Source organism: Nocardiopsis moroccensis, assembly GCF_055763695.1.
The window spans coordinates 3,130,630-3,188,300 of record NZ_CP199747.1 but is presented as its reverse complement, the minus strand read 5'-3'; the positions used below and the strand labels follow the sequence as shown (position 1 = coordinate 3,188,300).

The window sequence follows — 57,671 nt, the reverse complement described above, 5'->3', positions numbered from 1 at the left end:
GTGTCCCTACGTGTTGTGGACGGCAGGGCGGGGAAGGATTGACCTTTGGCCACCTCTCTGGAGATGTCTCGTCTCACCGCCGTGGTGCCCGTTGGCCTACCCGGTTAATCTCGGGTGCCATGACCCGAATCCACGACCTTCCCGTGCACCGACTCGCGGCGTTGGTCCGCAGTCGTGAACTGTCGCCTGTTGAGATCGCTGAGCACTATCTGGAGCGAATTCGGCGGCTTGGCGAACGTTACGGTGCCTACGTTACGGTCACTGAGGAATTGGCCTTGGAACAGGCCCGAAATGCGGAAAAGCGGGTGTTGAGCGACACGCCGGACGCATTGCCGCCCCTTCTCGGCGTCCCCCTGCCCGTCAAGGACCTGGACACCCTCGCCGGTGTCCGCACCACCTTCGGCTCACGTGCCGTCCCCGGCCTCCCGGCCCCCGCGGACTCCGCCGTGGTCGCCCAACTGCGCGCCGCCGGCGTTGTCTTCCTCGGCAAGACCAACACCCCCGAGTTCGGTGCGACCTGCTACACCGAGAACGAGGTCGCGCCGCCCAGCCGCAACCCCTGGGACACCGACCTCTCCCCGGGCGGGTCCAGCGGTGGCGCCGCCGCGGCGGTGGCTGCCGGGCTCGCGCCCGCGGCCCAGGCCAGCGACGGCGGCGGATCCATCCGCATCCCCGCCAGCGCCTGTGGCCTGTTCGGACTCAAACCCACCCGGGGCCGCATCTCCGGCGGCCCCGCCCAGGTCGATCTGACGGGCCTGTCCACGGCGGGCCCCCTCACCCGGACGGTCCTGGACGCGGCCCTCCTCCTGGACGTCATGGCGGTCAACCTGCCCGGCGACCCCTACACCGCCCCGCCGCTGCCGCCCGGCCGGACCTTCGCCGACCACGCCCGCCGCGAACCGGGAAGACTGCGCATCGGACGCTACGCCGACACCGGCTCCGCCGGCGTTCCCGTACACCCCGACGTGCTCGCCGCCCACGAGGAGGCCACCCGAACGCTCCTGGACCTGGGCCACGAGGTCGAGGAGATGGAGAACCCCGCCGACACCGCCTTCGGGGGGACCTTCGCCGAGGACTTCCGGTACCTGTGGGCGGCCACCGCCTCGGTCACCCCCGTCGCCCCCGCGCGCGAGGGCGAACTGACCCCGATCTACCGGTGGCTGCGCGAAAGCGCCCGCGCCACCCCGCTCCCCGAGTACCTCGCGGCCTGCGCCCGGCTCCTGCGCGGCACACGCGCGATGCTGACGGCCACGGCGCGCTTCGACGCCGTGCTCACCCCCACCCTGGCCCGCCCCCCGGTGCCGGTCGGACACTTCACCTCGGGCGGCCCCGCGGACGAGTTCCGGCTCATGACCGAGTTCACCCCGTTCACCTCGCTCTACAACGTGTCCGGGCAGCCCTCGGTGAACGTCCCGCTGCACTGGTCGCGCAGTGGGCTGCCGATCGGTGTGATGCTCACTGGTCCGAGGGGTGGGGAGGGGACCCTGTTGTCCCTGTCGGCCCAGCTGGAGCGGGCCCGTCCATGGGCGCACCGGGTTCCCGAGGGGTGGCACTGACCGGAGCCGGAGCGGCCGGACGGGGCAGGAACAGGCTCAGTACGGCGGCCAGCAGGATCAGTCCGGTCGCGCCCAGTACCCCGCCCGCGATCCCGTGGGTGTCCACCAGGGCTCCTGCCACCGGACCGGCGAGCCCGCTTCCGGCCCCCATCGCCGTGGCCATCCACCCGAACGCCTCCGCGCGCCGGTGGGAGGGCGCGGTCTCGCCCAGCCGTCCCATCACGGCGGCCAGGGTGGGCGCTATCGCCAGCCCCGACACGAAGAGCAGCGGGGTGATCAGCAGGGGCGTGGACAGGTGGGTGACCGGTGGGACGAACGGAACCAGCACCGCGATCCCCAGCGCCGCCGCGAAGGCCCGCAGCCGGAGCCTGGGTGCGCCCTTCACCGTGCCGGCGACCGCACCCCCGACCAGGGAGCCCAGGGCCCACACCGAGGCCAGCGCCATCACGTACTGGGGCGCGTCCAGCTCGTTGGCCCAGGCGACGATCACCAGGTCCATGTTGACCACGCCGGAGACGATGAGCATGCACATCACGAACACCAGGCACAGCGCCGGGTGGAGCAGCAGGCTGCGGCCGGGACGGGCACCGGCGCCCCGGCCCCCGTCGGTGGAACCACCGTCCCCCTCGGCCTCCCGCGGGGCCGGGCCGGTCACCCCCGCCCGGCGCAGTGACAGCGCGAACCCCACCGCGCCCATCAGCCCCAGCACACCCAAGAGCAACAGGGCCCAGCGCGCTCCCGCCATCGCCACGACGCCGGCGGTCAGGATCGGGGAGAAGACGAACAGCAGTTCCTGGGTGGTGGCCTCGGCCGCGTAGACGGCCTGCCGCTCCGGGCCGCTGGTCAGTCGCGGCCACAGCGCGCGCACGATCTGGTTGGCCGGGGTGCCGAAGAGCCCGGTACCCAGGGCCAGGGGCACCGACAGCCACCACACGGACGCGGGCAGCAGCGCCAGGGTCGTCAGACCGACGGTGAACACCACCCCGCACACCAGCACCAGCCGGTCGCTGTTGCCGCGGTCCGCCATCCGCCCGCGCAGCGGCCCGACCAGGGCTATGCCCAGGGTGAAGGCACCGGCGACCAGACCGGCCAGCGTGTAGGAGCCCGTCCAGCCCTGCACCAGGAAGGTGACCGCGATCATCAGCCCCGGGGTGTAGAACCGGGCCGCCAGGGACCAGCTCAACAGGGACAGGACGTGGGGAACGGCGAAGAGCCGCCGGTAGTTCGCGAGCACGACACCGATTATGCAGTTCGTCCACGACATCCGCGACGGGATGAGCACCCCGTACTGCCCGAACCCGAGACGGTAACGAAAAGTCGTGGGAAAGGGGAGGTCCATGGGGAACACAGAAACAGGGACGACAGGATCTTCTGCCCCCACACCGGGCCGTCCTCCGGTGTACACGGGCCCCTGTGGGGCATGATCGGTTTCTGTGAGGGACGTTCAGCTGGCCCGGGTGGCCGAGCAGCACGGGGTCGCGACCACGTACGAGGACTGGCGGGGACGACAGGTGCCCGTCAGTCCGGACACGATTCGCCATGTCCTGTCCGCTCTGGGGGTGGATCCCCGGGACTCCGGCCAGGGGCCGGGGCGCGGCCCGCTGCCGCCCGCGGTGGTGGTTCGCGAGGGCAAGGCGCCCGACCTGGTGCTGCCGGAGGGGGCCCGCAGCACCGTGGAGACCGCCGACGGTTCCCTGCTGCCGTTCGACCCGGGGTTGCCGCTGGGGACGCACACCCTGCGGGTGACCGACAACGGGGCCGAACACGACGCCCCGCTCCTGGTGGTCCCCGACCGGATCGACCCCACCGCGCTGCGGGAGAACCCGCGCCTGTGGGGTCTGATGGCACAGGTCTACAGCGTGCGTTCCCGTGCCTCCTGGGGGACCGGGGACCTGCGCGACCTCTCCGAGCTCGCCGACTGGAGCGCCCGCGACCTCGGGGCGGACTTCACCCTCGTCAACCCGGTACACGCCACCGAACCGCTGGTGCCCGTCGAACCCTCCCCCTACCTGCCGGTCAGCCGCCGCTACGCGAGCCCGCTCTACATCCGGGTGGAGGACGTGCCCGAGTACGCACGCCTGGACCCCGCGCAGCGCGAGGGGGTGCAGCGCCTGGCACGGCCGCTGCGAGAACGCGGCCGCACCGCCGACCTGCTCGACCGGGACGCCGTCTGGGAGGCCAAGCGCACCGCACTGGAGATCCTCTTCCAGGTGCCCCGCGCCCCGGGCCGGGAGGAGGCGCTCCGTCGCTACCAGGAACACGAGGGCCAGCCCCTGGTCGAGTTCGCGACGTGGTCGGCGCTGGCGGAGGAGTACGGGTCCGACTTCCGTGCCTGGCCCGCGCACCTGCGCGACGTCGGTTCGCTCGCGGTGGGCCGGGAGGCCCTGAGGCTGTGGCCGCGGGTGGAGTTCCACCGCTGGCTCCAGTGGATCCTCGACGAACAGCTCGCCCAGGCACAGGGCAGCGCCCTCGACAGCGGGATGCGCCTCGGGATCGTGCACGACCTCGCGATCGGTGTGCAGGCGGGTGGCGCGGACGCGTGGATGTACGGCGACGCGCTCGTCCCCGGACTGCACGTGGGAGCCCCGCCGGACGAGTTCAACCAGCTCGGCCAGGACTGGGGGCAGCCGCCCTGGAACCCGACCCGTCTGGCCCAGCTCGGGTACGGGCCCTTCCACCAGATCCTCTCCCAGAGCCTGCGCCACGCGGGCGGCCTGCGGATGGACCACGTCATGGGCATGTTCCGGTTGTGGTGCGTACCCGAGGGCGCCTCCGCCGACCAGGGGACCTACCTGCGCTTCGACCACGAGGGCATGGTCGGCACCCTGGCGCTGGCGGCCCACCGGGCCGACGCGGTGGTCATCGGGGAGGACCTGGGGACCGTCGAGCCGTGGGTCCGCGACCACCTGGCGGACCGGGGCGTCCTCGGTACGTCCGTGCTGTGGTTCGAGAACGACGAGGAGGGGAGGCCGCGCCACCCCGACCGGTGGCGCCGGGACTGCCTGGCCACCGTGGCCACGCACGACCTCCCGCCGGTCGCCTCCTACCTGTCCGCCGAGCACGTCGAACTGCGTGACCGGCTGGGACTGCTCGACCGGCCCGCCGCGGAGGAACTGGCGGACTCCGAGGCCCGGGTGGACCAGTGGTGCGCGCTGCTGGTGTACCTGGGGTTCCTCGAGGAGGACGCCGACCCGGTCGGCGATCCGGCCGCCGTGGTCGCGGCGATGCACGCCTACCTCGCGGCGACACCGGCCCGGATGCTCGGGGTGGCGCTCACCGACGTGGTGGGGGAGCGGCGTATGCAGAACCAGCCGGGGACCAGCACCGAATACCCGAACTGGCGGATCCCGCTCACCAGCAGCGAGGGCGAGCCGGTCCTGGTCGACGAACTCCTGGCCGACCCGCGGATGGTCGCCCGGATCCGCCGCGCCCTGGGCCCGCTCGGCAACCACTACCGGGAACTCTAGGCCGGGCGCACGGCGGCCCCGGGGAGAGCACCCCGGGGCCGCGGCGGAGCAGTACCGTCAGTCGCTCGCGTCAGCCCTTCCGACCGGCGGCGATGTCGGTGGCGCGGGCGCGCAGGGCGCGCTCGACCCCGGCCCGGCCCTCGATCAGCAGGCGGTGCAGCGCCGGGGCGGGGGCGTTGTCGGCGATGTAGGAGTCGGTGCGCTCCAGTGTCGCCTCCTCGACCAGCTGGCTCGGGTAGACCACCTCGGCGAAGGTCTGCGCGAACTCACCGGTCCACTTCTCCCAGGCCGGGGCGAGCTGGTCGAAGTACCGCTCCACGTAGGGGCGGTACAGCTCGGCCTGGCGCGGCTCGGTGAAGCCCAGCAGGGTGGCGCGGAACTCGGCGTTGGCCAGGTCCCCGCCCACGATCCGCTCCCAGGCGGCCTCCTTGGCCTCGGCCGTGGGGATGGCGGCCCTGGCGCCCGCGGCGTTGCGCTGGCCGGTGGCGGTCGGGTCGGACTCCAGTTCGGCGGCGATCTCCGCCTCGCCCGCCTCACCCGCGGCCACCAGACGGCGCAGCAGGGTCCAGCGCAGGTCGGTGTCGACCGTCAGACCGTCCACGGTGATGGCGCCGTCCAGCAGCCCGCGCAGCAGCGACAGGTGCGCGTCGCTCACGGCGGCGTCCGCCAGCGCGTTGACGTAGGCCAGCTGGAGGTCGCTGCCGGGCTCGGCCGCGGAGAGCAGCTCGCGCAGGCGGTCGGCCAGCAGCTCGAACCCGAACGGGCGCCACGCCGGGTCGGCGTAGTTGTACAGCGCCCCCGAAGCCTGGCGGAGCAGGGTCTGGGCGACCGTGACGTCGTTCACCCCGCCGATCCCGGAGATCACCAGGGCGACGTAGTCACGGGCGGCCATCTCGCCGTCCCGGGTCATGTCCCAGGCGGCGCTGAAGGCCAGCGCGCGGGGCAGGGACTCGCGGATCTCACCGGCACCCTCCACCACGGTGCGCAGGGAGCGCTCGTCCAGGCGGATCTTGGTGAAGGTGAGGTCGTCGTCGTTGATGAGCACCAGGTCCGGCTGGGCCCTGCCGACCAGTTCGGGCACCTCGGTACGCTCACCGCTGACGTCCAGCTCCACGCGCTCGCGGCGCACGATGCCGTCCGCGGTGCGGTCGTACAGGCCCACGGCCAGACGGTGCGAGCGCAGCGTCGGGTGTTCCGGGGCGGCCTCCTGCAGGACCGCGAAGGACGTGAGGTTCCCGTCCGCGTCGACCTCGAAGTCCGGCCGCATGGTGTTGACGCCGGTGGTCTCCAGCCACTCGCGCGACCAGCCGGACAGGTCGCGCCCGGAGGCGGCCTCCAGGTGCTTGAGCAGGTCCTTCAGCTCGGTGTTGCCGAACGCGTTCTCCTTGAAGTAGGCGCGCACACCCGCGAAGAACGCGTCCACACCCACGTACGCGGCCAACTGCTTGAGCACCGAGGCGCCCTTGGCGTAGGTGATGCCGTCGAAGTTGACCTCGACCGCCTGGATGTCGACCATGTCGGCGGCGATCGGGTGCGTGGAGGGCAGCTGGTCCTGGCGCAGCGCCCAGGCCTTCTCCACGTTGGCGAACGTCGTCCAGGCGTCGGACCACTTGGTGGCGTTGACCTGGCAGTAGACGCTGGCGTAGGTCGCGAACGACTCGTTCAGCCACAGGTCGTCCCACCAGCGCATGGTGACCAGGTCGCCGAACCACATGTGCGCCATCTCGTGCAGGATGGTTTCGGCGCGGCGCTCGTAGCGGGCGTCGGTGACCCGGGACCGGAAGACGTAGTCCTCCAGGAACGTCACCGCGCCGGCGTTCTCCATCGCGCCCGCGTTGAACTCCGGCACGAAGAGCTGGTCGTACTTGCCGAACGGGTAGCGCAGGTCGAACAGGCCGTGGAAGAAGTCGAAGCCCTGCTTGGTGACCTCGAACAGGGCCTCGGAGTCCAGGTGCTCGGCGAGCGAGGCCCGGCAGTACAGGCCCAGCGGGATGCCGTCGTGCTCGTCGCGGACCACGTGGTACGGCCCGGCGATCAGCGCGGTGATGTAGGTCGACATCACCTGGGTGGCGGGGAAGTGCCAGCGGACCCGCTCCTCGCCCGCGGCCTCGCGCTCCACGTCGGGTGCGCTGTTGGAGACCACCTCCCACGACGGGGGCGCGTACACGGTCAGCTCGAAGACGGACTTCAGGTCGGGCTGGTCGAAGCACGTGAACATGCGGTGCGCGTCGGCCGTCTCGAACTGGCTGTACAGGTACACCGACCCGTCGACCGGGTCCACGAACCGGTGCAGGCCCTCGCCGGTGCGCATGTAGGCGGCGTCGGCGACCACCGTCAGCTCGTTCTCGGCCGCCAGGTCCGGCAGGGTGAGCCGCTCACCGTCGAACAGCTCCGCCGCGTCCAGCTCGCGCCCGTTCAGCACGGCGCTCCGGATCCTCGGCGCGGCCAGGTCGACGAAGGTCCGTGCGCCCGGCTCAGTGCTGGAGAAACGCACCACGGTGGTGGACCGGAAGGTCTCGTCCCCGGTGGTCAGGTCCAGCTCCACGGCGTAGGAGTCGACGCTGAGAATGCGCGCCCTCTCCCGAGCCTCGTCCCGTGTCAGGTTCCCTGCCACGCCACGCTCCCTCCACGGCCGCCGTCATCGCCGGCCGGAAATCGTTGCCGACCGCGGCGAGCCTGCCGCCTGGGGTGGGCGTCGTCGGGCCGGAGGTCGTTGTCATCCGGGATCGATCCTGCCACGCACACGAGCGGAATGTGCAACCGATGGGCGTGGTTGGTGACCTACGGCGAGAAGTTCTCGGCCGTCCCGGGTCCGGCCCCGGGGCTTCGACCGTCCCAGACGAGGAGCAGCGATGACCCAGTCCCCCGAACAGACGGGCGACCAGGAGACCATCCACGCGGACATGTGGTTCGACCCCGCCTGCCCGTGGGCGTGGATCACCTCCCGGTGGCTGCTGGAGGTGGAGCAGGTCCGGCCGGTGCGTGTGCGCTGGCGGGTGATGAGCCTCGGGGTGCTCAACGAGGGCCGCGACCTGCCCCAGGAGTACCGGGACTCGATCGACCGCTCCTGGGGCGCGGTGCGCGTGTGCGTCGCCGCCGAGCAGCGTTTCGGACCGGACGTTCTCGGCGACCTGTACACCGCCCTGGGCACCCGCTTCCACAACAACGGTGAACCGCGCACCGCGGAGACGGTCCACGCCGCGCTGGCCGACGCCGGCCTGCCCGCCGACCTGGCCGACGCCGCGGACTCCACCGAATACGATGAGGCCCTGCGCGCCTCGCACGGCGAGGCGATGAAGCTGGTCGGTGAGGACGTCGGCACACCGGTCGTCCAGGTCGAGGGCGTCTCGTTCTTCGGCCCGGTGCTCACCCCGATCCCGCGGGGCGAGGACGCCGGGAAGCTCTGGGACGGTGTGCGCCTGGTCGCCGGGACCGACGGGTTCTTCGAGCTCAAGCGCACCCGCACCCGCAACCCCGTCTTCGACTGATCCGCTCCGCGGGGCCCTGCCCCGCGGGACCCGTAACCCCGCAGCCCCTGCGGACACGTAGCTCCACGACCACGGAGGACCCATGCCCGGGCCTGACGGTGACCGCCGCCCCAACTTCCTCGACGACCTCGACCTGCTGCCCGACACCACGAGCGACGAACGCTCCGAGGGCTGGGGCGACGGCGACGAGGACTCCACCGCGCGGCTGATCGCCGACCGCCCCCCGCACTGGGACTGATCCGCACGGGGCGGCCGGACCGGACGCCGCAGGCGCTCCGGGGTGGGTATCCGTGGAACCACGGGTCCCCGTCCCGGCCGCGCCTTCGGGCCTCCCCGCCCTGGCCAACCAGAATCACGTTCTGCGAAAATGGGACCATGCGATCCCTCTACATCGACGGCGCCTGGCGCGACTCCGCCTCCGACGAGGCCCTTGACGTGGTCAACCCGGCTACCGAGCAGGTCATCGACACCGTTCCGGCGGGTGCCACCGCTGACGTCGACGCCGCGGTCGAGGCCGCGGCCGCCGCCCTCCCCGCCTGGTCGGCGCTCACCCCGGGCCAGCGCGTCACCCACCTGACCAAGGCCCTGGAACTGTTCAACGCCCGCATCGGTGACATCGCCGCCGAACTCACCCGGGACATGGGCGCTCCCGCCACCTTCGCCGCCAAGGTGCAGGCCGGGCTGCCCTCGCTCATGTTCCGGACCTACATCGACCTGGTCGAGGAGCACGGGGAGCGCTACTTCACCGGGGAGAAGGTCGGCAACTCCCTCGTGGTGCACGAGCCGATCGGAGTGGTCGGCGCGATCACCCCGTGGAACTACCCGCTGCACCAGATCGTCCTCAAGGTCGTCCCCGCGCTGCTCGCGGGCAACACCGTGGTCCTCAAGCCCAGCGAGGTCGCCCCGCTGAGCGCCTACGCGCTGGCGGAGGTCTTCGACGGGGCCGGCCTGCCCGCGGGCGTGTTCAACCTGGTCTCCGGCACCGGACCGGTGGTGGGCGAGGCGATCGCCGCCCACCCCGGGATCGACATGGTCTCCTTCACCGGTTCCACCCGCGCCGGCACCCGGGTGTCCCAGGTCGCGGCCGAAACGGTCAAGAAGGTCGCCCTGGAGCTGGGCGGCAAGTCGCCCAACCTCATCCTGCCGGGCGCCGACCTGACCAAGGCCGTCAAGCGCGGTGTCGCCGACGTCATGCGCAACACCGGCCAGAGCTGCAACGCGCTCACCCGGATGCTGGTGCACCGCGACTCCTACGCGGAGGCCGTGGAGCTGGCCGCGGCCTCCGCCGCCAAGTACGTCCCGGGCGACCCCGAGGACGAGGGCACCCGGATGGGCCCGCTGGTCTCCGCCGCCCAGTTCGACAAGGTCCGCTCCTACGTGGACCTCGGCGTCTCGGAGGGCGCCCGGCTGGTCACCGGTGGCTCCGAGCCCGTCGAGGGGCTGGAGAAGGGCTTCTACGTCCGTCCGACCGTCTTCGCCGACGTGCGCAACGACATGCGCATCGCCCAGGAGGAGATCTTCGGCCCGGTGCTCGTCCTCATCCCCTACGACACGGTGGAGGAGGCGGTCGAGATCGCCAACGACACCGTCTACGGCCTCAACGCCGCGGTGTGGTCGGGCGACCAGGAGGAGGGGCTGGCGGTCGCCCGCCGCCTGCGGGCCGGCCAGATCGAGCTCAACGGCGGGGCCATGAACCCGCGGGCGCCCTTCGGCGGTTACAAGCGCTCCGGCAACGGCCGTGAGTGGGGTCTGCCCGGCCTGGTCGAGTTCTGCGAGGTCAAGGCCGTGCAGACCTGACCACTGTGGCCGGACTCACGGCCCCCGCGCGCGTTCGGTCGGAATCGGCCCCGGTGACTCGCGCGTTGTGGGGTGTGGAAAAATTCCGACTGGTCATCCCCTGGTCGAACCCAAACGAGGTGTGAGTTGAGCAGCAAGCCCGCGGTCTCCAAGGCAGGTCCCCTCAGTAAGGACCTCAAGTCGATGTTCGTGTACAACCTGGTGGCGATCCTGTCGATGGTCGGCTTCGCCGCGCTCGGTCTGAGCGTCGCGGCCGCCGCGGCCGGTGCCTGACCCACACGGAGAACGCCGCGCCCCCGCCGGTCCACCGACCGGAGGGGGCGCGGCGTCGTCCGTACCCGGGAGCTGTCACACTGGTGACGTGCGTGTTTACCTTGGATCAGATCATGCGGGCTTCGAGCTCAAAGAACACCTCGTCTCCTGGCTGAAGGAGCACGGTCACGAGGTCGTCGACGCCGGCCCGGCCGTCTACGACGCGGTCGACGACTACCCGCCCTTCGTCCTGCGCGCCGCCGAGGGCGTCGCCGGGGACCCGGGTTCCCTGGGGGTGGTGATCGGCGGTTCCGGCAACGGCGAACAGATCGCCGCCAACAAGGTCCGGGGCGTCCGTGCCGCTCTGGCCTGGAGCGAGGACACCGCCAGGCTGGCGCGGGAACACAACGACGCCAACGTGCTCTCCGTCGGCGGTCGGATGCACTCCCTGGAGGAGTCCACCCGGTTCGTCGAACTCTTCCTCACCACCCCGTACAGCGACGAGGAGCGGCACACCCGCCGCATCGCCATGCTCGGCGACTACGAGCAGACCGGCGAGCTCCCCCCGCTTCCGTAACCCCGTCCGTGGTCCCGCACGGGCGCGGGGCCGATCGTCCGCCCCCGTGTGTTCGGCGCGCGGGGGCGCACCCGTACTCGGACCCCGCCCCGTACACCCGGGTTTAGGCGGAACCCAAAACCGGGGTTAAGGGGCGGAACACCGCTGGTTGCACGTGCCACAGCCGCATGCCAACCGCTACAGTTCGTGCACGGCGGCGGGCTGACGTCGTCCGCGACCCAACGGTTTCCGCCCCCCTGAACGGAACCAGCCACCACGATCGGGCGTGCCCCCACAGCGCCACGGCCCGCCGACACGAACCGGCCCCCGACGCGACCGCACCGGTGTGCCGTACGACGACCAGGAGTAACCCCCGCGGCCGAGCGGGCCGAGCGGGCCGAGAGGACCGATGAACTCCACACCGACCGCCAAGACCACCCGGCTGCTGCGCTCCACCGCGCAGCGGCTCATCGCGGTGCTCCGGCGCAAGGTGTTGTTCCGCTACCGGCTCGTCCTGATCACCCTCGTCGTCATCGCGGTGGGGATCGGTGTGGGCGCGGTCTGGGGACCTGCGGGCTGGTTCCCGCCCAGCTCCACCATCCTGACCGTCCTCGCCGGAGGCCTGCTGCTCAAGCGCAAGAGCCTCGCCTTCCTGCTCGGGGTGGTCGCGGCGGTCCTGCTGTTCGTGGCCTTCATGCTCGACTTCGGCCAGGTGGGCCCCGGCCTGCTCGTCACCATCGGTGTCACCGGGGTGCTGTCCTATCTGCTGTCCGGGGTGCGCGAACGCCTCGGCGTGCAGGGGCTGAGCGGCGAGATGATGCTGCTGGACCTGCGTGACCGCCTCCGCGACCAGGGAAACCTGCCCGAGCTCCCCGAGGGGTGGGGGCGTACCGCTGTCCTGCGCCAGGCGGGCGGCTCCTCCTTCGGCGGTGATTTCGTGGTCTCCATCCGCAGGGAGAACCGGCTCGACGTCGCCGTCGTCGACGTCTCCGGCAAGGGCGTGGACGCCGGGACCCGGGCCCTGATGCTCTCCGGTGCCTTCAGCGGGCTGATCGGGGCGGTGCCCGCCGGCGACTTCCTCGCCCACTGCAACGACTACCTGATGCGCAACAGCGGCGGTGAGGGCTTCGTGACCGCCGTGCACCTGAGCGTGGACACCGACACCGGCGCCTACCAGGTCACCTCCGCCGGACACCCGCCCGCGCTGCACTACGACAGCGGCGGCGGGATGTGGAGCACCACCGAGGCCAAGGGCGTGGTCCTGGGCGTCATCCCCGAGATGACCTACACCTCAGTCGAGGGCAAGCTCCGTCCCGGAGACGCGATCATGCTGTGCACCGACGGTCTCATCGAGACGCCGGGGGAGGACCTGGACGCGGGCATCGACCGTCTGCTCGGAACCGCCGACATCCTGGTCACCCAGGGTTTCGCCACCGGTGCGGACGAGGTCGTGGACACGCTCAGCAAGGACAAGAACGACGACTGCGCCCTCGTGGTCCTCTGGCGCACCTGACCCGAACCCGCTCCGCCCCCGCGGGGATGAGCCGCCCCCGCCGCTCCTGGCGGTAGGGTCGACATGTTCCCCGACCCCGGTACGAGGTCTTCGTACCCGTCCCCGGATCGCCGTGCCCGCCCCTCCACGCCCCCCGGGCGCCGGCGCCGCACGGCCCACCACACCAGTGACGAGGGGCCGGACCCGAGCCCCGGGACAGGACCCGGACTTCCCAGATTTCGCGGCCCCGCGGGCGTGCCCGCCGGGCGATGGAGACGCAAGGGGGTGCTTCGCATGGACGGCGAGCGCGCTGAAGAACTCACAGATCTGGTCGAGAACAACGACCTGACCGGGATCAGGCTCTGGTTGGCCGAACACAGGCCCCACGAGATAGCGGACGAACTCTCCCGCATGGTCGGCCGCGAGGCGATCATCCCGTTCCGGCTCCTGGACAAGGACCGCGAGCTGGAGGTCTTCGAGGAGCTCGACCCCGGTCAGCAGCAGGCCATCCTCCTCGGCCTGCGCGGCACCGACTTCCACGAGATCCTCGAGGAGATGGACCCGGACGACCGGGCCCGCCTCATCGGGGAGGCGCCGGCCAAGATCGCCACCCGGGCCCTGGCCGGGCTGAGCCCCGCCGAACGCAAGATGACCGCCGCGCTCCTGGGCTACCCGGAGGACTCGGTCGGCAGGTACATGACCCCCGAGACGGTCATCCTGCACCGGGACCTGACCGTCGGCCGCGCCCTGGAGGTGGTGCGCGCCAAAGGAGCCGACGCCGAGACGATCTACACCCTGCCGGTGGTCAGCGACGGCCGTCGCCTGGTCGGCACCATCACCCTGAGCGACCTCGTGGTCAGCGACGACGACCGCCTCCTCAAGGACCTGGTGGACGTGTTCGCGCCGCGGGTGGGTGCCAGCGAGCCGGTCGAGGACGCCGCCCGACTGATCCAGGAGGCCAACCTGGTCTCCCTCCCGGTGGTGGACTCCGAGGACCGGTTCGTCGGGCTGTTCACCTTCGACGACGCCCTGGAGGTCATCGAGGCGGCCGACTCCGAGGACATGGCCCGCCAGTCCGGTGCCAGCCCGGTCGGTGAGCACTACGTGTCCGTCGGTGTGCTGCGCCTGGTCGGTGCCCGCTCGGTGTGGCTCATGCTGCTCATCGTCGCGGCGACCCTCACCGTCAACGTCATGCAGGTCTACGAGGCCACGCTCGAGCAGGTCACGGCGTTGGCGATGTTCGTGCCGATGCTCATCGGCACCGGCGGGAACGTCGGCGCCCAGTCGGCCACGGCGATCGTGCGCGCCCTCGCGGTCGGCGAGGTCCGGGTGCGTGACCTGCCCTCGGTGATCTGGAAGGAGAGCCGGGTCGGTCTGCTCCTGGGTGTGATGCTCGCCGGGATCGCCCTGGCCATCGGTTCCCTTCTGGTCGGGTTCGACATCGCGATGGTGGTCGCCCTGTCGGTGATCGCGATCTGCACCTGGGCGGCCGTCATCGGCTCGTCGATGCCCCTGCTGGCCCGCAAGGCGGGGGTGGACCCGGCGGTGGTCTCCTCACCGATGGTCGCGACCCTCGTGGACGCCACCGGCCTGCTCATCTACTTCTCCGTGGCCCAGATGGTCCTCGGCCTCTGACCGGACCCGGGCGGCCGAACGGTTCCGCCGGTCCGTTCGGCCGAACGGACCGGCGGATACGGGGCCTCTGGCCGGGTCCGTGCCCGTACGCGAGGTTCCCGACCGGTGACACGCCGCATGGACCCCGGTTGGAGCGGGTATTACGTCAGGAAGCAGGACGGATCTACAGGGGGGATTCCATGTCCGCTAGCGGAGGTATGTTCGACCGGCTGAAGAAGGCCGTCACCGACAACGCCGACAAGGCCGAGGGTGTGGTCGGAAAGGCTGCCAGGGCCGCGAAGAAGGCCACCGGCGGCGCACACGACGACAAGATCGACAAGGGGGCCGGCGCGGCCACGGACTACCTGCGCAAACGCGCCCGGGAGAACGACCGGGACGACAAGGAGTCCTAGCCGGGACGGCAACCGGGGACGCGGGGTGGTCGGGCCGTGTCCACAATGGTGGATGCGCTCCTCCGCTCCGCGTCCCCTTCCCGTCCTTCTCGCCAGGCTCCGTATGCCCCTGATGTGGCTGGCGATGGCCGCTCTCCTGGCCGGGTACCTCGGCCTGTCCTGGTGGGTCGGCGGTGCGTTGTTGCTGGTGGCCCTGGCCGTGCACCTGCGTCTGGGCACTCCGCGCTGCGCCCCGCGAGTCCTGGCGCCGCCGGTGCGCGGCCGATGGATGGCGTTGACCAGCCCCGTGGACAGCGTTCCGAGCCAGGGCACCCACGCCTACGGGCAGACGTACGCGCTCGGACTGGTCGCCGAGGACGGCACCCGCCCCGACATCGCCTGGCGCCCGCTCAGCCGTCCCCCGGGGGACTTTCCGGCCTTCGGCGCCCCCGTGTACGCACCGGCGGACGGGACCGTGGTCCGGGTGCACGACCGCCAACGCGACCACCGCAGCCGCAACTCCTGGCTCTGGCTGTTCGGCACGGTCGTGGAGAACACCCTGCGCGAGTTCCGGGGCCCCTCGGGGCTGATGGGCAACCACGTGGTCATCGACATCGGCGGCGCCCACGTACTCCTGGGCCACCTGCGCCGGGGGTCGGCCGCGGTGGCCCCCGGAGACCGGGTGGTGGCGGGCCAGCCGATCGCCCGATGTGGAAGTTCGGGGGCCTGCACCGAACCGCAGGTCCGGATGCAGCTGATGGATCTGCCGCACCCGCTCTTCGCCGCCGGGTTGCCCGTGGTCTGGGGAAGCGGCTGGAAGGCGGGAACCCAGGACTCCGAAGGCTCCGAGGGCCTGCCGGAGACCTGGCGTCCGATGGAGGTCACCGGCCCCTACGCCGTCCCCGCTGATCAGAGCGGTTCAGCGGGAGACTAACCTGACAGTGAGGTAAGGCGAACCTAACGGGGGTGCGGAGTGGTGAACGCGATCGACGGTGCGCCCTGCAAACTCACGGTCTGCCGGGGCTGCTGCTGCGGGACGAAGAAGAAGGTGCCCGGGGTGGACCACAAGGCCCAGCTCGCCCGGCTCAGCGCGATCGAGGACCACTCCGCCCGCCGCGTCCCGGTCCGTACCAGCAAGTGCCTGGGTATCTGCTTCCAGGCCAACGTCGTCGTGGTCCAACCCTCCCAGGAGGGCCGGGCCGCGGGAGGGCGCCCCGTCTGGCTGGGCCGGATGAGCGAGGACGGGCTCTTGGACGCGGTGGACGACTGGATCTTCGAAGGAGGGCCCGGGATCGCTCCGCTTCCCGCCGTCCTGGAGGGCCACGTGACCTCCAAGGACGCCAAGAAGCCGAAGAAGCGCAAGAAGCCCAAGCACTCCAAGTCCGCGAAGAAGGAGCGCAGGAAGGCCGAGGAGAAGCTGGCCAAGAAGGCCAAGAAGGCCAAGAAGGCCGAGCGGGCTTCCGGGGCGGAGTCGGCCGGAGGCGGCGCCACGAAGGACGGTGGCGAGAAGGCCGAGAAGGACGGCGCCAAGAAGAAGACCAAGAAGGGCAAGAAGGCCAAGAAGGGCAAGGGCAAGGGCAAGAAGGACGGTTAGGGGCGTCAGGGGAGCCCGGGGCGGGACCCCGGGACCCGTTGGGCCCTGCCCGCCCCGCCGCGCGCTAGCGGGACTGTGGCGCGAACTGGGTGCGGTACAGCGCCGTGTACAGGCCCTCCGCGTCCAGCAGCTGCTCGTGCGTACCGCGCTCCAGGATCCGGCCGTCCTCCAGGACCAGGATCTGGTCGGCCTCGCGGACCGTGGCCAGCCGGTGCGCGATCACCAGTGAGGTCCGGCCCTGCAGGGCGACCGCCAGGGCCTCCTGCACCGCCGCCTCGGACCCGGAGTCCAGGTGGGCCGTGGCCTCGTCCAGAACCACGATCGACGGTGCCTTCAGCAGCAGCCGTGCGATCGCCAGACGCTGCTTCTCACCGCCGGAGAGGCGGTACCCGCGGTCACCGACCATCGTGTCGAGCCCGTTCGGGAGCTGCTCCAGGAGCGGCCCCAGGCGCGCCATCCGCAGCACTTGCGCCAACTCCTCGTCGGTCGCGCCCGGCTTGGCGTAGCGCAGGTTGGCGCCCACGGTGTCGTGGAAGAGCTGCGCGTCCTGGGTCACCACGCCCACGGCCTCGCGCAGCGAGTCGCCGGTGGCCCCGCGCAGGTCCAGCCCGCCGATCCGCACCGCCCCCTCGGTCGGGTCGTACAGCCGGGACACCAGATGTGTGAGGGTGGTCTTGCCCGCGCCCGACGGTCCCACCAGGGCCACCATCTGTCCGGGCTCGGCTCGGAAGGAGACCTCGCTCAGCACCTGGGTGTCCTCGGTGCCCTCGGCCTGGGGCGTCAGCTCCAGGGAGGCCACCGAGGTCTCCGCGGAGCCGGGGTAGCGGAAGGACACCCGGTCGAACTCCACGCTCAGCGGGCCCCTCGGCAGCGGCTTCGCGTCCGGGCTCTCCTTGATCTGCGGTTCCAGGTCCAGCACCTCGAAGACCCGGTCGAAGGAGACCAGCGCGGTCATGATCTCCACGTGTACGTTGGACAGGGTGGTCACCGGCCCGTAGAGCCGCGCCAGCAGGGTGGTCAGGGCGACCAGCGTGCCGACCTCGAAGGCGCCGCCGGCGGCCAGCACACCGCCCACGCCGTAGACCATCGCCATGGCCAGCGCCGTGATGGTGGCCAGCATCGTGAACAGCAGGCCACCGATCACGGACTGGCGGACCCCCAGGTCGCGCACGCGCGCCGCCCTGCCGGCGAACCCCCGCGACTCCTCGTCGGGGCGTCCGTACAGCTTGACCAGCATGGCCCCGCCGACATTGAACCGCTCGGTCATCAGTGAGCTCATCGCGGCGTTGTTGTCCATGGCGTCGCGGGAGATGTTGGCGAGCCTGCGGCCCAGCAGCTTCGCGGGGATGATGAACAGTGGCACCAGGGCCAGCGCCAGCAGGGTCACCTGCCAGGACAGCGCCAGCATCGTGATGACCACCGCTACCACACTGATCAGGTTGGACACCACGGACTGCAGCACCGAGGTGATGGCGCGCTGGGCGCCGACCACGTCCGTGTTCAGGCGGCTGATCAGCGAACCGGTCTGGGTGCGGGTGAAGAAGGAGATCGGCATCCGCTGCACGTGGGTGAACACCTGGGTGCGCAGCAGGTAGATGACGCCCTCACCGATCCGGGAGGACAGCCACCGGCCGGTCAGGGTGATGACGCCCTCCAGGAGCGCCAGCACCGCCGCGGCGACCGCCAGCCAGATGACCAGCGAGGTGTTCCCCGGAATGATGCCCCGGTCGATGATGGCCCGCAGCAGCAGCGGGTTGGCCACGACGATGGCCGCGCCCACCGCGGTCACCATCAGGAAGAGCACGATGGATCGCCAGTGCGGTGTCGCGTAGGACAGGACGCGCCCGGTGATCCCCGGGGGCAGTTCCTGCCCACGTGCGCTTCCGTCGTTGACCAGTGCCCTGTAGGAGGGCCTCCCTGACATCATCGGCAGCCTCGTTTCGTACCTCGGTTCGCCACGCATGCGTCAACGCCGGTGCGCGCGCACCGCTTCCCGCCCGAGGGCGGAGGCCGGACCGGGCGCGCCGGATGTGAGGCGCGGCACCCGGGGTCAGAGGGAGTGCGCGAGACGGCCGAGCGCAGCGGTCGTGGAGCGGCCGGGGGTGAAGGGGAGCTCCCAGGCCTGGGCGTCGAGGGCGTCGGCCCCGCGGATCTTGGCCTGGGTGTAGCGGTCACCGGCGGTGAAGGCCAGGGCGGCCGGTGCGAGGGGGCGGAGCAGGTCCGCGTAGGCCGCCCAGTCGGCGACCGAGGGCGGGCCCTCGATGATGAAGGAGCCGGTCACACAGGAGAGGGCGGCGATGGTCTCGGCCCGTTCCGCGTCGGGGTTGACCGGGCGTCCGGGGCCCTTCCAGGCCCGCACGCGTTCGTCGGACTCGATGCCCACGACCAGGGGGAGTCCGCGTTCGGCGATGGAGCGCAGGAAGCGCACGTGCCCGACGTGCAGGACGTCGAAGACACCGGTGACCACGGCTGGGCGCTCCAGTGGCTCCGGCCGCTGGAACCAGAGCGCGCTGAGCGGCTCCGCCATCTCGTGAGTCCCGTCCGTGTCCGTCATCTGGCCCCCGTTTCGCCGAACCCGAGGGGCGCCCGCACCTGATCGAGCCGACGGGGCCGCCCGAAAGGTCAACGTACCCGTTCGAGGCGGGTATTCCGCCTCCGGGGACGTCTGAACCGAACCGTGTTCGTCCGAATGTGTGAGTCCCCTCACCCGGAACCTTCCGGGTCGACGGTGAGTCCCATCACCGAAAGGTTCGCGGAGAAGGGTGGATTCAGCTGATGGCGTGGTCGGTACTGGTCGAGGAGAGCATCAGCTACGGGCAGAACGTGCGCTGGGGGATGGGGCTGATCAGGGGTGAGTACCCCGAACGGGAACAGGCCAGGGCGGCGGCACTGGAGCTGACCGGGAGTTTCACCCCGAAGCACCCCTGGTCCGAGCGTGAGCGCACGGTCTACCGGATCTGTGAGGACTCCTACCTCGTCAACCTGGTCGGCGCCACGACCGAGTTCCACTTCCGGGTGAACGTCGCCGAGCGGCTCTGATTCTTCGGGGTGCCGGGGTTGCCCGCGCCGTGTGGCGCGGGGAGCTCCGGGGGCGATCCCCGGGCAAAGAAACGGAGCGAGCCGCGTGTGCCGTGCACACCAGCTCGCTCCGGGTGGAGCGGGCGACGAGAATCGAACTCGCATGACCAGCTTGGAAGGCTGGGGTTCTACCATTGAACTACGCCCGCGTGGCATCGGAGCCCTTGAGTTTCCTCTAGACTCGTGGAGCCGACGGAGACAAGAGTACAGTCTCCGGGGCGGTGGTCGCACACCCGATTTCGGGAACGTGTGTCCGCGCCGGGCAACGGGGTGTAGCGCAGCTTGGTTAGCGCGCATGCTTTGGGAGCATGAGGCCGCGGGTTCGAATCCCGCCACCCCGACGAAACCACCCACTGGTTGCGCGGCCTTCGGGCCGTGCGCCGTGGCCCCCTGTGTATCTGCCCTAGACTTGGTGCGATCAGCAGGAAACTGTAAGTCCCAGCCCGTCGCAGGGCACCCCAGTAGAACGTGGTCATCACTGGCCCGGGGTGCGCGCGTGCATTCGCCGTTTGTGTGGTGCGCCTGCGGGCCGACGCGGACACCAGCCGGCAAACCTAGGAGTACCGCCCCGTGAAGACCGATGTCGAGGAGCTCAGCCCGACCCGGGTCAAGCTGACCATCGAGGTGCCCTTCGAGGAGCTCGAGCACGCTTTCGACGAGACCTACAAGTCGCTCGCGAAGCAGGTTCGGATCAAGGGCTTCCGCCCGGGCAAGGCGCCGGCGCGGCTGATCGACCGCTACGTCGGCCGTGGCGCGGTGATCAGCGAAGCTGTCAACCACGCCGTTCCGGAGCTCTACAACGAAGCCATCCAGAAGGAGGAGATCTTCGCGCTCGGCCAGCCCGACGTGGAGGTCACCAAGCTGGAGGACAACGACGAGCTCGCCTTCACCGCCGAGGTCGACATCCGACCCAAGTTCGAGGTGAAGGACTACAAGGGCATCGAGGTGACCGTCGACAACGCGACCGTCACCGACGAGCAGGTCGACGAGCAGATCGGCACCCTGCGCGAGCGCTTCTCCACCCTTGTCGGTGCCGACCGTCCCGTCGAGGACGGCGACCACCTCTCCATCGACCTGGCTGCCGCCATCGACGGTGAGAAGCTCGAGGACGTTGCCGTCAGCGGCTACTCCTACGAGGTCGGCACCAACACCATGCTGGAGGGCCTCGACGAGACCCTGCGCGGCATGGAGGCCGGTGGCGAGGCCACCTTCAAGACCACCCTCGTCGGTGGCGAGCACGAGGGCGAGGAGGCGGACGTCACCGTCACCGTGCACTCGGTGAAGGTGAAGGAGCTGCCCGAGCTGGACGACGAGTTCGCCCAGCTCGCCTCGGAGTTCGACACCATCGACGAGCTGCGTGAGGACGTGCGCAAGCGCATGGCCGACGTCCGTCGGATGCAGCAGCTCTCCGCCGCCCGTGACAAGGCGCTGGAGAAGCTGATCGACTCCGTCGAGATCCCGCTGCCCGACGCGGTCGTCGACGAGGAGATCACCCGTCGTCGGCAGAGCCTGGAGCAGCAGCTGGCGCAGAGCGGCCTGACCAAGGAGGCCTACCTCGAGTCGCAGGGCAAGACCGAGGAGGAGTTCGAGGAGGAGCTGAAGACCGGCGCCAACTCGGCGGTCAAGGCTGGTTTCATCCTCGACCAGCTGGCCCTCCAGGAGGACCTCAGCGCCGACCAGGGCGAGCTCAGCCAGTACGTGTTCGAGCAGGCCCAGCGCATGGGTGTGAGCCCGGACCAGCTGGCCCAGCACCTGGTCGAGTCGAATCAGATCCGCGTCGCCTTCACCGAGGTCGTCCGCGGCAAGGCCATGGACCTGGTCCTGGCCGCCGCCAAGGTGACCGACGAGGACGGCAACGTCGTCGAGCAGGAGATCGTCGAGGCCTCGGACGAGGACGCCGTGGAGGAGGCCGCCGAGGCCGCCGCCGCTGCGGTCGCCGAGGCTGACGAGGCCGTCGAGGAGACGAAGGACGACGAGGCGGCTGCCGAGGCCGACTCCAAGTAGTCCTTCGGCCGCACAGCCCTCGTACGGGCCCCGACCGACCCGCACCGGGTCGGTCGGGGCCCGTCGTGTTTGTTCGCCGCCAGGAGAAAAGGCGTGTTCGGGGCCCGCCGCACCCTGCGCTCAAAGCGAACAGGGACGGTATCCGGACGAGCCTGGCGTCTGTCGGCGTTAGTGTCGCTGTATCGCAACCGTTTCGATTCCGGAGCAGGTGACGAGAGTGCCGCCGACCTTTGATGAGTCCCCGCGATTCGACGCTCGTACGTCGGATCCGCAGCTTTCCCCTTTTATTGAGCAGACGCCTCAGCGCCTGTTGCGCCAGCGAATCGTATTCCTCGGCCAGCAGGTCGACGATGACATCGCCAACCGCCTGGTTGGTGAACTCCTGCTGCTGTCCGCAGAGGACCGCCAGCGGGACATCACCATGTACATCAACTCGCCGGGTGGTTCCGTAACGGCGGGCATGGCGATCTACGACGTCATGCAGTACATCCCCAACGACGTGCGCACCGTGGGTATCGGTATGGCCGCTTCCATGGGCCAGATGCTCCTGTGCGCCGGTGCTCCCGGCAAGCGTTACGCACTGCCGCACACCCGCGTCATGATGCACCAGCCCTCCGGTGGCATCGGGGGCACCGCCTCCGACATCCGGATCCTGGCTGACCAGCTGCTCTACGTGAAGAAGATGTTCATCGAGAAGATCTCCGAGCACACCGGGCAGACGGTCGAGCAGATCGAGAAGGACGCCGATCGTGACCGCTGGTTCACGGCCCGGGAGTCACTGGAGTACGGCTTCATCGACGAGGTGCTCGAGGGCACCCTCGACGTGACCAGCTGACCTGGCCCCAGCCCATGAATCGGCGCAGTGCGTGGAAGGCGTGAAATGACCGAGTTCAATCCCAGTCCCATCGGCGGCGCGGCCTCGATGGCTCCCCAGAGCCGCTACGTCCTGCCGTCCTACGTGGAGCGTACGTCGTACGGCGTCAAGGAGATGAATCCGTACAACAAGCTCTTCGAAGAGCGGATCATCTTCGTCGGCGTCCAGATCGACGACGTTTCGGCCAACGACCTGATGGCCCAGCTCATCACGCTTGAGCAGCTCGACTCCGAGCGGGACATCCAGATGTACATCAACTCGCCGGGCGGGTCCTTCACCTCGCTCATGGCGATCTACGACACCATGCAGTTCGTGCGCCCCGACATCCAGACGGTGTGCATCGGACAGGCCGCGTCGGCCGCCGCGATCCTGCTGGCGGGCGGCACCAAGGGCAAGCGCGGTGCGCTGCCCAACGCCCGGATGATGATCCACCAGCCCGCGACCGAGGGTATGCACGGTCAGGCCAGTGACATCGAGATCCAGGCCAACGAGATCACCCGGATCCGCCAGCAGCTGGAGAGCACTCTGGCCAAGCACACCGGGCGGACCGCGGAGCAGGTCTCGAAGGACATCGAGCGGGACAAGATCCTCACCTCGGAGGAGGCCGTCGAATACGGTCTCATCGACTTCGTGCTGCCCTACCGCAAGGCTTCCCTGAAGTAGGGCGACATCGGCCGTCGGCCTCTGGCCGGGACTTTCCGCGCACGCGGAGGCGTTCCCGGTCAGAGGAGTCCGGCCATCGGGAAGTACCTGCCGGACCGGTTTCTGACCCGCCTGGGACAGCCCGGTGGTGAAGCCGGTCCGGTTTTTCGCTTAGTCTGGCGGAGAGCGACACACAGATCGCCCCGTTCGTGGCTGGCCGGTCGTGAACGGATCACGGGAACTTGAGCTTTCCGTCCGTTCGGCGCCGGGTGCGCCGGGAACGGGGCGGCCTTAGTTTTGAGGAGTGGCTGGGTGGCACGCATCGGTGACGGCGGGGATCTGCTGAAGTGCTCATTCTGCGGCAAGAGCCAAAAGCAGGTGAAGAAGCTCATCGCCGGCCCCGGCGTGTACATCTGCGATGAGTGCATCGATCTGTGCAACGAGATCATCGAAGAGGAACTCGCCGACGCCACGGAGCTCACGTGGGATTCCCTCCCCAAGCCCCGCGAGATCTACGAGTTCCTCGACTCGTACGTGATCGGTCAGGAGCAGGCGAAGAAGTCCCTCTCGGTGGCGGTGTACAACCACTACAAGAGGGTCCGTTCGGAGACCGACCGTCCCGGTGACGAGGACGTCGAGATCGCCAAGTCGAACATTCTCCTGCTGGGGCCGACCGGGTCGGGCAAGACCCTGCTGGCCCAGACCCTCGCGAAGATCCTGAACGTCCCCTTCGCCATCGCGGACGCCACAGCGCTGACCGAGGCGGGCTACGTGGGCGAGGACGTCGAGAACATTCTCCTGAAGCTGATCCAGGCCGCTGACTACGACGTCAAGAAGGCCGAGACCGGCATCATCTACATCGACGAGGTCGACAAGGTCGCCCGCAAGAGCGAGAACCCCTCGATCACGCGCGACGTGTCCGGTGAGGGTGTCCAACAGGCGCTGCTGAAGATCCTGGAGGGCACCACGGCGAGCGTTCCCCCGCAGGGCGGACGCAAGCACCCGCACCAGGAGTTCATCCAGATCGACACCACCAACGTGCTGTTCATCTGCGGTGGGGCCTTCGCGGGGCTGGAGCAGCTCATCGAGTCCCGCACCGGCCAGCAGGGCATGGGCTTCAACGCCGTGCTGCGGCCCAAGAGCGAGAAGGGCGAGACCGCGCTGTTCGGCGAGGTCATGCCGGAGGACCTGCTCAAGTTCGGGATGATCCCGGAGTTCATCGGCCGTCTTCCGGTGATCACCAGCGTGCACAACCTGGACAAGGCCGCGCTGATCCAGATCCTCACCGAGCCGCGCAACGCCCTGGTCAAGCAGTACCAGCGGTTGTTCGACCTGGACAACGTGGAGCTGGAGTTCACCCAGGACGCCCTGGAGGCCATCGCGGAGCAGGGCATCATCCGGGGGACCGGGGCCCGTGGTCTGCGCGCCATCATCGAGGAGGTTCTGCTCTCGGTGATGTACGAGGTGCCCAGCCGTGAGGACGTCGCCCAGGTGATCATCACCCGCGAGTCCGTCGAGCAGCACGTGAACCCGACGATCGTGCCGCGGGACCAGCTGGACTCGGGCGACGGACGCCAGGAGAAGTCGGCCTGATCCCGCCTGCCCGCTGAGAACGCGCGGGAGGCGAACGCGAACCCTCGGGGCGCTCTTCTCTCAGGGAGGGCGCCCCGAGGCGCGTCCGGGCCCCTCACCGCGCCGCCGGGGCCGGCGTGCGGGTCCGGGACGGAGCCCTAGTCCTCGGACAGGACCTGCTCCATACGGGAGATCTCGGTGTTCTGTTCCGCGATGAGGTCGTTGGCCATCCGCAGGATCGCCTGGTCCTTGCCCTGCGCCATGACCTCCTCGGCCATGGTGACCGCGCCCTGGTGGTGGACGGTCATGAGTTCGACGAAGAGCCGGTCGAAGTCGTCGCCCTCGGCCTCGGCGAGGCGTTCCATGTCCTCGGGGGAGGCCATGCCCTCCATGTCCTCGTGGTCGACCTGGAGGTCGCACTCGACCACGTTCCCGTCCTCGGAGTGATGGCTGCCGTCGCCCTCCAGCCCGCAGAAGTTCTGGTGGGCCGAGTTCTCCCGGGCGGGGCCGAAGACGTTCTCCTCCAGCCAGCTCTCCATCGCGGTGATCTCGGGGCCCTGGGCCGCGGAGATCCGGTCGGCGATCCGCTCGATCCCGTCGCGTTCGTGGCGCTCCTCGACCAGGTCGGTCATCTCCAGGGCCTGGGCGTGGTGTTCGATCATCTTCACGAGGTAGGTGACGTCCGCCTCGTTGTGCCCCTGTTCCTCGGCGAGGGCGGCGATCTGGTCGGGGGTGGCGGGGGTGGAGGACTCTCCGGGGGCCCCGGGGGCGATGACGTTGGCGGAGTCCTGCCCGCCGTCCTCGCCGGTACAGGCCGAGGCTCCGAGCAGCACGAGGGCGGTTCCGGCTGCGAGTGCCAGGCGACGCACGAGGTCTCCTCCAGGGGTGGGGATTCGGCGGGCCGGGTGCCCGACGGTGTCGGAGAGCGCGCCAGGGTGAACGCGACATCCTGCGGGTTTTCTACTCACTCGGTGGGTGTTTTGTCCAGTGTCGGGCCCGTGTCGGTCGCGCTGCGTTGTGTTCTCGGGCGCGCTACGCCGTCCGCTGAAGGGTGTTTTCGGGGTGAGATGTCTGATCTCGGTGTTTCGTCTGTTCTGTGGAGAGTGATGCATGTATAACCCAAAGTAGTCAACTGACTTCTTCGAGTGGTTCTCGGGGGTGGGGCATGGCTTCGGGAACAGGACGAAGGTGTGGACGCCGTGGTGTCACGGCGGTCTCCGCGCTGCTCGCGGCGGTGGGGGCGGCGGTGCCGGGCGCCGTGGCCGACGACGGGGTGAGCACGGGCGGGGGAGTGGTGCACCTGGCCAACGTACCCAAACCCCAGGCTCTGACCTCGGCCTTCAACTCGGACCTGGCCTTCACGGGTGACTACGCGATCGGCGGTAACTACGACGGCTTCGTCGTCTACGACATCTCCGAACCAGCTTCTCCGGTCGTGGTGGCCACGGTGCTGTGTCCCGGCGGCCAGGGCGACGTCTCGGTCAGCGGGGACCTGCTCTACTTCTCCGTCGACTACCCCCGGGCGGGCGATGAGTGCGGGGCACCCGCCGTGCCCACCACCGATCCCGACGGGTTCGAGGGCATCCGGGTCTTCGACATCTCGGACAAGGCCGATCCGCGGTACGTGGCGGCGGTGGCCACCGACTGTGGTTCCCACACCAACACCCTGGTGCCCGGAGCGGACGGCAGCAGCGACGTGATCTACGTGTCCTCGTACTCGCCCTCGCCGGACTTCCCGAACTGCCGGCCGCCGCACGACAGGATCTCCGTCATCGAGGTGCCGCACGAGGACCCGGAGTCCGCCGCCGTGGTCAGCGAGCCGGTCCTGTTCCCGGACGGCGGTCACGCCACGACCACCGGATGCCATGACATCACCGCCTACCCGGAGCGGGGACTGGCCGCCGCGGCCTGTCTGGGTGACGGGGTGCTGCTCGACATCTCCGATCCGCTCGCCCCGGTGGTCGTCGAACGTGTCCGGGACGAGAACTTCGCCTTCTGGCACTCCGCCACGTTCACCAACGACGCTGCTCATGTGCTCTTCACCGACGAGCTCGGTGGTGGGAGTGCGGCCACCTGTAACGAGGAGATCGGTCCGGAGCGGGGCGCCGACGCGGTGTACTCGCTGGACCTTTCCGGGGACAGCCCCGAGCTGCAATTTCGGAGCTACTACAAATTGCCACGTCATCAGTCCGAAACAGAGAACTGTGTGGCGCACAACGGTTCGCTGATCCCCGTCCCCGGGGAGGACCTCTTCGTGCAGTCCTGGTACCAGGGCGGCATCTCGGTGATCGACCTCACCGACCCCGACCGACCCGCGGAGGTCGGCCACTTCGACCGGGGCCCGGTCGACCCGGACGGCCTGCGCACGGCCGGATCCTGGTCGGCCTACTACTACAACGGCCACGTCTACTCCTCCGACATCGAGCGGGGTTTGGACGTGCTCGAACTCACCGATCCCCGCTTCGAGGGGGCCGGGGAGCTGGTCCTGGAGGAGTTCAACCCGCAGTCACAGCCGGTGCTCCGAACGGATGACCAGTGACCGACGCCGCGGTCCGCGGCAGCCGAAGCGCCCGGAGCGCGATGCCGAACGAATCCTAGGCACTGTGCGTAGTCAGATCGGATCAGCTCTACATCGTGTTAACAACCATCTTTCTTTTGTTTCCCTCTATACATATTGATGTTGAACTGTGTACGTTCTTCCTGTTTCGCTCCATTCGGAATCAGGAGTACACATGGCGTCATCCCCCGTCCGTCCCGTCCCCAGACGCCCCTCGTACCGACGCGGTCCAGCCGGTCTCGCTCTCGCCTTCGCCACCGCCCTGACCATGGGAGTCCTCGGTCCGGCCACAGCCTCGGCGGACCGGGTCCCCTTCGAGAGCGACGCCGACACCAGCGACAACGTCACCCATGTGACCAACGTCCCGAAGTCCGAGTCCATGGACGCCTACAACTCGGACCTGGCCTTCACGGGTGACTACGCGATCGGCGGCAACTACAACGGCTTCGTCGTCTACGACATCTCCGAACCCGAAGCCCCCCAGGTCGTCTCCGAGGTGCTGTGCCCCGGCGGCCAGGGCGACGTCTCGGTCAGCGGGGACCTGCTCTACTTCTCCGTCGACTACCCCCGGGCCGGTGACGAGTGCGGCGCGCCCGCCACCTCCAGCACCGATCCCGACGGGTTCGAGGGCATCCGGGTCTTCGACATCTCGGACAAGGCCAACCCGCAGTACGTCGCCGCCGTGCGCACCGACTGCGGTTCCCACACCAACACCCTGGTGCCCGGCAAGGACGGCGAGTACGACTACGTGTACGTGTCCTCGTACTCGCCCTCGTCGCGGTTCCCGAACTGCCGGCCGCCGCACGACAAGATCTCCGTCATCGAGATCCCCGTCGACAACCCCGCCGAGGCGGCCCTGGTCAACGATCCGGTCCTGTTCCCCGAGGGTGGGAACCGGAGCACCAGCGGGTGCCACGACATCACCGCCTACCCGGAGAAGGACATCGCCGCGGGCGCCTGCATGGGCGACGGCATCATGATGGACATCTCCGACCCGGCGCACCCCGTCGTCACCGACGTGGTTCGGGACGAGAACTTCGCCTTCTGGCACTCCGCCACGTTCACCAACGACGCCGACACGGTCATCTTCACCGACGAGCTCGGCGGCGGTGGCGGCGCCATCTGCACCGAGGAGTACGGCGTCGAGCGCGGCGCCAACGCCCTCTACAGCGTCGACGGCTCCAAGGACGATCCCGGGCTCGCCTTCGAGAGCTACTACAAGATCCCGCGCCCGCAGAGCGAGACCGAGAACTGCGTGGCGCACAACGGTTCGCTGATCCCGGTCCCGGGCCGGAACTACTTCGTGCAGTCCTGGTACCAGGGCGGCGTCTCGGTGATCGACTTCAACGACCCGGAGAACCCCCGCGAGATCGGCTACTTCGATCGGGCCCCGATCAACGAGGACAGGCTGGTGCTCGGCGGATCCTGGTCGGCCTACTACTACAACGGCCACGTCTACTCCTCCGACATCAGCCGCGGCCTGGACGTGCTGAAGCTGACCGACCCGCGGATGCGCGTGGCGGAGCGCGTCACCTACGACGAGTTCAATCCGCAATCCCAGCCCAGCTACCGCCCCGGAAACGGGCACGGACGCTGACCACGAATCCCTCCCGGTGGCTCCTCCTGGGGAGTCAGGGCAAACGGGAGGGACCGGGGTCGCGGCCACACGGCCGCGGCCCCGCCACCCATCACCCCCGGACCCCCGTCCCCCACCCGAACACGATCAGGAGAGACCATGCCCGAAGCTCCCCCGACACGGGCCAGGCGTCGCCTGCGCGGAGCGACCACGGTCGCGCTGACCGCGTCGGCCACCCTGCTCGCCGGGCTTCTCGGCTCGGCGACGGCCCATGCCGACACGCCCCCCGCCGACAGTGTCAGCAGCGACAACGTCGAGCACGTCGCGAACGTCCCCAAGCCCGAGGCGATCAGCAACACCAACTCGGACCTTGCGTTCACGGGTGACTACGCGATCGGCGGCAACTACGACGGCTTCGTCGTCTACGACATCTCCGAACCCGAAGCCCCCCGGATCGTCTCCGAGGTGCTGTGCCCCGGCGGCCAGGGCGACGTCTCGGTCAGCGGGGACCTGCTGTACTTCGCGGTCGACTACCCCCGGGCCGGTGACGAGTGCGGCGCGCCCGCCACCTCCAGCACCGATCCCGACGGGTTCGAGGGCATCCGGGTCTTCGACATCTCGGACAAGGCCAACCCGCAGTACGTCGCCGCCGTGCGCACCGACTGCGGTTCCCACACCCTGACCCCGGTACCGGGCAAGGACGGCGTGCACGACTACGTGTACGTGTCCTCGTACTCGCCCTCGTCGCGGTTCCCGAACTGCCGGCCGCCGCACGACAAGATCTCCGTCATCGAGGTCCCGTTGGACGCCCCGGCCTCCGCCGAGGTCATCGACGCACCGGTGCTCTTTCCCGAGGGTGGGAACCGCGGCACCAGTGGGTGCCACGACATCACCGCCTACCCGGAGAAGGACATCGCCGCGGGCGCCTGCATGGGCGACGGCATCATGATGGACATCTCCGATCCGGCGGCTCCGGTCGTGACCGAGGTGGTCCAGGACGAGAACTTCGCCTTCTGGCACTCCGCCACGTTCACCAACGACGCCGGGACCGTCCTGTTCACCGACGAGCTCGGCGGCGGTGGCGCCCCCACCTGTACCGAGGAGATCGGCCCCGAGCGCGGCGCCAACGCCGTCTACACGCTTGAGGAGACCGCGGACGGCCACAACCTGGAGTTCGCCAGCTACTTCAAGATCGACCGGCACCAGGGCGACCAGGTGTGCGTGGCGCACAACGGTTCGCTGATCCCGGTCCCGGGCCGGAACTACTTCGTGCAGTCCTGGTACCAGGGCGGTATCTCGGTGATCGACTTCAACGACCCGGAGAACCCCCGCGAGATCGGCTACTTCGACGCCGACTCCCGGATCGACCCGGACGTCCAGGACAACGACACCTGGTCGACGTACTACTACAACGGCTACGTGTACTCCTCCGACATCGTGCGGGGCCTGGACGTGCTGAAGCTGACCGACCCGCGGATGCGCGTGGCGGAGCGCGTCACCTACGACGAGTTCAACCCGCAGACCCAGACCAGCTACCGGCCGGGCAACCGGTAGGGGGCGAGCCCGCCGAAGCGCCGCGGGGGCCGGAGGCGACCGTCATCCGGCCCCCGTGACAAGCGCGGGTTCGAGGACCGCCCAGCGTCCGTGCGGGGGGCGGCCCCCGCACGGATCAGGTGAAGAGGTCCTCGGGGCGTTCCACCGTCACGGCAGCGGGAACCCATTTCGCCAGGGTCTCCAGGTCCGTGCAGTCCTCGATCCGCTCACGAACCTTGCCGGAGACGTCGAAACCCCGCGCTTCCAGAACCGAGATCACATTCCGTACCGCGAGAGCTCGCCCTTCCTCTCGCCCTTCCTCTCGGCCGATTCCGACGTACTTGCGGGCGAAGTCGCTCTGCCACTCGTAGGTCTCCACAGCCATCAAGCTCTCCAGCTCCTTCCGAGCGGCCTCGTTGAGGCCGGACAGCACATAGTCATAATAAAACGCCCTGTTCGCCTCGGGCGTGGAATCCAGGGCCTCGATCACCGCGTCCAGAGTGCGGTGGTCGGTGTCTCCGTGGGCGTGGGCCGACAGCACCGCCAGTTCGGGGAGAGCGCGGGCTTGTTCCTTCTGCGCGATGACCGGCATCCGGGTCGGCCCGATGGTGAGCGGAACCAGATCGAACCCCGGATGGCCGGTCCGGATCGGTTGGGCGCACCAACGGGCCATGGCATCACTCGGCACAGGACCAGCAGCACCGTCGGGCACTCCAGTCGGACATGGAGGGTGATCAGGTAGGCGGGCCAACTGCGCCGTTTGTCCCTGTCATGGCCGTTTTGGCGTTCGACCACCACCGCCATCACGTTCTCGGTACCGTCGCGCAGTACGACGGCACCGTCGCTGTTGAACTCCTTGGGATCGCAGTTGGTCAGTACCGAACTGGTGTTGAGTACCTCGGTGTGTCGGGGCACATCGAAACCGAGGGAGTTCAGCAATGCCGGGGCCACGGCGGGTTGGTTCTGGACGAGCCGCAGCGGAATCTCGTGCTCGCGTGTGGGCATGCGGTTCCTTGGAGCTCGGGGACGGCCGAACGCACGTATCGACGCGGGTGTTCAGCCGCCGAGGGGACGACCAAGCGTGATCATGCCGACTCGTCCCCAGTCGCGCGGGCCTTTTGCGGACTACGGGTCGCGGAGTGTGAAACCTATGCTCGATCGGCGTTGAACAACCGGTCGGTGGGGGCGTCCAGGACCTCCAGCACGCGGCCGGTGAAGTAGACCGTGCCCAGGGCGAGCACCCGTGCGCCCAGGGCGGCGACGGCAGCGGGTGAGAGCTCCTCGGCCTCCATCCGGCCCCAGTGGGCGGGCAGACCGTGGCCGAAGCGCAGGTGGGTCTCGGGCAGCCGCACCGCCGTCACCGGCAGGTCCGCCAGGGCGGCCACCGCCCCGGGCACGTCCTTGTGGTCGGGCAGACACAGCAGAACGTGGTCCACGCCGCCCCACAGACCCCTGGCGTGGGACAGGGCGGCGGTCACACCGACGCGGTCGATGGCCGAGTCCACCACCACCTCGGCCGCGCCCCCCGGCACGGTGTGCCTGGACAACCGGGCGGGCAGGTTGATGGTTCCCAGGACGGAGTGAAGGCGTTCCGGGGGCGCCGCCGGGTGCCCGAGCAGTTCCAGTGCGCGTGTGGCGGCGGCCGTTCCCAGCACCCCCGAAGCCGCCGACAGCCCTGCCGGACGCAGCTCCACCGGGGGCTCGGCGCCCTCGGCAGCGGGGTCCACCACCTCAGGGGCCAACCGGCCCCCGGTCGCCTCGGCCAGGGCCTGTTCCACCACGGGCGCCACCTCGGTGGTCTGCGGCAGTGTCACCAGGGCCCGCGTCCGTTCGGCGCTCACCACGCGGGTCTTCTCCCGGGCGATCTCGGTCACGGTGTCACCAAGGACACCGACATGCTCGGCAAAGACCATGCCAAGGGCCACGACCTCCGGGCCGAGCAGCCGCAACTCGTCGCGGTGGCCGCCCATCCCGGCCTCCAGGACACACACGTCGGCGCCCACCGCCCGGGCGTGCAGCAGCCCGGCCACCAGGAACAGGCCGCTCGGTGCCAGGTATCCGCCCTCCCGCTCCGCGGGCACGAGCTCCCGCCGGGCGGACTCGACCTCCGCGCCCAGCCGGCGGAGCTCCCCGTCGCTCACGGACACTCCGTCCACCCGGACCCGCTCCCGGTAGTTCCGGAAGCTCGGACCCGTCACCAGGACGGTCCGCAGCCCGGCCGCGGACAGCGCCGCGGCCGCGTACGTGGCCGTGCTCCCCTTGCCCTTGGAGCCGACCACCCCCAGAACCGGCGCCCGCGCGGAGTCCAGGCCGAGCCCGTGGAGCAGCGCGGCCGCGCGGTCCAGGCTCCGCACCTGGCCGGGACGGCGGTGCGTCCACTCGGAGAAGAAAGGGGCGAGATCAGGGTCAAGGCTGGGCATACCCACAGTATGGTCCGGGTGATATCGCGCTTTGCACACCCGGACCGGCACCGGTGTCCAGGTGAGGCCGCGTACACTGGCGCGGGTGTACACCCCGACCACCGAGACGCCGTGAGCGGCGTGAGCGCCGACGAGCGCTACGCCGCGGTCACCGCGGAGATCCTCTCCCGCGCACCCGAGTCCGACATCGACCCTCGTCTGGACCGTGTCCGCACGGTCCTCGACCTCCTGGGCGACCCGCACCGCAACTTCCGGGTCATCCATGTCACCGGGACCAACGGCAAAACGTCCACAGCCCGAATGATCGACGCGCTCATGCGCGGCCGCGGCCTGCGCGTGGGCCGATACACCAGTCCCCACCTGCGAACGGTGCGCGAGCGCATCGTCGTCGACGGTGAGCCGATCTCCCAGGAACAGTTCGTCGAGGCCTACGACGACATCCGGCCGTACCTGGAGATGGCCGACACGATGAGCGACGTGCGGTTGTCGTTCTTCGAGATCCTCACCGTCATGGCCTACGCCGTCTTCGCCGACGCCCCCGTGGACGTCGCCGTGGTGGAGGTCGGCATGGGCGGCAGCTGGGACGCCACCAACGTCGTCGACGGCGACGTCGCTGTCATCACGCCGATCGGCATCGACCACACCGAGTACCTGCCCGACACCCTCGACGGCATCGCCGAGGAGAAGGCGGGCATCATCAAACCCCACTCCGTCACGGTCATGGCGCAGCAGCCGCTGCCCGCCGCGGAGGTCCTGGTCCGGCACGCCGCCGAGGTCGGGTCCACGGTGGCCCGGGAGGGCCTGGAGTTCGGGGTGACCTCCCGTGAGGTGGCGGTCGGCGGTCAGCAGATCGCCGTCAAGGGCCTCACCGGGAACTACGAGAACCTGTTCCTTCCCCTGTTCGGTGAGCACCAGGCCAGCAACGCCGCGGTCGCCGTGGCCGCCGTGGAGGCCTTCTCCGCAGCAGAGGACGCCGCCGGACTCGACCCCGAGATCGTCGGTGAGGCCCTGACGGGACTGGAGTCCCCGGGGCGGATGGAGGTCGTGCGGACCAGCCCGACCGTCATCGCCGACGCCGCACACAACCCGGCGGGGATGATCGCCACCGTCGCCGCCGTGCAGGAGGCCTTCTCCTTCTCGCGGTTGGTCGGCGTGGTCGCCGTCATGGCCGACAAGGACGTCGAGGGGATCCTGGACCCCCTGGAGCCACTGCTCGACGAGATCGTCGTCACCCGCAACTCCTCACCGCGCTCCCTCGATCCGGAGCAGCTGTCCGTCCTCGCCCAGCAGATCTTCGGCGAGGACCGCGTACACGTGGCCCCCAGACTCGACGACGCCATCGACCGGGCCGTGGGCCTGGCCGAGGAGAGCGGCGAGTTCGGCGGGGTCGGTGTGCTGGTCACCGGATCGGTCGTCACCTCGGGTGACGCCGTCCACCTGCTGCGGGGCTCCGGGGAGTAGCGGGACAGACGAGCCACCTACGAAGGGAAACCGCCGTGCGCACACTCTGTGCCGTAGTCCTCGTGTTCGAGGTCATCGTGATCGGTCTGGCGATCCCCATCGCCATCAACCTGGAGGGCGCCGACCCGGCCCTGGCCGGGGGCGTCTGGGGCGGGATGGCCCTGGCCGCGCTGGTGCTCTCCGGGCTCCAGAAGCACACCTGGGCGCACTACGCCGCCTGGGGCCTGCAGGCCGCGTTCCTGTTCAGCTCCTTCATGGTCACCGGGGCGCTCCTGGTCGCGGTCGTGTTCGTGTCCCTGTGGATCACCGGGGTGATCCTGGGTCGCAGGGTCGACGAGGTCCGTGCGATGCACACCTCGCGGGCCGGCGCCGAGGAGGAGACCGGAACCAGTGGGGCGGCCGAGCCCGCGGAGACCGCCGGGGCCACCGGAGGCGCCGGGCGGTCCTGAGCCGAGCGGTCGGTATCGGCGAGAACGCCGTGCCCACCGCGCCCCGGCGCCAAACGCGATAGTGTGACGCACGTCCGGGCAGGCGAACGGCCGGTCCCGCGGATGGCGGACCACACCCCTTCCCTCGCCTCCGACCCCCGGGCGCACACCCGTACACCCCACCGCGTGCGACCGCCACCGCGGGCGCAGGTCCGCGCGCGCCGCGCGGGGGGTCCCAGTGAGGAGTTGAAACGCACGTGGAGCGCACTCTCGTTCTCATCAAGCCCGACGGCGTCCGCCGCAGCATCGTCGGCGAGGTCATCTCGCGCATCGAGCGCAAGGGCCTGAACCTGGTCGCGATGGAGTTGCGCACGCTCGACGCCGACACCGCCAAGACGCACTACGAGGAGCACGCCTCGCGTCCGTTCTTCGGCTCGCTGGTGGAGTTCATCACCGGCGGACCGCTGGTCGCCATGGTGGTCGAGGGAGAGCGCGCCATCGAGGCCTTCCGCGCCCTGGCCGGTGCCACCGACCCGGTCACCGCCGCCCCCGGCACGATCCGCGGCGACCTCGCGCTGGAGGTCCAGCAGAACATCGTGCACGGTTCGGACTCCACCTACTCCGCCGAGCGCGAGATCAAGCTGTTCTTCCCCAACCTGTAGGGGGTTCGGGCCCGAGTGCCCTACGACCGGTGCCCCGGGGCGTCTGCCCCGGGGCACCGTGCTTTTCTCACCATTCGTCCGGTGACGAGGCAACAATTCGGTGTGTTTGCGTAACTATCCAAGTGCCGACCGTTACGATACGGGGGACTAGACACCTAACGTGTTGGAGCGACTACGCGTGGTCGTGCCGCATCTCCACGCCCGACACGGCGCCTCTGAGGACGTTACATGCCGAACAACCTTGCATTTCTCGGCCGGGACATGGCCGTAGACCTTGGTACCGCCAACACACTCGTGTACGTACGCGGACGCGGCATCGTCCTGAACGAGCCGTCGGTGGTCGCGCTCAACACCTCGACCGGCAAGATCGTGGCGGTCGGCATCGAGGCCAAACAGATGATCGGCCGCACGCCGACCAACATCACCGCCATCCGCCCCCTCAAGGACGGCGTCATCGCCGACTTCGAGGTCACCGAGCGGATGCTGCGGTACTTCATCCAGAAGATCCACCGCCGCCGCCACTTCGCCAAACCCCGCATCATCGTCGCGGTACCCAGCGGTATCACCTCGGTCGAGCACCGCGCGGTCAAGGAGGCGGGCTACCAGGCGGGGGCGCGCCGGGTGTACATCATCGAGGAGCCCATGGCCGCCGCCATCGGCGCCGGGCTGCCCGTCCACGAGCCCACCGGCAACATGGTGGTCGACATCGGCGGCGGCACCACCGAGGTGGCCGTCATCTCCATGGGCGGCATCGTCACCTCCCAGTCCATCCGGGTGGGCGGTGACGAGATCGACCAGGCCATCATGACCTTCGTCAAGAAGGAGTACTCCCTGATGGTGGGGGAGCGCACCGCCGAGGAGCTCAAGCTGGCCATCGGCTCCGCCTACCCGACGGGCACCGAGGAGCTCCACGCGGAGGTACGCGGCCGCGACCTCATCAGCGGCCTGCCCAAGACCATCGTCATGTCCGAGTCGGACGTGCGCCAGGCCATCGAGGAGCCGGTCACCGCCATCATCGACGCGGTCCGCACCAGCCTCGACAAGTGCCCGCCCGAACTGTCCGGCGACATCATGGACCGGGGGGTCGCGGTCACCGGCGGCGGAGCCCTGCTGCGCGGCCTCGACGACCGCCTCCTCCACGAGACCGGGATGCCCATCCACATCGCCGAGAACGCGCTCGACTCGGTCGCCGTCGGCTCCGGCACCTGCGTGGAGAACTACGAGCGCCTGCACCAGGTCCTCGTCCCGGAACGGCGGCGCTGACATGTTCCGCGACTCCCCGCAGTCCCGGCTGTTCCTCGCCGTGCTCGTCGTCGCGGCCGTGGTCCTGATCGCCGTGGACGCGCGCCCCGGCAGCAACCCGGTGACCGCCCTCGCCCGCGGCGGCGGCGAACTCGTCTTCGCACCCGCCGCGGCCGGGGTCGGTCTGGTCACCGGGCCCGCGGCCGAGCTCTACGAGGCCGTGCGCCAGGGGCCGAAGGCCGCCGACCGCATCGCCGAACTGGAGGAGGCCAACGCCGAGCTGGAGTCGCAGCTCGCTGCGGCCCGCCTCGACGACGGCCGCGCGGACCAGCTCGACGAACTCCTGCACCTGTCCGGCCTCGGCTCCTACGAGGTCGTTCCGGCCCAGGCCGTCACCCGGACCACCGCGCGGGGGTACGCGCACACGGTCACCATCGACGCGGGCACCGGCTCCGGGATCCGCCCCGACATGACCGTCGTCAACGGTTCGGGTCTGGTCGGCCGGGTCATCGAGGCCGGGCCCCGCACCTCCACCGTCAGGCTCGCCACCGACGTCAACTCCACGGTGGGCGCCCGACTGGAGCAGACCCGCAAGATCGGCGCCGTCACCGGGGGCACCGTCCCGGGCGGCCCCGAGGCCGACATGACCCTGGAGCTGTTCGACATGGAGGCACCCATCGAGTCGGGGGACCGCGTGGTCACGCTCGGCTCGCACGACGGCGCTCCCTTCGTCCCCGGTGTCCCCGTCGGCACCGTCGACGAGGTCCAGGTCGCGCCCGGCGCGCTCAGCCGGATCGCCCGCATCACCCCGGCCGTGGACTTCTCGTCCCTGGACGTGGTGGGCGTGGTCGTCGGCGGCCCCGAGGAGGACCCGCGCGACTCCGTGCTTGGACCCAAACCCGAACCGGAGGGGGACCGATGAGGGCCGCAGTGACCCTGCTCATGGTGACCGTCGCGGTGCTCGCCCAGGCCACCGTCGTCAACCGCCTGCCCTTCGAGTGGGGGCCCGGACCCGACCTCGTGCTCGCGGCGGTCGTCGCCGTCGCCCTGACCACCAGTCCGGCGGCCGCCGCCGGCTGCGGGTTCGCGGCGGGGCTGGCCGTGGACGTGCTCCCCCCGGCCGAACACCCGATGGGCCGCTACGCCCTGGTGCTGTGCCTGGCCGCCTACGTGCTCGCCCTGCTGCGCACCAACACCGGTTTCGGCGGCCCGACGAGTTCCGGTGTCTCGGCCTGGGCCGCGGTCGGTGCCACCGCCGTCACGGCGGCGGGCGTGGGCCTGGGATACGCGTTCGTCGGTTTCGTGATGGGCGACGCCGGCATCACCCCGGCCGCGGTCGCCCTGCACACCGGGGTCGGCGTCCTGCTCACCACCCTGGCCTCCGTGCCGGTCACCCTGCCGGTCCTGTGGGTGCGATCACTGCTCACCGAGAGCGACTTCGCCACCATCCAGGGCCCGATCTCGCCGGGGGGGTGGTGAGCGGTGCACAAGCCTCCCGTGGACCCCGCGCTGCCGGGGCGCAGGCTCGGCCGGTTCGGCCTCTTCCTCGCCCAGTTCATGGTCCTGGTCCTGTTCGCGGCCCTGGCCGCCCGCCTCTGGTACCTCCAGGTGCCGATGGCCGAGCACTACCGTGAGCTCGCCGTCTCCAACCACCACCAGGAACTGGTGGTCCCCGCCACCCGGGGGCAGATCCTCGACGCCAGCGGCCGCACCGTGGTCAGCAACAAGACCGAACTGATGGTCTCCGCCGACTACCACGAGATCCAGGGCATGCCGGACGGGGGAGAGGCGGTCCTGAGCGACCTCTCCGAGGTCCTCGACGTCCCCCTGGAGGAGCTCCAGCAGCGGATGCGGCTCTGCGGTCCCGAGGTGCAGCGGCCCTGCTGGCCCGGCTCGCCCTACCAGCCCGTCACACTCGCCGAGGACGTGGCGGGGCCGGTCGCCCTCCAGGTCATGGAGCGCGCCGACGAGTTCCCGGGTATCACCGCACAGGCCCAGGCCGTACGCGAGTACCCCTACGGGGAACACGCCGGCCAGATGCTCGGCTACCTTCAGCCCGTCACCCAGGAGGAGCTGGAGGCACGGGAGGAACTGCGCACCCAGTTCACCGGGATCGACCAGGTGGGCCGGGACGGACTCGAAGCCGTCTACGACAAGGAACTGCGCGGCAGGGCAGGACTGCGGACCCTGGGCGTGAACAACCACGGCGAGATCATGGACGTCATCTCCGAGCGCCTGCCCGAGGCGGGAATGCACCTGGTCACCCACATGGACATGAACGTCCAGAAGGTCGCCGAGCGGGCCCTGGCCAAGGGTATGGAGAGGGCCCGGCCCAGGTACCGTGCCGACTCCGGCGCCGCCGTCGTCCTGGACGTCACCAACGGCGGGGTCGTGGCCATGGCGAGCCTGCCCACCTACGACCCCGCCATCTGGGAGGGCGGGATCGACCAGGAGACCTTCGACTCCATGCTCAGCGAGGAGGCGGGCGAACCCCTGCTCTCCCGGGCCGTCCAGGGCACCTACCCGCCCGGATCCACCTTCAAGGTGTCGTCGCTGTCCGCCGCGGTCGAGAACGGGTACTCGCTGCGCAGCACCTACGCCTGCCCGGGGTCGGTTTCCCTGGCCGGCCAGAGCTACGAGAACTACGCGGGCGCGGGGCAGGGCAGCATCACCCTGAAGCAGGCCATCATCGCCTCCTGCAACACCGTGTTCTACAACTTCGGCTACCAGATGTGGAAGCAGGACGGCGGTCTCCACCCCGACGGCGAACCGGAGGAGGCGATGGCCGAGATGGCCCGCGGCTACGGCTTCGGCTCGCCCACCGGCGTGGACCTGCCCTACGAGACCGGCGGCCGCATCCCCGACCGCGAGTGGAAGCGCACCTTCTGGGAGGAGACCCGGGAGACCAACTGCTCGCGGGCGGAGAAGGGCTACCCGGAGGTCGCCGAGACGGACCCGTCCCGGGCGGCCTACCTCAAGCGGCTCGCCCACGAACACTGTGTGCAGGGCTTCGAGTGGCGGGCCAACGAGGCCGTCAGCTTCGCCATCGGCCAGGGGGACGTTCTGGTGAGCCCGCTGCAGTTGGCCAGCGCCTACGCGGCCATCGCCAACGGCGGCACACTGTACGAGCCCCGCGTGGCCAAGGCGATGGTCGCCGCCGACGGTTCCCGGGTGGAGCCCGTCGAGCCCTCGGTCAAGGGGGAACTGCCGGTCAGTGACGAGACCATCAGATACCTCCAGGAGGCCCTGACCGAGGTGCCCAAGACCGGTACCGCCGGCGGTGCCTTCGGCGGCTTCCCGCAGGACAGTGTCTCCATCGCTGGCAAGACCGGCAGTGCCGACGCGCAGGGGCGCCAGGTCTCGTCCTGGTTCGCCTCCTACGCCCCGGCCGACGACCCGCAGTACGCCATCGTCGTCCTGGTCTCCCAGGGCGGTACCGGCGGTGCGACCTCCGCGCCCATCGCCCGCGAGATCTACGAGGGCATCTACGGGTTCTCCTCCTCCGGGAACGCCGAGGACGTCGAGCAGGGGGAGCCGCTGTTGCCCGACGGCAGACCGCACAGCGAACTTCCGGTCGTGCGCCCGGACGGTTCCATCGAGACGCTGGAGCCCTGATGATCACGAACATGGGGGGATCGCCGCGACGGCGGCACGACCTCGGACGGGCCCTCACCACGGCGGCGGGGGGAGCCCGCCGCCTCGACTGGGTGCTGATCTCCTCCGTGCTGGCGCTCGGGGCGATCGGGTCCCTGCTGGTCTGGTCGGCGACGCTACCGGGTGACGGGGGCGACCCCCTGGAGTCCGTCGACCACCTGCTCCGGCACCTGGCGCACCTCGGTGTGGCCTGGACGGTGTGCCTGCTGGTGGCCGCCCTGGACTACCGGACGGTGCGCGCCTACGCACCGATCGCCTACGTGGCCACTCTCGTCGCGCTCATCCTGGTGCTCACCCCGCTGGGCGCGGTGATCAACGGTTCGCGCGGGTGGATCGTGCTCGGCGGCTTCCAGTTCCAGCCCAGCGAGCTGGCCAAGGTCGGCCTGATCCTGGTGCTGGCGACGCTGCTCGGTGAACCGCGGGACGGCGAGACCAGGCCGATGACCAGGGACGTCCTGTTCTGCCTGCTGGTGACGGCGGTTCCGCTCGGGCTCGTGATGTTCCAGCCCGACCTCGGCACCGGTCTGATCCTGTGCGTGATCTTCCTCGGCATGCTCACCCTGTCCGGCGCCCCTTTCGTGTGGGTGGCGGGCATGGCGCTGGTCGGGGCCGCCGGCGTGTTCTGCGTGTGGTGGTTCGACCTGTTGGAGCCCTACCAGGTGGACCGGATCGCCACCCTCGTGGACCCGGCGGCCGACCCTCAGGGTGCGGGCTACAACTCCGCACAGGCACTGATCGCCGTGGGGTCGGGCGGCTTCGACGGCACCGGGCTCTTCCACGGGGAGCAGACCCACGGCCGCTTCGTGCCCGAGCAGCACACCGACTTCATCTTCACCGTCGCGGGGGAGGAGCTCGGGTTCGTCGGGGCGGTCTCGGTCATCGCCCTGTTCACCGTGGTGCTCTGGCGGATCCTGCGCATCGCCCAGGGGTGCGACCAGCCGTACCCGCGGCTGCTGTGCGTGGGTGTGGCCTCCTGGTTCGGCTTCCAGACCTTCGTCAACATCGGGATGGGCCTGGGGTTGCTGCCGGTGACCGGGCTGCCGCTGCCGTTCGTGTCCTACGGCGGCACCGCCATCCTCGCCAACATGCTCGCCGTCGGCCTGGTCCTGGGCGTCAACTCCCGGGACCGGGGCTTCGAGTTCTGACGCCGGACCGGGCGCGTCGGAAGCCGGCCGGAGCGGGCGGGACGGCCGTGCGGACCGGATCGGGGCTGTGGACGACCGGGCGGTGCCCGGCTGACGCCGGTAGCCTGGTGGAACACCGGGCCCGGTGGCTCCCACAGCACCGCCCGGCCCGCACGCCCCTTCGGGGGCACAGGATCCAGCCAGACACGATGTCCGCCGATCGAAGGCCCGCACCATGTCCGTCGAAAGCCTCTTCCCGCGCCTCGAAGCCCTGCTTCCCCAGGTGAGCAAGCCGATCCAGTACGTGGGCGGTGAGCTCAACTCCGTGGTCAAGGACTGGGACGAAACGCAGGTGCGCTGGGCGCTCATGTATCCGGACGCCTACGAGGTGGGCGTGCCCAACCAGGGTGTGCAGATCCTCTACGAGGTCCTCAACGAACGCGAGGGGGTCCTGGCCGAGCGCGCCTACGCGGTCTGGCCGGACATGGAGAAGCTGATGCGCGAGCACGGCCTCCCGCACTTCACCGTCGACTCCCACCGGCCGGTCCGCGCCTTCGACGTGCTCGGGCTGAGCTTCGCCAGCGAGATGGGCTACACCAACATGCTCACCGCGCTGGATCTGGCCGGGATCCCGCGCCGCTCCGCCGACCGGACCGGCCAGGACCCGATCGTCCTCGCCGGCGGGCACTCGGCCTTCAACCCGGAGCCCATCGCCGACTTCCTGGACGCCGTGGTCCTCGGTGACGGTGAGGAGATCACCCTCGCCATCACCGAGATCATCCGCGAGTTCAAGGAGGAGGGGGAGCCCGGCGGGCGCGACGGCCTGCTGCTGCGTCTGGCCGCCACCGGCGGTGTGTACGTGCCCCGTTTCTACGACGTGAGCTACCACGAGGACGGCAGGATCGCCGCGTACACGCCGAACCGTCCGGGGGTGCCGAACACGGTGCTCAAGCACACCGTGATGGACCTGGACCAGTGGCCGTACCCGAAGAAGCCGATCGTGCCCACGGCCGAGTCCGTGCACGAGCGCTACAGCGTGGAGATCTTCCGGGGCTGCACCCGCGGCTGCCGGTTCTGCCAGGCCGGGATGATCACCCGGCCGGTGCGCGAGCGTAACCAGCAGACCGTCCAGAAGATGGTGGAGGAGGGGGTGAAGGCCTCCGGTTTCCAGGAGGTGGGCCTGCTCTCGCTGTCCAGCGCCGACCACAGCGAGATCGGCGGCATCGCCAAGAACCTCGCCGACCACTACGAGGGCACCAACACCGGCCTGTCCCTGCCCTCCACCCGGGTGGACGCCTTCAACATCGACCTGGCCAACGAACTGACCCGTAACGGCCGTCGTTCGGGTCTGACCTTCGCACCCGAGGGCGGCAGCGAGCGGATGCGCCGGGTGATCAACAAGATGGTCACCGAGGAGGACCTCATCCGCACCGTCACCGCCGCCTACGCGGCGGGTTGGCGCCAGGTGAAGCTGTACTTCATGTGCGGTCTGCCCACCGAGGAGGACGAGGACGTCCTGGCCATCGCCGACCTGGCCACCGAGGTGATCCGGACCGGCCGCGAGGTGACCGGCCGTAAGGACATCCGCTGCACGGTCTCCATCGGTGGTTTCGTCCCCAAGCCGCAGACCCCGTTCCAGTGGGCGGCGCAGACCTCGCACGAGGACGTGGACGCCCGCCTGCGCAAGCTGCGCGACCGGCTCCGCGGCGACCGCAGGTACGGCAAGTCCATCGGCCTGCGCTACCACGAGGGCCGTCCCTCCATCGTGGAGGGACTGCTGTCCCGCGGTGACCGGCGGGTCGGCCGGATCGTGGAGGAGATGTGGCGTGCGGGGGGCCGGTTCGACGGCTGGAGCGAGCACTTCTCCTACGACCGCTGGATGGCGGCGGCCGAGGCCGGCCTGGCCGGAACCGGAGTGGACGTGGACTGGTTCACCACACGCGAGCGTGACGAGGACGAGGTTCTGCCCTGGGACCACCTGGATGCCGGGCTGGACCGCTCCTGGCTCTGGCAGGACTGGCAGGACTCCCTGCACGGTGAGGAGTCCCTGGAGGTCGACGACTGCCGTTGGAACCCCTGTTACGACTGCGGTGTGTGCCCCTCCATGGGTACGGAGATCCAGATCAACGACGACCAGGCGCAGGGACGGCCGATGCTGCCGCTGACGGTGCTCTGAGGGACCGTGGTGGCGCCGACGGGCGCGCGGAGCTTCGGCTCTGCGCGCCCGTTCGCGTGCGGGACGGGGATGACGCAGGCGGTGCGGAGCAGGGAGCCTCCGTGCGCACGGGTCGGCCCGCGAACGCGCACGGTGGAAGCCGGACGAACAGTGTGTCCTGGAGGGGAGTATGATTCGCGCGCCGGACGCTCTGCGACGCCTGCCTCGACCCTCCATGGGGGAGTGGGTGCGCGGTCTCTTGCGGAGAAGAAGGTGTACGGCCCGGCGCCCCGCTCGCGCCGGGCCGTACGTGAAGTAAGACTCGCGGGGTGCGCGGGGGGTTGCCATCGATTCGGGATTTTCTTTGGATTTTTTTTCCGGAACCCCGTGTTCTGGTGGTGAATGCCGGTTCGGCATCCGCCCGGATCCGGACGGGACTTTTCGATCGCAGGTCATCGGGGGAGATACCGGTATGCGTAGTCCTGTTGGCGCATGTGCACCGCGGCGCACCGTACGCTGAACAGGACGAGGAACAGCCCCTGCGGGCCGCCACAACCGGCCCGGACCCAGGGGGCACTGAGGAAAGGAGTTGAGCTGCCCCCCGCACACGAGGGCACCACCTCACCCTCCACCGCCAAACCCGGCCAACGGCTCCGCGTCCGCTATGCCAAGCGCGGACGCATGCGCTTCGCGAGCCATCGCGACATCGCCCGGGCACTGGAGAGAGCCCTGCGCAGGGCCTCGGTACCCGTGGCGTTCTCCGCTGGCTTCTCACCACACCCCAAGATCTCCTACACCGGTGCGGCCCCGACCGGGGTCGCCAGCGAGGCGGAGTATCTTGAGCTCACCCTGGCCCAGGACCGCAGGCCCGAACAGGTCAGGGACGCGATCGACGCGGCCATGCCCGACGGCGTCGACGTGGTCGAGGTCGTCGAGGCCCGCACCCAGGGCCTGGCCGACCGGCTTCAGGCCTCCCTATGGCGGGTGGAGATGGTGGACGTCGACCCTGACGACGCCGCCGAGGCGGTGGCCACCTATCTGGCCGCCGAGAGTGTCGAGGTGGAACGGATGACGAAGAAGGGCCGACGCCGCTTCGACACCCGCCCGGCTGTCCTCGGCATCGAAGTGTGTAGCGGTTCCCACGGGCGCGCCCCAGAGGACCGACACGCGACATATGCCATACTTCAAATGGTCATACGGCACACGACACCTGCTGTACGACCGGACGACGTGCTGACCGGCCTTCGCCAACTGGCCGACCTCGCGCCGCCGTCATCACCGAAGATGACCAGGCTGGCGCAGGGGCCACTGGACGAGGCGACAGGTGCGATCGCCGATCCGTTCGACGCGGACCGACCCGAAGTTCCCGCCACAGGGAGCAACGGTTCCGCGCACGACCAGACGAACGATCGACGCACCCGCGCACCACGGCCGTCATCGCCCATGACGGGGCCGTCGCAATGAACGGCCCCAACGCGGGGAACATGGGCGAAACCACAGGACTTTGCCCCGGAGACACCCCGGTGTCTCCGGCGCCGACACAGCGACGACAGCTCTCGTGAGCCGCGCCGCCGACCGAGAGGTCGCGGCGCGCCCGAGGGCTTTGACGGGAGACCGCCCGGATGCTCGACAACGAGCCCAACAGCGGTGCCGAAGAAGGCACCGAGGGTACAACCGAAACAACCGAGAACAGGGCGGCGACGCCCCCTCCGGGGGACGGCGGGGTACGGGTGACCACACCCGCGCCCGCCAAGGGCGCTCGCCGCGCGGCAGGGCCACCCCCCGAGCCCGACGACGTCTTCTCCGCTCCCACCATGCCGGTCACCACCCTGGCCGGCTCCGGTGAGGGCGGCACGGTCAAGACCTCGGTGTCCACCCCCAGTTCGCGCAGGCGCACGGTCCGAGCCGCCGGCCGTCCCGAAGACGCGCCCGCGGCCCCTGCGCGCCGCAGCCGCGCCCGGGCCGCCGCGCAGGAAACGGAGGGGGCCACCACCGAACCGGCCGGGCCCGAGGAGTCCGGCAACGGGCCCGAGGAGGGCACCGGAACCAGGAGCCGTACCCGCGGCAGGACGCGCACTCGCGCCGCCAAGGCCACCCAGGCGCCCGCGCCGGTGACCGAGCAGGAGGCCGAGGAGAGCTCCGAGTCCGGCGGCAGCGTCTTCCAGCCGCCCGGCGGCATGCTCTTCCAGCCCCCGGTCGCCAGCGCCCCCGCCCCGACCCGGTCCGGGAAGGACCAGCAGGTCGAGGCCGAGGCCCCGGACGAGGCGGAGGAGACCGCGGAGAGCCCCGCCGAGGAGACGGGTTCGGACGAGCGCCCCAGCCGTCGTCGCCGCCGCCGCGGCGGACGCGGCCGCGGACGCTCCCGCGGTGCCGAGGACGACGAGAACGAGAACGGCCAGAGCGACCCCGCCCCCGCACAGGCCGGCGCCAAGGACAAGGAGCGGAGGCAGGACGACCGGCCCGCCGCCGAGGAGCACGGCTCCGCGGGAGGCGAGTCCGGTGACGACTCCGCCGACGACGAGCGCGGCAGCCGTCGTCGCCGTCGTCGCCGCCGCCGGTCGGGCTCGGGTGGCGACACCACCAACGACGACCCGCCCAACACCGTGGTCAAGGTGCGCGAGCCGCGCCAGGAACGGCCCATCGAGGACGAGGTCCAGGCGGTCCGCGGATCCACGCGTCTGGAGGCCAAGAAGCAGCGCCGCCGCGAGGGGCGTGAGCAGGGCCGGCGCCGGGCGCCCATCGTCACCGAGTCGGAGTTCCTGGCCCGTCGTGAGGCGGTCAAGCGCGACCTGGTCGTCCGCCGGACCGGCGACCGCACCCAGATCGCCGTCCTGGAGGACGACGTCCTGGTCGAGCACTACGTCGACCGGGCCACGCACCGCTCCTACGTGGGCAACGTGTACCTGGGCCGGGTGCAGAACGTGCTGCCGTCGATGGAGGCGGCCTTCGTCGACATCGGCAAGGGCCGCAATGCCGTGCTGTACGCGGGCGAGGTCAACTGGGACTCCTTCGGCCTGGACGGCCAGCCCAAGCGCATCGAGTCGGTGCTCAAGTCCGGCCAGTCGGTCCTGGTGCAGGTCACCAAGGACCCGGTCGGACACAAGGGCGCCCGTCTGACCAGCCAGATCAGCCTGCCCGGCCGCTACCTGGTGTACGTGCCCGCCGGTTCGATGACCGGTATCAGCCGCAAGCTCCCCGACAAGGAGCGCGCACGTCTCAAGCAGATCCTCAAGAAGGTGATGCCCTCCGGTGCCGGTGTGATCGTGCGCACGGCCGCCGAGGGCGCCAGCGAGGAGGAGCTGGAGCGCGACATCATGCGCCTGGCCAAGCAGTGGGACTCGATCAAGCGCAAGTCGAAGTCGGCCAACGCTCCCGCCCTGCTCAACAGCGAGCCCGACCTGACGGTGCGCGTCGTGCGCGACGTGTTCAACGAGGACTTCTCCAGTCTGGTCGTCTCCGGTGACGAGGCCTGGACCACCGTCCACGAGTACGTGGACTACGTGGCTCCCAACCTCGCCGAGAGGCTCTCGCACTGGGACGAGGACCGCGACGTCTTCTCCGCCTACCGGATCGACGAGCAGATCAACAAGGCCCTCGAACGCAAGGTGTGGCTGCCCAGCGGAGGTTCGCTGGTCATCGACCGCACCGAGGCCATGACCGTGGTCGACGTCAACACCGGCAAGTTCACCGGACAGGGCGGCAACCTCGAGGAGACGGTCACCAAGAACAACCTCGAGGCGGCCGAGGAGATCGTCCGGCAGCTCCGCCTGCGCGACATCGGCGGCATCATCGTCATCGACTTCATCGACATGGTGCTGGAGTCCAACCGGGACCTGGTGCTGCGCCGGATGCTCGAATGCCTCTCCCGGGACCGGACCAAGCACCAGGTGGCCGAGGTCACCTCGCTCGGCCTGGTCCAGATGACCCGCAAGCGGGTCGGTCAGGGTCTGCTCGAAGCCTTCTCGCACACCTGCGACCACTGCAGCGGCCGCGGCCTGATCCTCTCCGTCGACCCGGCGGAGGGCAAGGGCGGCGGCAACGGCGGTCGCAAGAAGAAGAAGGGCAAGGCCGACGCCGAGCCCTCCGGTGACAGGGCCGACAAGCAGGAGAAGGCCGATAAGGCCGAGAAGAAGGAGGCCGCGGACAAGCCCGAGGACGGCGACGGGAGCGCCGACCAGGGCGAGCGGACCGCCGACAGGGCGGGCAGGGCCGACAAGCCGGAGAAGGGCACCAGGAAGAGCCGGAGCCGCAAGGCTGCGGCGGCCCCCGAGCCCGCTGCCGAGTCCGAGCCCGCTGAGGCCGACACGGCGGGGAGCGAGCCCGCCGAGGCCCCCGAGGCGGAGCAGGCCGCTCCCGCGAAGAAGACGCGCAAGCGCTCCTCCCGCGCTAAGAAGGCCGCCGAGCCTGCCCCGGAGGCGGAGGAGCCCGCGCCGCAGCAGGAGGAGCAGACCCCGGAGCAGCCCGAGGCCCCCGCGGCCGAGGAGCCCGCCCCGGCGAAGAGGACCCGCAGGCGCACCAGCACCCGCAAGGCCGCGACGGCCGACAGCGGTGAGGGTGAGCAGGCGCAGGCGAGCGGTGCCGAGCAGGCCTCGGACACCGACGCCGCAGAGGCACCCGCCGACGGTGACGCCGACGGCGCCACCGAGCGGCCCAAGCGCCGCCGTACGCGGCGGACCAAGACGGCGGTGACCTCACCGACCGGTGGTTCCACCGCTGTCGACGCCGGCTGACCGGCGGTAGAGGCGGGACAGCAGCCCGGTCCGGACCCCGTAACGAACGGGTCCGGACCGGGGCATGTGTGCGGTCCTGTGTCGGGTCGATGGTAATCTGATGGACGGTGCGTCGGCGCGCCCCAAATGTTCGCGCGCCCCGAGACCGCAGTGCTCTCCACCAAGGTGGGTTTGTTTCCCTCAGATCCCCGCGCCCCGCTACAGGCGATTCGTGGATCGTGGCATCACGGTCATGAGTGAGCGCATTATTCGTTGAGCGAGCAGGAAGAGAGTTCCCCGGTGTACGCGATCGTGCGAGCGGGCGGCCGACAGGAGAAGGTGTCTGTCGATGACGTCCTGAACATCGACAGGGTCTCCGACGAGACCGGCGCCACCCTCACGTGGCAGCCCATCCTTGTGGTCGACGGTGACAACGTCATCAGTGAGGCCAGCAAGCTGAGCGGCTACACGGTCACCGCCGAGGTCCTCGGCGAGACCAAGGGCCCCAAGATCAACATCATGAAGTACAAGAACAAGACCGGTTACAAGAAGCGCCAGGGGCACCGCCAGAAGCACACCCAGGTGCGCGTCACCGGTATCGCGGCGAAGTAGGAGGCCTGGAGAAATGGCACATAAGAAGGGCGCTTCGTCCAGCCGTAACGGTCGTGACTCGAACGCCAAGCGCCTCGGCGTGAAGCGTTTCGGTGGTCAGTCCGTTTCGGCCGGTGAGATCCTGATCCGTCAGCGCGGCACCAAGTTCCACCCCGGCGCCAACGTCGGCCGTGGTGGCGACGACACGCTGTTCGCGCTGGTCGAGGGCGAGGTCAAGTTCGGCAGCTTCCGCGGCCGCAAGGCCGTCAACATCGTTCCGGTCGCCGCCGAGTAGGCTGCGCCGTAACAGCGTTTTTCGGGGGCGGGCCAGGGAACACTGGCCCGCCCCTCGCGTTGTCACAGGTGACACGCGTGCAGTACCGGTCCCCGCCGCGCGGTGGGGGCCTTGAGCAACGGGGAGAACTATGCCTGACTTCGTCGACGAGGCGGTCTTGCACGTCAAGGCCGGGAACGGCGGGCATGGTTGCGCCTCCGTGCACCGGGAGAAGTTCAAGCCGCTGGGCGGGCCGGACGGCGGCAACGGCGGCCGCGGCGGCAACGTCGTCCTGGAGGTCGACACCCAGTCCGCGACGCTGCTCGACTACCAGCGGCGCCCGCACCGCAACGCCCCGAACGGCACCCCCGGGCAGGGCGGCCACCGGGCCGGGGCCAACGGCCGGGACCTGGTGCTGACCGTGCCCGACGGCACCGTGGTCACCAGGGACGACGGTGAGGTCATCGCCGACCTGGTCGGCCACGGAACCCGCCTGGTCCTGGCCCAGGGCGGCAGCGGCGGCCTGGGCAACGCCGCACTGGCCTCCAAGAAACGCAAGGCCCCCGGCTTCGCCCTCAAGGGCGAGGAGGGCGAGGCCTTCGACGTGCGCCTGGAGATGAAGACCATCGCCGACGTCGGCCTGGTGGGTTTCCCCAGCGCCGGAAAGTCGTCGCTGATCGCCGCGATGTCCGCGGCCCGGCCCAAGATCGCCGACTACCCGTTCACCACTCTGGTCCCGAACCTGGGCGTGGTGGAGGCGGGCGCCACCCAGTACGTCATCGCCGACGTCCCCGGCCTGATCCCGGGCGCGAGCGCGGGCAAGGGGCTGGGGCTGGAGTTCCTGCGCCACATCGAGCGCTGCTCCACCCTCCTGCACGTGTTGGACTGCGCCACCTACGAACCGGGCCGTGACCCGGTCAGCGATCTGGACGCCCTGGAGGCCGAACTGGCCGCCTACGGGGAACAGGCCGGGGTCGACCTGTCCGACCGCCCGCGCATCGTCGCCCTGAACAAGGTGGACGTGCCCGACGCCCGCGAGCTCGCCGACATGGTCACCCCCATGCTCCAGGAGCGCGGCTACCGGGTGATGGAGGTCTCCGCGGCCTCCCGCGAGGGCCTGCGCGAGCTCTCCTTCGCCCTGGGCGAGCAGGTCTCCGCCGCCCGTGCGGCCGCCCCGGCCGCCGAACCCACCCGTATCGTGATCCGCCCCAAGATGATCGGGGACACCCCCTTCGAGGTCGTGCCGCTCGGCGACAACGCCTTCCAGGTACGCGGCGACAAGCCCGCCCGCTGGGTGCGCCAGACCGACTTCTCCAACGACGAGGCCGTCGGCTACCTCGCCGAGCGCCTGAACCGCCTCGGTATCGAGGAAGCGCTGGCCAAGGCCGGTGCCACCCAGGGCGCCGAGGTGCACATCGGCACCGAGGAGGACTCGGTGGTCTTCGACTGGGACAACTCCATGGACGCCGAGGCCGTCCCGTCCGGCCCGCGCGGAACCGACGCCCGGCTGGGCTGACCCGCGCGGGGACCCGCAGCTCCACACCAGCCGGACCCACACAGGTACGCGCACGGCGCCCCGAGCGGGCGCCGTGCCACGGATGGAAAGCCCCTCGTGGTGCACAGCGCAGACATTGAGAAGCAGCACATCGACCCCCTGGAGCTGGCCGGTCGCGCGGCGGTCGCCGCGGCCCGCAGGGTCGTGGTCAAGGTGGGGTCCTCCTCACTGACCACCCCGGACGGTCTGATCGACTCGGGCCGGATTCGCGACCTGGTCGAGGTGCTGGCCGCCCGCCGGGCCGTCGGCCAGGAGGTGATCCTGGTCTCCTCCGGCGCCGTGGCCGCCGGGATGTCGCCGCTGGGGATGACACGCCGCCCGCACGACCTCGCCTCCCAGCAGGCCGCGGCCAGCGTCGGCCAGGGGCTGCTGGTGTCCTCCTACGCGGCCGAACTGGCCGGGCACGGGCTGACCGCCGCCCAGGTCCTGCTCACCGTCGAGGACATGATGCGTCGGGTGCAGCACCGCAACGCCCAGCGCACCCTGCGCCGCCTGTTGGACATCGGCGCCCTGCCGATCGTCAACGAGAACGACACCGTCGCCACCCACGAGATCCGGTTCGGTGACAACGACCGACTGGCCGCGCTGGTGGCGCACCTGATGCGCGCCGACGCCCTCGTGCTGCTCTCGGACGTGGACGCCCTCTACGACGGCAACCCGGCCGATCCGGGCACCTCGGTGGTGCACCTGGTGCGCGGCCGGACCGACCTGGACGGCATCGACATCGGCAGCACGGGCAAACGCGGTGTGGGGACCGGGGGCATGGTCACCAAGGTGGACTCGGCGCGCATCGCCACCGAAGCGGGTGTGCACACCGTGCTGACCTCGGCCGCCAACGCCCGTGCCGCACTGGCCGGGGACCGGGTGGGCACGTTCTTCGCCCCCGCCGCCGGCCGCCGCCCCTCCGCCCGCCAGCTGTGGCTGGCGCACGCCACCGCGGGGCGGGGCAGCCTCGTCCTGGACCCGGGCGCGGTCAACGCGGTGGTCACCGAGAAGGCGTCGCTGCTGCCCGCCGGGGTGATCAGGGTGCGGGGCGAGTTCAGCGCGGGGGACCCGGTGGACCTGCGCGACGAGGAGGGCGTGGTGGTCGCCCGGGGCCTGGTCAACTACGACGCCGCCGAGGTCCCCGACCTGATGGGGCGTTCCACCCGCTGGCTGGCCCGCGAGATGGGGCCCTCCTACGAACGGGAGCTGGTCCACCGCGACGACCTCGTGGTGCTGTGACCCCTGCGGAGGGGGCGAACCAGCCGAGGTTCCGGGGCGCGCCTCGGCGTGCTGTCGTCGGTCCGTGAAAGGGTCCGTGGGAGGACTTCCGGACAAGGGGGCGATGGTGTGACGAGTCTGGTGGCGCGCGTGCTCTCCCTGGCCCTCCGGGTGGTGCGCAAACGTCCCATGGCGTCCGTGGAGGGCGCCCGGGAGTGGCTCTACGAACCCAAGGACGATCCGGCCCCGCCCAGGTGGGTGGCGCTGCGCCACGAGGTCACCGAGCGCAGGACCGGGGGGTTCGGCGTGTACACGGTCGAGCCCCGGGGCGGCGCCTGCGACAGGGCCGTGCTGTACGTGCACGGCGGGACCTACGTCAGTGAGATCTCGCCCTGGCACTGGGTGTTGATCTCCCGGATGGCCGACACGGGGTGCCGGGTGGAGGTGCCGCTCTACGGGCTGGCGCCCGAGCACACCTACCGGGAGGCCTTCGGTTTCCTGCAGGCCGTGTACCGGGAGCTGCTGGGGCGCGTCGACCCGGGCCGGACCGTGTTCGCCGGTGACTCGGCCGGGGCCGGGCTCGCCCTCGCTCTGGCGCAGACCCTGCCCGGGGCGGGCCTGCCCGGGCCCGCACGGCTCGTCCTGGTCTCCCCCTGGGTGGACCTGACCATGTCCAACCCGGACATCTCACGGGTCGACCCGGTCGACCCGTGGCTGAGCCCGGTGGGCCTGCTGGAGGCCGCGCGCTCCTGGGCGGGCGGCGACGACCTGTCCCTGCCCAGGCTGAGCCCGGTCAACGGGGAGCTGGCGGGCCTGCCGCCGATGGACCTCTACATCGGCACGCACGACGTCTTCCTGCCCGACACCCGACGCCTGCGGGACCTGGTGGCCGAGGTCGGGGGCACGGTGAACCTGAGCGAGGAGGAGGGCGCCTTCCACGTCTACCCCCTGGTCCCCGTCCCCGAGGGCAGCCGGGCGCGCGCCGAGATCCTGCGGACCGTCCAGGAGCTGTGAGCCTCCCCGGGCACCGGGCCGTACCCGGGAAGGCGGAATCAGCGTTCGACGGCGCGGATGATCTTCCCGCAGCGCCGTTCCAGCAGCCGGCAGGCCAGCCAGAAGAACCGGAAGGCCGGGTTGGTGGTCTGCCGGTGGTGGTACCGGTAGTAGATCTGCTGGCAGATCACCGCGAGGCGGAACAGCCCGAACACCTCGTAGAACGCCCACTCGCGGTCGGTGAGCGAGATCCCCGAGCGCCTCAGGTAGTACGCCAGGGCCTCGGCTCTGGTCAGCATCCCGTCCAGGTGGGTGGGCTGGCGGCGGAACAGCCGGAACAGCGGGTCGTCATCGGCCTCCACCCAGTACGCCAACGCCCCTCCCAGGTCCATCAGCGGGTCTCCCAGGGTGGCCATCTCCCAGTCCAGCAGACCGACCGGGCGGGTGGGGTCCCCGGCGTCCAGGACGACGTTGTCGAACCGGAAGTCGTTGTGAATGAGGCAGGTCCGGCGGTCCGGGGGCTGGTTGGTGTCCAGCCAGTCCGTCACCCTTCCGAACGAACCCACGTTCCAGGTCCTGGCGGCCCGGTAGCGCCTGGTCCATCCGGCCACCTGGCGTGCCACGTATCCCTCGCCGCGGCCGAACCCGTCCAGTCCTGCGGCCCCGGTGTCCACCGCGTGCAGATCCACGAGCAGGTCCAGCACGTTCACGCACAGCTTCCGGACCTCTGCGGGGGACAGGTCGACCCCGCGGGGGAGCTCCTTGCGGGGGATCGGCCCGGTGAGGCGCTCCATCACGTAGAACTCCGAGCCGATCACCGACTCGTCCCCGCAGAACGCCACCATCCCCGGGACGTACGGGAAGACCGGGGCCAGCCGGGACTGGACCCGGTACTCGCGCTCCATGTCGTGGGCGCTCCTGGCCTTCCTCCCGGCGGGCGGGCGGCGCAGGATGAGGTCGTGCTCCGGGTAGCGCAGCAGGTAGGTGAGGTTGGAGGCGCCGCCGGAGAACTGGCGCACCTCGGGGACGCCCTCCAGGCCGGCGGTGCCCTCGGCGTGCTCGCGCAGCCAGTCGGCCACGGCGGCGGCGTCGAAGGCGTCCTCCGCACGCACCTCGCGCGCGCCCGCGACACGGCCGTCGGGAGAACCGGTGCCGGGGGATCCGCTCATGCCAGCTTCCTGACCACGGACAGCGGCAGGCGCTTCATCAGGAAGCCGATCGGCGCCCAGGGCCAGGCCGGGACGTAGGCCCTCACCCGGCGCTTCTCGATGGCGGCGACCATGGCGCGCACGCCGGTCTCGGTGTCCACCATGAACCGGGTCTTCTGGGCGACGTGCTCGTTCATCTCCGAGCGGATGTAGCCCGGGTAGATCACGGACACGTCCAGGCCGGGGACGCGTTCGGAGCGCAGCCCCTCGGCGATGGCGGCCACCCCCGCCTTGGTCGCGGCGTAGACGGTCATGGCCTTGCGCATGCCGCGCAGGGCCGACATCGAGGAGATCATCACCAGGTGGCCGCGGCCCTGCTCGCGGAAGATCTCCATGGCCGCCTCGGACTGGGCGAGGGCGCCCACGAAGTTGGTCATGGCGGTCTGCCGGTTGGCGTCGAAACGGCCCTTGCCGAGTGCGGCGCCCTTGCCGAGCCCCGCGTTGACGACGACCCGGTCCACGGTGCCGAACTCGGCGGCGAGCTCCTCGAAGACCCGGAAGACGGCCTCGTCGTCGGTGACGTCCAGGGCCCTGAGCACCACCCGGCGGTCGGGGTGGGCGGCACTGATCTCGTCCTTCAGCGCGGCCATCTTCTCCGTGCGCCGGGCGCACAGGCCCAGGTCGTAGCCGAGGGCGGCGAACTGCCGTGCCATCTCGGCCCCCAGGCCCGCGGAGGCCCCGGTGACGATGATCGTTCCCTTGCTCATGACTGCTTCTCCGTGGTGTTCTTCTGGTCCCGCTCGACACGGCGGCGGACGCCTTCGGCCATCCGGCGCATCGTGCGGTCGTACAGGGGGCGCATCAGGCGCTTGGTGCGTAGCGCGAGGCGTCCCGCCCGGTCGGTGAGGATGACCGGTCTGCCCCGGTCGACGCCCTTCAGCACCTCGGCGGCGATGTCGTCCGCGGTCAGCTTCGACCTGTTGATCAGCCGTGCGGCGAAGGCCTCCACCTCGGGGTCCTGACCGCTGAGGGAGGAGGCGAGGTTGGTGCGGAAGAACGTCGGGCACACCACCGAGGTGGTGATGCCGTAGGGGCCCAGTTCGTGGGTGAGGGTCTCGCTGAGCGCCACCACCGCGGCCTTGACCGCGTTGTAGGAGCTCATCACCGGCGGATGGACGAGCCCGGCGGCCGAGGCCGTGTTGACGATGTGCCCCGAGCCCTGCCGTTTGAACAGCGGGGTGAAGGTGCGGCAGCCGCGGACCACGCCGAACAGGTTGATCTCGGTGATCCAGCGCCAGTCCTCGACGGTGAGGACGTCGATCCGTCCGCCCGCCGCCACCCCGGCGTTGTTGACCAGGACGTCCAGGCCGCCCCAGGTGTGTTCGACGCGGTCGAGGGCGGTGGCCCAGTCCTGGTCGCGGGTCACGTCCAGGCGCAGGTACCCGACGCCCTCGGGGAGGGTGTCGGGGGCGTGTTCGGCGAGGTCGGTGGCGATCACCCGGTCGCCGCGTGCGGCGAGGGCCCGGACGAGGGCGGCGCCCAGGCCCGAGGCGCCGCCGGTGACCAGGACGCGGCGGCCGGTGCCGGCGGGGCGGGTCATCTCCTGGCTCCGTGCTTCATGAGTTCGAGCCGGGCGACGACCCCGCGGTGGACCTCGTCGGGCCCGTCGGCCAGGCGCAGGGCCCGCGCGCTGGTCCAGGCTCCGGCGAGCGGGAAGTCGTTGGACATGCCCGCCCCGCCGTGCAGCTGGATGGCGAAGTCGATGACCTGCTGGGCCATGTTCGGTACGGCCACCTTGATCTGGCTGACCTCGCTGAGGGCGTTTCCTGGGCCGCCCTGGTCGAGTTTCCAGGCCGCGTTGAGTACCAGCAGGCGGGTGGAGTCGATGGCGATGCGGGCGTCGGCGATCCGCTCGCGGTTGCCGCCGAGGTTGGCGATCGGCTTGCCGAAGGCGGTCCGGGACAGGCCGCGTTGGCAGGCCAGTTCGAGGGCCTTCTCGGCCAGGCCGATCAGGCGCATGCAGTGGTGGACGCGGCCCGGGCCCAGACGGCCCTGGGCGATCTCGAAGGCTCGGCCGGGGCCGGCGATGACGTTGGCCAGGGGCACCCGGACGTCGGTGAAGGTGACCTCGCCGTGGCCGCCGGGCTCGTCCTGGAAGCCCATGGTGTCCAGTTGGCGTTCGACCCGCACACCGGGGGCGCTGCGGGGGACGATGACCATGGTGTGCCGGTGGTGGCGGTCGGCCCCGGGGTCGGTGAGGCCCATGACGATGAGCATCTCGCAGGCGGGGTGGCCGATGCCGGTGGCCCACCACTTGCGGCCGTTGACCACGACCTCCTCGCCCACGACCTCGGCGCGCAGCTCCATGTTGGTGGCGTCGGAGGAGGCGACGCCGGGTTCGGTCATGCAGAACGCGCTGCGGATGCGCGCGTCCAGGAGCGGCTCCAGCCACTGCTCCTTCTGCTGTTCGGAGCCGTACCGCAGGAGCACCTCCATGTTGCCGGTGTCGGGGGCGTCGCAGTTGAACACCGCCGGGGCCAGGTGTGAGCGGCCGGTGAGCTCGGCGACGGGGGCGTAGTCGGTGTTGCTGAGACCGGCTCCGCCGAGGGTGCCGAAGCGTTCGGCGTAGGGGCCCTCGTGCCCGGCGGGCAGGAAGAGGTTCCACAGGCCCTGGGCGCGGGCCCTGGTGCGGAGCTCCTCGATGACGGGGAGGGGCTGCCAGGGGTCGCCGTCGGCCCTGAGGGCGGCCAGGTCGCGGTGGTAGGCCTCCTCGACGGGGTCGATCTCGGTCTCCATGAAGGCGCGGACCCGCTCGACGAGGTCGGCGGCGCGGGGGGAGGGTGCGAAGTCCATGCCGTTGACACTACGTCCTTATTGAGCAATGCTCAATAGTGTGAGCGAAGGAGCGCCGCGCCGAACGCGGATGACCCAGGACGAACGCAGGCGCCAACTGGTCGGGATCGGCCTGAGAATGCTGGTGGAACGGCCCATCCAGGAAGTGGCGGTCGACGAGGTCGCCCGGGAGGCCGGGATCTCCCGGGGGCTGCTGTTCCACTACTTTCCGAACAAGACCGCCTTCCACGAGGCGGTCGTGGCGGCCGCCGGGCGCCGGGTGGTGCGCAACACCGCCCCCGACGAGGAGCTGACCGGCTGGGACGCGGTCGCCCAGTTCGTCGAGCGCTACCACGAGCAGGTGGACCGGCGGCGGGAGTCCTACCTCGCCCTGGTGTTCGGCGGGGGGCCGGTGACCCTGGACGGCGGGCTGGTGGAGGACCTGCGGGATTCCATGGGCACCCGCGTGTGCGCCCTGCTCGGCCTCACCGGGTCCTCGGGCCCGGTCGCCCGCGCCTGGACCGCCTACGTGGAGGCGCGCGCCCTCCAGTGGACGGCCGTCCCCGCCGCGGAGCGGGCCACGGACCTGGCAGCGGAGGCGGACCACTGTGTCCGCGCCCTGAGGGCGCTGCTCGACCTCGGCTGATCCCGGGCCGGTCGGGGAGTCGTCCCCGCGGGGACACCGGGCGTTCTAGGATGCGCTCGTGAGCCAACAGACGACGCAGCACAGCAACCTCGGCCGGCACCACCCCCACGAGGGCGCGGTCCGCGAGGTCCCCACCGGGCGCAACGCCACGGAACTCGTGTACGCACCGGAGCGGGACGGGCTCGCCGACGCGGGCGAGATCGTGTGGACCTGGGTGCCCTACGAGGAGGACGCCTCCCGGGGCAAGGACCGCCCCCTGCTGGTGGTGGGCCGCAGGGGCGACCGCCTGCACGGCCTCATGCTCTCCTCGCGGACCCCCGACGAACGCGAGTACCAGGACTGGCTGCCGATCGGCGCGGGCGCCTGGGACAGGGAGGGCCGCGACTCCCACGTGCGGGTGGACCGGCTCTTCGAGCTCGACGAGTCGGCGGTCCGTCGCGAGGCCGCCGTCATGGACGAGGAACTGTTCTGGAGGATCGCAGCGGTCCTGCGCGAACGCTACGGCTGGCGCTGACCCCGCCGACGTGCCG

Annotated in this window: 48 protein-coding genes, 2 tRNA genes and 1 pseudogene; 39 read left to right on the top strand and 12 right to left on the bottom strand. The window is 70.3% G+C overall.

Going from position 1 to position 57,671, the window contains the following annotated elements:
* Nucleotides 1-119 precede the first annotated feature (119 nt).
* Nucleotides 120-1,556 (top strand): amidase, encoded by a 1,437-nt coding sequence (locus ACUKCB_RS14210; RefSeq protein ID WP_473036077.1) that lies wholly within the window; start codon nucleotides 120-122, stop codon nucleotides 1,554-1,556.
* On the opposite strand, the gene ACUKCB_RS14205 is transcribed toward ACUKCB_RS14210, so the two are convergent.
* Nucleotides 1,456-2,790: an MFS transporter gene (locus ACUKCB_RS14205; protein WP_473036076.1), complete on the bottom strand. Its 1,335-nt coding sequence runs from the start codon at nucleotides 2,788-2,790 to the stop codon at nucleotides 1,456-1,458. The genes ACUKCB_RS14210 and ACUKCB_RS14205 overlap by 101 nt on opposite strands.
* Before the next feature lie 199 nt (nucleotides 2,791-2,989).
* Between ACUKCB_RS14205 and malQ the strand changes: the two genes are divergently transcribed.
* Nucleotides 2,990-5,023 (top strand): 4-alpha-glucanotransferase, encoded by a 2,034-nt coding sequence (gene malQ / locus ACUKCB_RS14200; protein ID WP_473036075.1) that lies wholly within the window; start codon nucleotides 2,990-2,992, stop codon nucleotides 5,021-5,023.
* Nucleotides 5,024-5,093: 70 nt separating this feature from the next.
* On the opposite strand, the gene pepN is transcribed toward malQ, so the two are convergent.
* Nucleotides 5,094-7,637, bottom strand: coding sequence for an aminopeptidase N (gene pepN / locus ACUKCB_RS14195; protein WP_473036074.1), 2,544 nt, complete (start codon nucleotides 7,635-7,637; stop codon nucleotides 5,094-5,096).
* A gap of 238 nt (nucleotides 7,638-7,875) precedes the next feature.
* On the opposite strand from pepN, the gene ACUKCB_RS14190 reads away from it, so the two are divergent.
* The 10 genes from ACUKCB_RS14190 to ACUKCB_RS14145 all read left to right on the top strand — a co-directional run bounded on the left by ACUKCB_RS14190 (nucleotide 7,876) and on the right by ACUKCB_RS14145 (nucleotide 16,208).
* Entirely contained in the window at nucleotides 7,876-8,511 is a 636-nt protein-coding gene (locus ACUKCB_RS14190; protein ID WP_473036073.1) for a mycothiol-dependent nitroreductase Rv2466c family protein, read from the top strand.
* An 82-nt stretch (nucleotides 8,512-8,593) separates the two neighbouring features.
* On the top strand, nucleotides 8,594-8,749 hold the full coding sequence (locus ACUKCB_RS14185; RefSeq protein ID WP_191272872.1) for a hypothetical protein: 156 nt from the start codon (nucleotides 8,594-8,596) through the stop codon (nucleotides 8,747-8,749).
* A 137-nt stretch (nucleotides 8,750-8,886) separates the two neighbouring features.
* Nucleotides 8,887-10,308 carry an aldehyde dehydrogenase family protein gene (locus ACUKCB_RS14180; protein WP_473036071.1) on the top strand — a complete coding sequence of 474 codons (1,422 nt, stop codon included), beginning with the start codon at nucleotides 8,887-8,889 and terminating at the stop codon, nucleotides 10,306-10,308.
* Between the two features lie 126 nt (nucleotides 10,309-10,434).
* Nucleotides 10,435-10,581, top strand: coding sequence for a hypothetical protein (locus ACUKCB_RS14175; protein ID WP_191272876.1), 147 nt, complete (start codon nucleotides 10,435-10,437; stop codon nucleotides 10,579-10,581).
* A gap of 88 nt (nucleotides 10,582-10,669) precedes the next feature.
* A complete protein-coding gene (locus tag ACUKCB_RS14170) occupies nucleotides 10,670-11,137 on the top strand; it encodes a ribose-5-phosphate isomerase (protein WP_191272878.1) in 468 nt (155 codons plus the stop codon).
* A 388-nt stretch (nucleotides 11,138-11,525) separates the two neighbouring features.
* Entirely contained in the window at nucleotides 11,526-12,629 is a 1,104-nt protein-coding gene (locus ACUKCB_RS14165; protein ID WP_473036069.1) for a PP2C family protein-serine/threonine phosphatase, read from the top strand.
* Nucleotides 12,630-12,902: 273 nt separating this feature from the next.
* The gene (mgtE, locus tag ACUKCB_RS14160; protein WP_473036068.1) at nucleotides 12,903-14,243 is read left to right on the top strand and encodes a magnesium transporter; all 1,341 of its coding nucleotides are present in this window, start codon (nucleotides 12,903-12,905) and stop codon (nucleotides 14,241-14,243) included.
* Nucleotides 14,244-14,422: 179 nt separating this feature from the next.
* Complete coding sequence (locus ACUKCB_RS14155) at nucleotides 14,423-14,635, top strand: Rv0909 family putative TA system antitoxin (protein WP_473036067.1); 213 nt, start codon at nucleotides 14,423-14,425, stop codon at nucleotides 14,633-14,635.
* A 52-nt stretch (nucleotides 14,636-14,687) separates the two neighbouring features.
* Nucleotides 14,688-15,548, top strand: coding sequence for a M23 family metallopeptidase (locus ACUKCB_RS14150; protein WP_473036066.1), 861 nt, complete (start codon nucleotides 14,688-14,690; stop codon nucleotides 15,546-15,548).
* 123 nt (nucleotides 15,549-15,671) lie between these two features.
* A complete protein-coding gene (locus ACUKCB_RS14145) occupies nucleotides 15,672-16,208 on the top strand; it encodes a (2Fe-2S) ferredoxin domain-containing protein (RefSeq protein WP_473041007.1) in 537 nt (178 codons plus the stop codon).
* Between the two features lie 64 nt (nucleotides 16,209-16,272).
* On the opposite strand, the gene ACUKCB_RS14140 is transcribed toward ACUKCB_RS14145, so the two are convergent.
* Together ACUKCB_RS14140 and ACUKCB_RS14135 are read right to left on the bottom strand one after the other, a co-directional pair.
* Entirely contained in the window at nucleotides 16,273-18,135 is a 1,863-nt protein-coding gene (locus tag ACUKCB_RS14140; protein ID WP_473041006.1) for an ABC transporter ATP-binding protein, read from the bottom strand.
* A gap of 123 nt (nucleotides 18,136-18,258) precedes the next feature.
* On the bottom strand, nucleotides 18,259-18,762 hold the full coding sequence (locus ACUKCB_RS14135; RefSeq protein WP_473036065.1) for an adenylyltransferase/cytidyltransferase family protein: 504 nt from the start codon (nucleotides 18,760-18,762) through the stop codon (nucleotides 18,259-18,261).
* Between the two features lie 221 nt (nucleotides 18,763-18,983).
* Here ACUKCB_RS14135 and ACUKCB_RS14130 point away from each other — a divergent pair, with 221 nt between their 5' ends.
* On the top strand, nucleotides 18,984-19,247 hold the full coding sequence (locus tag ACUKCB_RS14130; protein ID WP_473036064.1) for a hypothetical protein: 264 nt from the start codon (nucleotides 18,984-18,986) through the stop codon (nucleotides 19,245-19,247).
* A 114-nt stretch (nucleotides 19,248-19,361) separates the two neighbouring features.
* Here the strand turns inward: ACUKCB_RS14130 and ACUKCB_RS14125 are convergent.
* A tRNA-Gly gene (locus tag ACUKCB_RS14125) sits at nucleotides 19,362-19,435 on the bottom strand.
* Nucleotides 19,436-19,552: 117 nt separating this feature from the next.
* Here ACUKCB_RS14125 and ACUKCB_RS14120 point away from each other — a divergent pair.
* The 5 genes from ACUKCB_RS14120 to clpX all read left to right on the top strand — a co-directional run bounded on the left by ACUKCB_RS14120 (nucleotide 19,553) and on the right by clpX (nucleotide 24,399).
* A tRNA-Pro gene (locus tag ACUKCB_RS14120) sits at nucleotides 19,553-19,627 on the top strand.
* Between the two features lie 229 nt (nucleotides 19,628-19,856).
* Nucleotides 19,857-21,290 (top strand): trigger factor, encoded by a 1,434-nt coding sequence (gene tig / locus ACUKCB_RS14115; protein WP_473036063.1) that lies wholly within the window; start codon nucleotides 19,857-19,859, stop codon nucleotides 21,288-21,290.
* A gap of 286 nt (nucleotides 21,291-21,576) precedes the next feature.
* Nucleotides 21,577-22,125 carry a ClpP family protease gene (locus ACUKCB_RS14110; RefSeq protein ID WP_191273690.1) on the top strand — a complete coding sequence of 183 codons (549 nt, stop codon included), beginning with the start codon at nucleotides 21,577-21,579 and terminating at the stop codon, nucleotides 22,123-22,125.
* A gap of 45 nt (nucleotides 22,126-22,170) precedes the next feature.
* A complete protein-coding gene (locus ACUKCB_RS14105; RefSeq protein WP_473036062.1) occupies nucleotides 22,171-22,827 on the top strand; it encodes an ATP-dependent Clp protease proteolytic subunit in 657 nt (218 codons plus the stop codon).
* A gap of 291 nt (nucleotides 22,828-23,118) precedes the next feature.
* On the top strand, nucleotides 23,119-24,399 hold the full coding sequence (gene clpX, locus ACUKCB_RS14100) for an ATP-dependent Clp protease ATP-binding subunit ClpX (RefSeq protein WP_473036061.1): 1,281 nt from the start codon (nucleotides 23,119-23,121) through the stop codon (nucleotides 24,397-24,399).
* A gap of 137 nt (nucleotides 24,400-24,536) precedes the next feature.
* Here clpX and ACUKCB_RS14095 read toward each other — a convergent pair whose 3' ends face one another.
* A complete protein-coding gene (locus ACUKCB_RS14095; protein WP_473036060.1) occupies nucleotides 24,537-25,247 on the bottom strand; it encodes a DUF305 domain-containing protein in 711 nt (236 codons plus the stop codon).
* Between the two features lie 296 nt (nucleotides 25,248-25,543).
* On the opposite strand from ACUKCB_RS14095, the gene ACUKCB_RS14090 reads away from it, so the two are divergent.
* From ACUKCB_RS14090 to ACUKCB_RS14080, 3 genes are all read left to right on the top strand, one after another.
* Nucleotides 25,544-26,917: an LVIVD repeat-containing protein gene (locus ACUKCB_RS14090; protein ID WP_473036059.1), complete on the top strand. Its 1,374-nt coding sequence runs from the start codon at nucleotides 25,544-25,546 to the stop codon at nucleotides 26,915-26,917.
* A gap of 193 nt (nucleotides 26,918-27,110) precedes the next feature.
* On the top strand, nucleotides 27,111-28,532 hold the full coding sequence (locus ACUKCB_RS14085; protein ID WP_473036057.1) for an LVIVD repeat-containing protein: 1,422 nt from the start codon (nucleotides 27,111-27,113) through the stop codon (nucleotides 28,530-28,532).
* A 138-nt stretch (nucleotides 28,533-28,670) separates the two neighbouring features.
* Entirely contained in the window at nucleotides 28,671-30,065 is a 1,395-nt protein-coding gene (locus ACUKCB_RS14080; RefSeq protein WP_473036056.1) for an LVIVD repeat-containing protein, read from the top strand.
* A gap of 115 nt (nucleotides 30,066-30,180) precedes the next feature.
* On the opposite strand, the pseudogene ACUKCB_RS14075 reads toward ACUKCB_RS14080, so the two are convergent.
* Nucleotides 30,181-31,049, bottom strand: a pseudogene (locus tag ACUKCB_RS14075) (hypothetical protein).
* A 143-nt stretch (nucleotides 31,050-31,192) separates the two neighbouring features.
* Nucleotides 31,193-32,464 carry a hypothetical protein gene (locus tag ACUKCB_RS14070; protein ID WP_473036055.1) on the bottom strand — a complete coding sequence of 424 codons (1,272 nt, stop codon included), beginning with the start codon at nucleotides 32,462-32,464 and terminating at the stop codon, nucleotides 31,193-31,195.
* A gap of 111 nt (nucleotides 32,465-32,575) precedes the next feature.
* Here ACUKCB_RS14070 and ACUKCB_RS14065 point away from each other — a divergent pair, with 111 nt between their 5' ends.
* The 16 genes from ACUKCB_RS14065 to ACUKCB_RS13990 all read left to right on the top strand — a co-directional run bounded on the left by ACUKCB_RS14065 (nucleotide 32,576) and on the right by ACUKCB_RS13990 (nucleotide 52,536).
* Nucleotides 32,576-33,925 (top strand): bifunctional folylpolyglutamate synthase/dihydrofolate synthase, encoded by a 1,350-nt coding sequence (locus tag ACUKCB_RS14065; RefSeq protein ID WP_473036054.1) that lies wholly within the window; start codon nucleotides 32,576-32,578, stop codon nucleotides 33,923-33,925.
* Between the two features lie 35 nt (nucleotides 33,926-33,960).
* Nucleotides 33,961-34,374, top strand: a complete 414-nt coding sequence (locus ACUKCB_RS14060) for a DUF4233 domain-containing protein (protein WP_473036052.1) — start codon at nucleotides 33,961-33,963, stop codon at nucleotides 34,372-34,374.
* Nucleotides 34,375-34,610: 236 nt separating this feature from the next.
* Entirely contained in the window at nucleotides 34,611-35,015 is a 405-nt protein-coding gene (gene ndk, locus ACUKCB_RS14055; protein ID WP_191272910.1) for a nucleoside-diphosphate kinase, read from the top strand.
* A gap of 228 nt (nucleotides 35,016-35,243) precedes the next feature.
* Nucleotides 35,244-36,278, top strand: a complete 1,035-nt coding sequence (mreB, locus tag ACUKCB_RS14050; protein WP_191272912.1) for a rod shape-determining protein — start codon at nucleotides 35,244-35,246, stop codon at nucleotides 36,276-36,278.
* 1 nt (nucleotide 36,279) lies between these two features.
* The gene (gene mreC, locus ACUKCB_RS14045) at nucleotides 36,280-37,179 is read left to right on the top strand and encodes a rod shape-determining protein MreC (protein ID WP_473036050.1); all 900 of its coding nucleotides are present in this window, start codon (nucleotides 36,280-36,282) and stop codon (nucleotides 37,177-37,179) included.
* Nucleotides 37,176-37,736 (top strand): rod shape-determining protein MreD, encoded by a 561-nt coding sequence (gene mreD / locus ACUKCB_RS14040; protein WP_473036049.1) that lies wholly within the window; start codon nucleotides 37,176-37,178, stop codon nucleotides 37,734-37,736. Before mreC ends, mreD begins: the two co-directional genes overlap by 4 nt.
* A gap of 3 nt (nucleotides 37,737-37,739) precedes the next feature.
* Complete coding sequence (mrdA, locus tag ACUKCB_RS14035; RefSeq protein ID WP_473036048.1) at nucleotides 37,740-39,872, top strand: penicillin-binding protein 2; 2,133 nt, start codon at nucleotides 37,740-37,742, stop codon at nucleotides 39,870-39,872.
* Entirely contained in the window at nucleotides 39,872-41,056 is a 1,185-nt protein-coding gene (gene rodA / locus ACUKCB_RS14030; RefSeq protein ID WP_473036047.1) for a rod shape-determining protein RodA, read from the top strand. The genes mrdA and rodA overlap by 1 nt, the downstream gene beginning before the upstream one ends.
* A 214-nt stretch (nucleotides 41,057-41,270) precedes the next feature.
* Nucleotides 41,271-43,211 carry a TIGR03960 family B12-binding radical SAM protein gene (locus tag ACUKCB_RS14025; protein ID WP_473036046.1) on the top strand — a complete coding sequence of 647 codons (1,941 nt, stop codon included), beginning with the start codon at nucleotides 41,271-41,273 and terminating at the stop codon, nucleotides 43,209-43,211.
* Between the two features lie 660 nt (nucleotides 43,212-43,871).
* Nucleotides 43,872-44,654, top strand: a complete 783-nt coding sequence (locus ACUKCB_RS14020; protein WP_473036045.1) for a TIGR03936 family radical SAM-associated protein — start codon at nucleotides 43,872-43,874, stop codon at nucleotides 44,652-44,654.
* A 158-nt stretch (nucleotides 44,655-44,812) separates the two neighbouring features.
* Nucleotides 44,813-47,920, top strand: a complete 3,108-nt coding sequence (locus tag ACUKCB_RS14015; RefSeq protein ID WP_473036044.1) for an Rne/Rng family ribonuclease — start codon at nucleotides 44,813-44,815, stop codon at nucleotides 47,918-47,920.
* 279 nt (nucleotides 47,921-48,199) lie between these two features.
* Nucleotides 48,200-48,511 carry a 50S ribosomal protein L21 gene (gene rplU / locus ACUKCB_RS14010; protein WP_191273694.1) on the top strand — a complete coding sequence of 104 codons (312 nt, stop codon included), beginning with the start codon at nucleotides 48,200-48,202 and terminating at the stop codon, nucleotides 48,509-48,511.
* Between the two features lie 13 nt (nucleotides 48,512-48,524).
* Nucleotides 48,525-48,785 carry a 50S ribosomal protein L27 gene (gene rpmA, locus ACUKCB_RS14005; protein ID WP_191272926.1) on the top strand — a complete coding sequence of 87 codons (261 nt, stop codon included), beginning with the start codon at nucleotides 48,525-48,527 and terminating at the stop codon, nucleotides 48,783-48,785.
* Between the two features lie 130 nt (nucleotides 48,786-48,915).
* Nucleotides 48,916-50,280, top strand: a complete 1,365-nt coding sequence (obgE, locus tag ACUKCB_RS14000; RefSeq protein WP_473036043.1) for a GTPase ObgE — start codon at nucleotides 48,916-48,918, stop codon at nucleotides 50,278-50,280.
* Nucleotides 50,281-50,379: 99 nt separating this feature from the next.
* The gene (gene proB, locus ACUKCB_RS13995; RefSeq protein ID WP_473041005.1) at nucleotides 50,380-51,543 is read left to right on the top strand and encodes a glutamate 5-kinase; all 1,164 of its coding nucleotides are present in this window, start codon (nucleotides 50,380-50,382) and stop codon (nucleotides 51,541-51,543) included.
* A gap of 108 nt (nucleotides 51,544-51,651) precedes the next feature.
* Nucleotides 51,652-52,536 carry an alpha/beta hydrolase fold domain-containing protein gene (locus tag ACUKCB_RS13990; protein WP_452546676.1) on the top strand — a complete coding sequence of 295 codons (885 nt, stop codon included), beginning with the start codon at nucleotides 51,652-51,654 and terminating at the stop codon, nucleotides 52,534-52,536.
* Between the two features lie 38 nt (nucleotides 52,537-52,574).
* Here ACUKCB_RS13990 and ACUKCB_RS13985 read toward each other — a convergent pair whose 3' ends face one another.
* From ACUKCB_RS13985 to ACUKCB_RS13970, 4 genes are read right to left on the bottom strand one after another with little or no spacing between them, the layout of a single operon-like run.
* Nucleotides 52,575-53,684: a phosphotransferase family protein gene (locus ACUKCB_RS13985; protein WP_473036042.1), complete on the bottom strand. Its 1,110-nt coding sequence runs from the start codon at nucleotides 53,682-53,684 to the stop codon at nucleotides 52,575-52,577.
* Nucleotides 53,681-54,430 carry an SDR family oxidoreductase gene (locus ACUKCB_RS13980; protein ID WP_473036041.1) on the bottom strand — a complete coding sequence of 250 codons (750 nt, stop codon included), beginning with the start codon at nucleotides 54,428-54,430 and terminating at the stop codon, nucleotides 53,681-53,683. Before ACUKCB_RS13980 ends, ACUKCB_RS13985 begins: the two co-directional genes overlap by 4 nt.
* On the bottom strand, nucleotides 54,427-55,263 hold the full coding sequence (locus ACUKCB_RS13975) for an SDR family NAD(P)-dependent oxidoreductase (protein ID WP_473036040.1): 837 nt from the start codon (nucleotides 55,261-55,263) through the stop codon (nucleotides 54,427-54,429). The genes ACUKCB_RS13980 and ACUKCB_RS13975 overlap by 4 nt, the downstream gene beginning before the upstream one ends.
* The gene (locus tag ACUKCB_RS13970; RefSeq protein ID WP_473036039.1) at nucleotides 55,260-56,516 is read right to left on the bottom strand and encodes an acyl-CoA dehydrogenase family protein; all 1,257 of its coding nucleotides are present in this window, start codon (nucleotides 56,514-56,516) and stop codon (nucleotides 55,260-55,262) included. The genes ACUKCB_RS13975 and ACUKCB_RS13970 overlap by 4 nt, the downstream gene beginning before the upstream one ends.
* A gap of 40 nt (nucleotides 56,517-56,556) precedes the next feature.
* On the opposite strand from ACUKCB_RS13970, the gene ACUKCB_RS13965 reads away from it, so the two are divergent.
* Nucleotides 56,557-57,141, top strand: coding sequence for a TetR/AcrR family transcriptional regulator (locus ACUKCB_RS13965; protein ID WP_473036038.1), 585 nt, complete (start codon nucleotides 56,557-56,559; stop codon nucleotides 57,139-57,141).
* A 58-nt stretch (nucleotides 57,142-57,199) separates the two neighbouring features.
* A complete protein-coding gene (locus ACUKCB_RS13960; RefSeq protein WP_473036037.1) occupies nucleotides 57,200-57,655 on the top strand; it encodes a type II toxin-antitoxin system PemK/MazF family toxin in 456 nt (151 codons plus the stop codon).
* The last annotated feature ends 16 nt before the right edge of the window (nucleotides 57,656-57,671 follow it).

Coding starts and splice junctions, on each gene's coding strand:
- ACUKCB_RS14210 (WP_473036077.1), top strand. CDS start 120: ATGACCCGAATCCACGACCTTCCCGTGCACCGACTCGCGGCGTTGGTC.
- ACUKCB_RS14190 (WP_473036073.1), top strand. CDS start 7,876: ATGACCCAGTCCCCCGAACAGACGGGCGACCAGGAGACCATCCACGCG.
- ACUKCB_RS14185 (WP_191272872.1), top strand. CDS start 8,594: ATGCCCGGGCCTGACGGTGACCGCCGCCCCAACTTCCTCGACGACCTC.
- ACUKCB_RS14180 (WP_473036071.1), top strand. CDS start 8,887: ATGCGATCCCTCTACATCGACGGCGCCTGGCGCGACTCCGCCTCCGAC.
- ACUKCB_RS14165 (WP_473036069.1), top strand. CDS start 11,526: ATGAACTCCACACCGACCGCCAAGACCACCCGGCTGCTGCGCTCCACC.
- mgtE (WP_473036068.1), top strand. CDS start 12,903: ATGGACGGCGAGCGCGCTGAAGAACTCACAGATCTGGTCGAGAACAAC.
- ACUKCB_RS14155 (WP_473036067.1), top strand. CDS start 14,423: ATGTCCGCTAGCGGAGGTATGTTCGACCGGCTGAAGAAGGCCGTCACC.
- ACUKCB_RS14150 (WP_473036066.1), top strand. CDS start 14,688: ATGCGCTCCTCCGCTCCGCGTCCCCTTCCCGTCCTTCTCGCCAGGCTC.
- ACUKCB_RS14140 (WP_473041006.1), bottom strand. CDS start 18,135: ATGATGTCAGGGAGGCCCTCCTACAGGGCACTGGTCAACGACGGAAGC.
- ACUKCB_RS14135 (WP_473036065.1), bottom strand. CDS start 18,762: ATGACGGACACGGACGGGACTCACGAGATGGCGGAGCCGCTCAGCGCG.
- ACUKCB_RS14130 (WP_473036064.1), top strand. CDS start 18,984: ATGGCGTGGTCGGTACTGGTCGAGGAGAGCATCAGCTACGGGCAGAAC.
- ACUKCB_RS14105 (WP_473036062.1), top strand. CDS start 22,171: ATGACCGAGTTCAATCCCAGTCCCATCGGCGGCGCGGCCTCGATGGCT.
- ACUKCB_RS14090 (WP_473036059.1), top strand. CDS start 25,544: ATGGCTTCGGGAACAGGACGAAGGTGTGGACGCCGTGGTGTCACGGCG.
- ACUKCB_RS14085 (WP_473036057.1), top strand. CDS start 27,111: ATGGCGTCATCCCCCGTCCGTCCCGTCCCCAGACGCCCCTCGTACCGA.
- ACUKCB_RS14080 (WP_473036056.1), top strand. CDS start 28,671: ATGCCCGAAGCTCCCCCGACACGGGCCAGGCGTCGCCTGCGCGGAGCG.
- ACUKCB_RS14070 (WP_473036055.1), bottom strand. CDS start 32,464: ATGCCCAGCCTTGACCCTGATCTCGCCCCTTTCTTCTCCGAGTGGACG.
- mreB (WP_191272912.1), top strand. CDS start 35,244: ATGCCGAACAACCTTGCATTTCTCGGCCGGGACATGGCCGTAGACCTT.
- mreC (WP_473036050.1), top strand. CDS start 36,280: ATGTTCCGCGACTCCCCGCAGTCCCGGCTGTTCCTCGCCGTGCTCGTC.
- mreD (WP_473036049.1), top strand. CDS start 37,176: ATGAGGGCCGCAGTGACCCTGCTCATGGTGACCGTCGCGGTGCTCGCC.
- rodA (WP_473036047.1), top strand. CDS start 39,872: ATGATCACGAACATGGGGGGATCGCCGCGACGGCGGCACGACCTCGGA.
- ACUKCB_RS14025 (WP_473036046.1), top strand. CDS start 41,271: ATGTCCGTCGAAAGCCTCTTCCCGCGCCTCGAAGCCCTGCTTCCCCAG.
- ACUKCB_RS14020 (WP_473036045.1), top strand. CDS start 43,872: ATGCGCTTCGCGAGCCATCGCGACATCGCCCGGGCACTGGAGAGAGCC.
- ACUKCB_RS14015 (WP_473036044.1), top strand. CDS start 44,813: ATGCTCGACAACGAGCCCAACAGCGGTGCCGAAGAAGGCACCGAGGGT.
- rpmA (WP_191272926.1), top strand. CDS start 48,525: ATGGCACATAAGAAGGGCGCTTCGTCCAGCCGTAACGGTCGTGACTCG.
- obgE (WP_473036043.1), top strand. CDS start 48,916: ATGCCTGACTTCGTCGACGAGGCGGTCTTGCACGTCAAGGCCGGGAAC.
- ACUKCB_RS13985 (WP_473036042.1), bottom strand. CDS start 53,684: ATGAGCGGATCCCCCGGCACCGGTTCTCCCGACGGCCGTGTCGCGGGC.
- ACUKCB_RS13980 (WP_473036041.1), bottom strand. CDS start 54,430: ATGAGCAAGGGAACGATCATCGTCACCGGGGCCTCCGCGGGCCTGGGG.
- ACUKCB_RS13975 (WP_473036040.1), bottom strand. CDS start 55,263: ATGACCCGCCCCGCCGGCACCGGCCGCCGCGTCCTGGTCACCGGCGGC.
- ACUKCB_RS13970 (WP_473036039.1), bottom strand. CDS start 56,516: ATGGACTTCGCACCCTCCCCCCGCGCCGCCGACCTCGTCGAGCGGGTC.